General features: G+C 34.0%; 45 protein-coding genes and 1 pseudogene (1 of these 46 running past the window's edge). 21 read left to right on the top strand and 25 right to left on the bottom strand.

Annotated features, from left to right (window positions below; translation table 11 throughout):
* A protein-coding gene (locus FDY99_RS00250; protein ID WP_139418602.1) for a fatty acid desaturase family protein crosses the window boundary here: on the top strand, positions 1-979 show its 3' portion. 110 nt of this gene lie to the left of the window's left edge; 979 of the gene's 1,089 nt are visible here — the last part of the coding sequence; its start codon lies beyond the left edge, outside the window; its stop codon occupies positions 977-979.
* Between the two features lie 54 nt (positions 980-1,033).
* On the opposite strand, the gene FDY99_RS00245 is transcribed toward FDY99_RS00250, so the two are convergent.
* Together FDY99_RS00245 and FDY99_RS00240 are read right to left on the bottom strand one after the other, a co-directional pair.
* Complete coding sequence (locus tag FDY99_RS00245) at positions 1,034-1,744, bottom strand: hypothetical protein (protein ID WP_139418601.1); 711 nt, start codon at positions 1,742-1,744, stop codon at positions 1,034-1,036.
* 286 nt (positions 1,745-2,030) lie between these two features.
* Positions 2,031-4,025, bottom strand: coding sequence for a PAS domain-containing sensor histidine kinase (locus FDY99_RS00240; protein ID WP_139418599.1), 1,995 nt, complete (start codon positions 4,023-4,025; stop codon positions 2,031-2,033).
* Positions 4,026-4,760: 735 nt separating this feature from the next.
* On the opposite strand from FDY99_RS00240, the gene FDY99_RS00230 reads away from it, so the two are divergent.
* Positions 4,761-8,669, top strand: coding sequence for a response regulator (locus tag FDY99_RS00230; RefSeq protein WP_139418598.1), 3,909 nt, complete (start codon positions 4,761-4,763; stop codon positions 8,667-8,669).
* 474 nt (positions 8,670-9,143) lie between these two features.
* Here FDY99_RS00230 and FDY99_RS00220 read toward each other — a convergent pair whose 3' ends face one another.
* Entirely contained in the window at positions 9,144-9,746 is a 603-nt protein-coding gene (locus FDY99_RS00220; protein WP_139418596.1) for a response regulator, read from the bottom strand.
* Between FDY99_RS00220 and FDY99_RS00215 the strand changes: the two genes are divergently transcribed.
* Positions 9,726-10,897, top strand: a protein-coding gene (locus tag FDY99_RS00215) for an IS3 family transposase (RefSeq protein ID WP_139418594.1) whose coding sequence is annotated in 2 segments (ribosomal slippage) — positions 9,726-9,972 and positions 9,972-10,897 — 1,173 coding nt in all. Because the reading frame shifts where the segments join, the coding sequence is not laid out codon by codon here. The two genes, FDY99_RS00220 and FDY99_RS00215, sit on opposite strands and share 21 nt — an antisense overlap.
* Positions 10,898-11,056: 159 nt before the next feature.
* Here FDY99_RS00215 and FDY99_RS00205 read toward each other — a convergent pair.
* The 6 genes from FDY99_RS00205 to FDY99_RS00180 all read right to left on the bottom strand — a co-directional run bounded on the left by FDY99_RS00205 (position 11,057) and on the right by FDY99_RS00180 (position 18,955).
* Positions 11,057-11,791 (bottom strand): sensor histidine kinase, encoded by a 735-nt coding sequence (locus FDY99_RS00205; protein WP_139418592.1) that lies wholly within the window; start codon positions 11,789-11,791, stop codon positions 11,057-11,059.
* Between the two features lie 513 nt (positions 11,792-12,304).
* Positions 12,305-13,738, bottom strand: coding sequence for a hypothetical protein (locus tag FDY99_RS00200; RefSeq protein ID WP_139418591.1), 1,434 nt, complete (start codon positions 13,736-13,738; stop codon positions 12,305-12,307).
* 10 nt (positions 13,739-13,748) lie between these two features.
* Positions 13,749-16,550 (bottom strand): hypothetical protein, encoded by a 2,802-nt coding sequence (locus FDY99_RS00195; RefSeq protein ID WP_139418589.1) that lies wholly within the window; start codon positions 16,548-16,550, stop codon positions 13,749-13,751.
* An 11-nt stretch (positions 16,551-16,561) separates the two neighbouring features.
* A complete protein-coding gene (locus FDY99_RS00190) occupies positions 16,562-17,242 on the bottom strand; it encodes a hypothetical protein (RefSeq protein ID WP_262711389.1) in 681 nt (226 codons plus the stop codon).
* A 200-nt stretch (positions 17,243-17,442) separates the two neighbouring features.
* Entirely contained in the window at positions 17,443-17,988 is a 546-nt protein-coding gene (locus FDY99_RS00185) for a peptidoglycan-binding protein LysM (RefSeq protein ID WP_139418588.1), read from the bottom strand.
* A 421-nt stretch (positions 17,989-18,409) separates the two neighbouring features.
* On the bottom strand, positions 18,410-18,955 hold the full coding sequence (locus FDY99_RS00180) for a peptidoglycan-binding protein LysM (protein ID WP_139418587.1): 546 nt from the start codon (positions 18,953-18,955) through the stop codon (positions 18,410-18,412).
* A 202-nt stretch (positions 18,956-19,157) separates the two neighbouring features.
* On the opposite strand from FDY99_RS00180, the gene FDY99_RS00175 reads away from it, so the two are divergent.
* Entirely contained in the window at positions 19,158-19,985 is an 828-nt protein-coding gene (locus FDY99_RS00175) for an IS5 family transposase (protein ID WP_116098427.1), read from the top strand.
* Positions 19,986-20,145: 160 nt separating this feature from the next.
* On the opposite strand, the gene FDY99_RS00170 is transcribed toward FDY99_RS00175, so the two are convergent.
* From FDY99_RS00170 to FDY99_RS00155, 4 genes are all read right to left on the bottom strand, one after another.
* Positions 20,146-20,475, bottom strand: a complete 330-nt coding sequence (locus tag FDY99_RS00170) for a hypothetical protein (RefSeq protein ID WP_139418586.1) — start codon at positions 20,473-20,475, stop codon at positions 20,146-20,148.
* Positions 20,476-20,532: 57 nt separating this feature from the next.
* Complete coding sequence (locus FDY99_RS00165) at positions 20,533-21,078, bottom strand: peptidoglycan-binding protein LysM (RefSeq protein ID WP_139418584.1); 546 nt, start codon at positions 21,076-21,078, stop codon at positions 20,533-20,535.
* A gap of 81 nt (positions 21,079-21,159) precedes the next feature.
* Positions 21,160-22,517 (bottom strand): IS3 family transposase gene (locus tag FDY99_RS00160; protein ID WP_394344535.1). Its coding sequence is split into 2 segments (ribosomal slippage): positions 21,160-22,179 and positions 22,182-22,517, totalling 1,356 coding nucleotides; the frame shifts between segments, so codons are not numbered across the junction.
* A 45-nt stretch (positions 22,518-22,562) separates the two neighbouring features.
* Complete coding sequence (locus FDY99_RS00155; RefSeq protein ID WP_139418583.1) at positions 22,563-22,829, bottom strand: hypothetical protein; 267 nt, start codon at positions 22,827-22,829, stop codon at positions 22,563-22,565.
* A gap of 379 nt (positions 22,830-23,208) precedes the next feature.
* Here FDY99_RS00155 and FDY99_RS00150 point away from each other — a divergent pair, with 379 nt between their 5' ends.
* Together FDY99_RS00150 and FDY99_RS00145 are read left to right on the top strand one after the other, a co-directional pair.
* Positions 23,209-23,427 (top strand): hypothetical protein, encoded by a 219-nt coding sequence (locus FDY99_RS00150; RefSeq protein WP_102979572.1) that lies wholly within the window; start codon positions 23,209-23,211, stop codon positions 23,425-23,427.
* A gap of 135 nt (positions 23,428-23,562) precedes the next feature.
* Complete coding sequence (locus tag FDY99_RS00145; protein ID WP_139418582.1) at positions 23,563-24,303, top strand: sulfite exporter TauE/SafE family protein; 741 nt, start codon at positions 23,563-23,565, stop codon at positions 24,301-24,303.
* Positions 24,304-24,384: 81 nt separating this feature from the next.
* Here the strand turns inward: FDY99_RS00145 and FDY99_RS00140 are convergent, their stop codons facing one another.
* Complete coding sequence (locus tag FDY99_RS00140) at positions 24,385-25,521, bottom strand: serine hydrolase domain-containing protein (protein WP_162304121.1); 1,137 nt, start codon at positions 25,519-25,521, stop codon at positions 24,385-24,387.
* Positions 25,522-25,748: 227 nt separating this feature from the next.
* Here FDY99_RS00140 and FDY99_RS00135 point away from each other — a divergent pair, with 227 nt between their 5' ends.
* The 5 genes from FDY99_RS00135 to FDY99_RS00115 all read left to right on the top strand — a co-directional run bounded on the left by FDY99_RS00135 (position 25,749) and on the right by FDY99_RS00115 (position 32,090).
* Positions 25,749-26,201 carry a ferritin-like domain-containing protein gene (locus FDY99_RS00135; protein WP_139418580.1) on the top strand — a complete coding sequence of 151 codons (453 nt, stop codon included), beginning with the start codon at positions 25,749-25,751 and terminating at the stop codon, positions 26,199-26,201.
* A 206-nt stretch (positions 26,202-26,407) separates the two neighbouring features.
* The gene (locus FDY99_RS00130) at positions 26,408-26,773 is read left to right on the top strand and encodes a response regulator (protein ID WP_139418579.1); all 366 of its coding nucleotides are present in this window, start codon (positions 26,408-26,410) and stop codon (positions 26,771-26,773) included.
* A gap of 221 nt (positions 26,774-26,994) precedes the next feature.
* Positions 26,995-27,597, top strand: coding sequence for a hypothetical protein (locus FDY99_RS00125; protein ID WP_139418577.1), 603 nt, complete (start codon positions 26,995-26,997; stop codon positions 27,595-27,597).
* A 501-nt stretch (positions 27,598-28,098) separates the two neighbouring features.
* Entirely contained in the window at positions 28,099-30,240 is a 2,142-nt protein-coding gene (locus FDY99_RS00120) for a catalase (protein ID WP_139418576.1), read from the top strand.
* Between the two features lie 608 nt (positions 30,241-30,848).
* Positions 30,849-32,090 carry a tyrosine-type recombinase/integrase gene (locus FDY99_RS00115; protein WP_115972228.1) on the top strand — a complete coding sequence of 414 codons (1,242 nt, stop codon included), beginning with the start codon at positions 30,849-30,851 and terminating at the stop codon, positions 32,088-32,090.
* Positions 32,091-32,172: 82 nt separating this feature from the next.
* Here the strand turns inward: FDY99_RS00115 and FDY99_RS00110 are convergent, their stop codons facing one another.
* Complete coding sequence (locus tag FDY99_RS00110) at positions 32,173-32,832, bottom strand: hypothetical protein (RefSeq protein ID WP_115972229.1); 660 nt, start codon at positions 32,830-32,832, stop codon at positions 32,173-32,175.
* Positions 32,833-33,071: 239 nt separating this feature from the next.
* Here FDY99_RS00110 and FDY99_RS00105 point away from each other — a divergent pair, with 239 nt between their 5' ends.
* The 5 genes from FDY99_RS00105 to FDY99_RS00085 all read left to right on the top strand — a co-directional run bounded on the left by FDY99_RS00105 (position 33,072) and on the right by FDY99_RS00085 (position 37,082).
* A complete protein-coding gene (locus tag FDY99_RS00105) occupies positions 33,072-33,806 on the top strand; it encodes a hypothetical protein (RefSeq protein ID WP_115972230.1) in 735 nt (244 codons plus the stop codon).
* A gap of 137 nt (positions 33,807-33,943) precedes the next feature.
* Positions 33,944-34,462 (top strand): hypothetical protein, encoded by a 519-nt coding sequence (locus tag FDY99_RS00100; protein ID WP_115972231.1) that lies wholly within the window; start codon positions 33,944-33,946, stop codon positions 34,460-34,462.
* Between the two features lie 178 nt (positions 34,463-34,640).
* The gene (locus tag FDY99_RS00095) at positions 34,641-35,831 is read left to right on the top strand and encodes an energy transducer TonB (RefSeq protein ID WP_115972232.1); all 1,191 of its coding nucleotides are present in this window, start codon (positions 34,641-34,643) and stop codon (positions 35,829-35,831) included.
* A gap of 183 nt (positions 35,832-36,014) precedes the next feature.
* Positions 36,015-36,395 (top strand): hypothetical protein, encoded by a 381-nt coding sequence (locus FDY99_RS00090; RefSeq protein WP_115972233.1) that lies wholly within the window; start codon positions 36,015-36,017, stop codon positions 36,393-36,395.
* A 156-nt stretch (positions 36,396-36,551) separates the two neighbouring features.
* On the top strand, positions 36,552-37,082 hold the full coding sequence (locus FDY99_RS00085; RefSeq protein WP_115972234.1) for a hypothetical protein: 531 nt from the start codon (positions 36,552-36,554) through the stop codon (positions 37,080-37,082).
* A gap of 317 nt (positions 37,083-37,399) precedes the next feature.
* Here the strand turns inward: FDY99_RS00085 and istB (FDY99_RS00080) are convergent, their stop codons facing one another.
* The 7 genes from istB (FDY99_RS00080) to FDY99_RS00050 all read right to left on the bottom strand — a co-directional run bounded on the left by istB (FDY99_RS00080) (position 37,400) and on the right by FDY99_RS00050 (position 45,080).
* Positions 37,400-38,137: an IS21-like element helper ATPase IstB gene (istB, locus tag FDY99_RS00080; RefSeq protein ID WP_139418563.1), complete on the bottom strand. Its 738-nt coding sequence runs from the start codon at positions 38,135-38,137 to the stop codon at positions 37,400-37,402.
* 12 nt (positions 38,138-38,149) lie between these two features.
* Complete coding sequence (gene istA / locus FDY99_RS00075; protein ID WP_139418575.1) at positions 38,150-39,700, bottom strand: IS21 family transposase; 1,551 nt, start codon at positions 39,698-39,700, stop codon at positions 38,150-38,152.
* A gap of 428 nt (positions 39,701-40,128) precedes the next feature.
* A complete protein-coding gene (locus FDY99_RS00070) occupies positions 40,129-41,205 on the bottom strand; it encodes a carbon-nitrogen hydrolase family protein (RefSeq protein ID WP_139418574.1) in 1,077 nt (358 codons plus the stop codon).
* On the bottom strand, positions 41,195-42,478 hold the full coding sequence (locus FDY99_RS00065) for an RNA-directed DNA polymerase (protein WP_394344534.1): 1,284 nt from the start codon (positions 42,476-42,478) through the stop codon (positions 41,195-41,197). Before FDY99_RS00065 ends, FDY99_RS00070 begins: the two co-directional genes overlap by 11 nt.
* A gap of 434 nt (positions 42,479-42,912) precedes the next feature.
* The gene (locus FDY99_RS00060; RefSeq protein WP_139418572.1) at positions 42,913-43,317 is read right to left on the bottom strand and encodes a hypothetical protein; all 405 of its coding nucleotides are present in this window, start codon (positions 43,315-43,317) and stop codon (positions 42,913-42,915) included.
* A 262-nt stretch (positions 43,318-43,579) separates the two neighbouring features.
* On the bottom strand, positions 43,580-44,272 hold the full coding sequence (locus FDY99_RS00055; RefSeq protein WP_139418571.1) for a hypothetical protein: 693 nt from the start codon (positions 44,270-44,272) through the stop codon (positions 43,580-43,582).
* Between the two features lie 298 nt (positions 44,273-44,570).
* Positions 44,571-45,080, bottom strand: coding sequence for a helix-turn-helix domain-containing protein (locus FDY99_RS00050; RefSeq protein ID WP_162304120.1), 510 nt, complete (start codon positions 45,078-45,080; stop codon positions 44,571-44,573).
* 977 nt (positions 45,081-46,057) lie between these two features.
* Here FDY99_RS00050 and FDY99_RS00045 point away from each other — a divergent pair.
* The 3 genes from FDY99_RS00045 (at position 46,058) to FDY99_RS00035 (ending at position 51,909) form a co-directional block, all read left to right on the top strand.
* Positions 46,058-47,302: a TlpA family protein disulfide reductase gene (locus FDY99_RS00045; RefSeq protein ID WP_162304119.1), complete on the top strand. Its 1,245-nt coding sequence runs from the start codon at positions 46,058-46,060 to the stop codon at positions 47,300-47,302.
* Positions 47,303-47,368: 66 nt separating this feature from the next.
* Positions 47,369-50,548 (top strand): SusC/RagA family TonB-linked outer membrane protein, encoded by a 3,180-nt coding sequence (locus FDY99_RS00040; protein ID WP_139418568.1) that lies wholly within the window; start codon positions 47,369-47,371, stop codon positions 50,546-50,548.
* 11 nt (positions 50,549-50,559) lie between these two features.
* Entirely contained in the window at positions 50,560-51,909 is a 1,350-nt protein-coding gene (locus FDY99_RS00035; protein ID WP_139418566.1) for a RagB/SusD family nutrient uptake outer membrane protein, read from the top strand.
* Positions 51,910-51,969: 60 nt separating this feature from the next.
* Here the strand turns inward: FDY99_RS00035 and FDY99_RS00030 are convergent, their stop codons facing one another.
* Entirely contained in the window at positions 51,970-52,284 is a 315-nt protein-coding gene (locus FDY99_RS00030; RefSeq protein ID WP_139418565.1) for a hypothetical protein, read from the bottom strand.
* Between the two features lie 198 nt (positions 52,285-52,482).
* Between FDY99_RS00030 and istA (FDY99_RS00025) the strand changes: the two genes are divergently transcribed.
* Positions 52,483-54,048, top strand: coding sequence for an IS21 family transposase (gene istA, locus FDY99_RS00025; RefSeq protein WP_139418564.1), 1,566 nt, complete (start codon positions 52,483-52,485; stop codon positions 54,046-54,048).
* Positions 54,045-54,782 carry an IS21-like element helper ATPase IstB gene (istB, locus tag FDY99_RS00020; RefSeq protein ID WP_139418563.1) on the top strand — a complete coding sequence of 246 codons (738 nt, stop codon included), beginning with the start codon at positions 54,045-54,047 and terminating at the stop codon, positions 54,780-54,782. Before istA (FDY99_RS00025) ends, istB (FDY99_RS00020) begins: the two co-directional genes overlap by 4 nt.
* A gap of 497 nt (positions 54,783-55,279) precedes the next feature.
* Here the strand turns inward: istB (FDY99_RS00020) and FDY99_RS23655 are convergent.
* Together FDY99_RS23655 and FDY99_RS00005 are read right to left on the bottom strand one after the other, a co-directional pair.
* Positions 55,280-56,510 (bottom strand): annotated as a pseudogene (locus tag FDY99_RS23655) (primase-helicase family protein).
* A 432-nt stretch (positions 56,511-56,942) separates the two neighbouring features.
* On the bottom strand, positions 56,943-57,671 hold a 729-nt coding region (locus FDY99_RS00005), incomplete at its 5' end, for a hypothetical protein (RefSeq protein WP_228448708.1).

Genomic DNA, 57,671 nt, shown 5'->3' with positions numbered 1-57,671 from the left:
TAAGCTAATGTGGGGTAAGACCATATTTTTCCTTTCAGGGTTCACAGGGATATATCTTTTAATCATCTCTGGACTTATGCCTATTTGGATGCTCCTTCCATTAGCTGTTTTATTGGGCATGTTCAGCGCCTTTGTAGGTTTCAATGTTTGCCATGATGCTATACATGGTGCACTTTCAGGAAATAAAAAAGTAAATAAACTGTTTGGCTTTATTTTTAATCTTATTGGTGCCAATCCATATGTTTGGAGCATCACCCATAATGTTGTTCACCACACCTATACCAATATTCCCGGACACGATGAAGATATTGAAGTAGCGCCAGGATTGATACGTATTGCTGCCGAAGATGAAGTGAATTCTATCCAGCGATATCAACATTGGTATGCATTTCCGCTTTATAGCTTGGCATCTTTGTCATGGGTATTCCGTAAAGATTATCTGAAGTTTTTCCAAAAAAAAATTGGTGCGCATCAGAGCAAGCATCCTAAATTGGAGTATTTCAATTTATTTTTTTATAAAGCGCTTTATTATTTTCTGTTTATTATACTTCCATTATTAGTGCTGGATGTGAGTTGGTGGCAGTTTTTAATTGGTTTTCTCTTGTTACATATCGCCGAAGGATTAACAATGGGTCTGGTTTTTCAGTTGGCTCACGTTGTGGAAGGTACCGATTTTCCACTGCCTAATGAAACCGGACAAATGGAAGAGGCTTGGGCGGAACATCAGATGCGTACAACTGCAAATTTTGCAACCCATAATAAACTTGCCGCATTTTTTCTTGGTGGACTCAACAGGCAGATCGAACATCACTTGTTTCCTAAAGTCTGTCACATCCATTACGGTGAGATATCCGTTATTGTAAAAGAGACTGCAATGGAGTTCAATTTGCCTTATATTGAAAATAAAAGTTTTCTTTCTGCCCTTCGCTCGCATTTTGTAACACTTAAAAAATTTGGTAAAGAGTCGGTCATGAACTAGCTTAAGATTAATTATCCAAAAATTACTTAGGGAATAAATATAAAATACCTTTATTTAAGCAGCTTTAGATTTGTTCCTGTATTTTTTGTCATGGTCTTTTTTCAATTGCTCCAGAAAGTAGATCAGCGAAATCTTACATGATTTTTGAAAATAAGATTCGAATTCACCTGCGGAATGGTATCCGCACATCGATCCAAGATCTGCAGACTTGTAGTCTCTGTATTTTGGTTGGTTGAATAATTTTTTTATGATAAAATCAATTCTTAATCGGTGTAAATATAATTCTGCGCTGACTGATTCATGTTTCATAATCACTTCCTGTAGATATTTGAATTCAACATTCAGGTCATTTAACAGAGTTTCTAATGAAGTTTCTTTGTCAAGAAATTTCTCAGATTGTTTAAAGTGATTTAACCCTTCGACAATTCTTTTCTCCATACTAGTTGAATACATTTTCTGAAAATCATTTTGAATGAGTAGGTTATCAACTGGCTTTGAAACGAAAGAATCTCTACTTTCTTTCTGCACCTTTTTCTTGTAATCATTTGATAGATTATTTACAAGTTTTCGATATCTTTTTCTAAGAATAAAATTTCTTCTCTTATTAACAATAAATATTCCTGCAGTAAGTGCAAGGAATCCATTGATTTGAAACTGATGTAAAGCATATTTTTGCGCTAAAGAGAATGATTCAACAAATCCGAATACGTTGTTATCTTGACCATGTAATAAACCTGCATGGAAAATAGAGTAAATGCCAGTCATGAAAAATTTACATTTCATAAGATAGGTAATATTAAGTGATAAAAATTCAGATTAATTTTTGATATACAATTAATGAACCAAATTGGTAAATTCAGATTATCTTATACAAATAAAACATAAATAATCTTTTATTTGTAAATAGTTGCACGTATTTTTATCAACTCTACAAATGAGTTGATGATTTTTTAAACAGCGGTTTGAAACAACTAATTGGAGGCTGAAATATTGAATAAAAAAGTATTATTTACTTCCAGCTTTTAACAGACCATTGTTATAATTTTTACTGTTAATCGGTAAGCTTTTCTCCGTTGATAGGCAGTACAAAAGAGAATACAGTACTTTCATTCTTAGAGCTCTGAACTTCTATTGTACCGTTATGCAGTTCGATAATTTCTTTACAAAGATAAAGTCCGATACCAAATCCCGATGTACTTCTGCTGTTAATATCTTTCACCCGATAATAACGTTCGAATATCCGTTCCTGATCTTCTCTGGATATACCGATTCCCTGATCTTGAACATTTATTTTTAAGCTGTTGTTATCTGTTGTAAGATATTCTACGGTAATTGAGGTGTTAATAGGAGAGTACTTAATCGCATTTCCAATAAGGTTATGGAGTACCTGCGATATTTTGTCGCGATCTGCAAATAGGGTTAAGGAGCCAGATATTTTAAAAATAAAATTACGCGTATGATTGGTTGAAAGAACCTCATGCTCAATTTCAGTGAATAATATTTGGAGATCAAATTCGGTTTTTTCTATATGCATCTGCCCGGAATCAAGTCGTGAAACATTTAGAAAACCATTAATCATACTGTTCATATAATCCACCTGCTTTACAGATTTCTCTAACATATTCTTTTGTTTAGAGTTTTCTATATTTACCTCCGTCCGTTGTAGCAGTTGAAGATATGTCTTCAGTGAAGTGAGCGGTGTTTTAAGTTCGTGGCTTACCATTCCCATAAAATCGTCTTTTCGCTGTTCCTCTTTTTTTTGTTCAGTGATATCCCTAAGAGTACCGTTTAGACTTAAAGCATTGCCTTTTTTATCATAAAAAACTCTTCCGTTCGCTTGCAGCAGTCTTACCTTTTTATCGGTATTGTTTTGAATTCGATACTCTATAAAATAATGACCATCAGAGTTCTTGCTTAAAGAATGTGTAATAGCATTAATTACCCCATCTCGATCTTCTGGAAGGATGACAGCCAATGCAACGGAAAGATCTAAATTTTCTTCAGACGACAGTCCAAACCAATTTTTAAGAAGGGTATTTCCCGAAAAAAGGTTGGTTGCAGGCTGGTAATAAAAAGTAGCAAGTTCTCCTGCATCGATAGCCAATGCGAGCATTTGTTGATCGTTCTCATTCTTCCGACGTTCTAAAACCTGTTGAGTAATCTCCTCAAGAATAACAAGAACACCCGAAACAGTTCCATCTTCTGAGAGTATGGGTTGGTATATAGAATTGACAATAGCCTCTCTCAGTCCATCACCATCGAGCAACTTAACTGTAAATTCGGTATTAATTTGGGGCTTACCTCTATTATAAACTTCTTTAAGCCAGATATTAACGGGTTGTCCCTGCAATTCAGGACGGGCTTTTTCATGCGGAAAACCAATGACTTCAGATTCTTTGCGACCCCAAATATTGAGAATGGCTGGATTAGCGATTTCAATAATATGCTCATGACCTTTCAGCATCGCAATTCCAACCGGAGCCTGCTCAATAATAGTTCGGATATATTCCCTGTTATGAGCGAGCTGCTTTATAGAACTACTGAGCTCTTCGTTGGTAGAGGTAAGCTCTTCCAATGTTGCAGCCATTTCCTCATTGAGCGCATGTTCCCTTTCTTCTTTCTCTCGTATTTGCTGTAAAAATTCACGGCGTGATGTTACATTAAGTGCTGTATTGAGTATGCACCATGTTTTATGATGTTGATCGGTAAGTGCTTTATATTCATAATCAAAATAATCAAGCACCTCTTCTCCATTTATGATAAGTTTAGCAGGAGCTTCAGATACTGAATATGTTTTACCTGAACGCCAAACCTCCTGCAACAACTCTAAAAAAGGCTGACCTTTCAGTTCAGGAAGTGCTTCCATTAAGGGTTTACCTATTACAGAGGAATCTTTACCCCACAGCTCCAGCATGCCCGCATTTGCAAAACGGATGACCATATTTTCCCCCGAGTAGATGGAGGTTGGTGCTGGAGAGGAAGCCAATGCCTGAAGAATTAGATCAAGATTGAAACTGTTATCGGGTAAGTTTTCCTGAGTTATCATAAATATGGCAAAGATATGGAAAGTCCGTTTATTGTGATCAAATTATGGTACATGAAATGCGGGGAAAGTTAATGATGAGAAGTGTTTTTTGTGGGTATAATATTTATTTTACAGATTATCATTTTCTTTTTATAGAATGAAGATTAATATCGTGAAATGCCAGTTATTTGTGATTGACAATTTCTACTTAGTTTTAAGAAGGCTTATCCAATAATAAGACCAATATCACTGAAAAAATAGTATTGTGTTTATATTTTTTATTATTTACTTAGATAATTATTCTAATCGCTTTGATGGGCTTTAATCCAACTTGTTTGAAAAAGATTGGTATAACGATTTTAAATTTATCTCTGTTATTTTAACTTATAATCAATGGCTAATAATCATAAATCAATTTATAGTGCACTGGTCGCTAATTTGTTAATTGCATTGACAAAATTCATTGCAGGAGAATATACCAATACTATCATTAGAACAAGCTGTATTATAAACTTTTATATATTTATAAGCACATCTAACCATAAAAAAAATTATCTTTCTGAATATTCGAGCTTATTTCCATTATTCCAGCAGTACATAGCATTGTAAATACTGTCTTTTTATCATTTTATTAATGCTTTTTGAATTAGTAGGGATTATTATGTTTGTAAGCTTATAAATAAAACTTTTATAAATAGTTATTTGTATAAATAGTATAATGATATTTATTTATTTTTAAATAATTTTGCTGCTAATATGAAGAATAATATCCTTCCTGATAATGAGATAGGAAGATTGAAAAAATTAGAATTTTTTGATCTTCTGAACTTAGGCAAAGATCCTCAATTTGATGTTTTTGCAGAAACGGCATGCCTTATAGCCGATTGTCCTGCTTCTTTAATTGCGATTATGGAAAGCGAGACGCAGACCATCCAAAGCTGTATAGGTCTTGAGATCGATTCTGTAGCACGCGAGAATACGGTTTGCCAGTATTCGATAGCAAGCGGAGAAGTGGTAATTATTAATGATACGCTTTTGGATGACAGATCCAAGAATAATCCACTCATTTTGGAAGGAGGGATACGGTTCTATGTAGGGATACCATTTATTGATGACGAAGGTTTTGCATTAGGAACAATCTGTGTGATTGATTATAAGCCCAGAACTATTACAGATAGTCAGATCACGGCACTCAAAAAGCTTGCAGATGTAATTTCTAAGCTTCTAACGGCAAAGAGAAAGACCGTTTATGCAGAATATTTCCAGCAACTTTTCAATATATCCAATAATCTGATCTGTGTTTTGGATGACGAATTGAAGTTTAAAGATTTCAATCCGGTGGTCGAAAAAATATTTTCGTTAAAGAAAGAAGAAGCGATTGGGCTTAGTTTTAACCAGGTTTTCGGAGAAGGTAATAACAACCTTTCAAAGCTTAAAGATCTATCTGAGAATAATCAGGAAGTATCTTTTACTACTTCTACTGTAATGGAAGACGGAAGTTCTGTGATTGTAGAGTGGGTGTTAAAATCCAATCAGGAACTTTCTGAAATTTTCTGTTTCGGAATCAACATTACTGCACAAACGGAAGAAAAACGTCAGTTGGAAAGCTCAGAGAGACGTTTCAGGAGTTTCTTTGAAAATGCCATCGGTTTGATGAGTATGCATGACATGGAGGGCAACATTATCTCTGTTAACGAAAAAGGTAGAGAAACGCTTCATTATTCTATAGATGAGGTGAAAAATTTAAACCTTAGAGATCTTGTTCCTGAGCATAATTGGCCATCTTTAAACCAGTATCTTGATAGGATTAATAAAAACAAGGAGGATTTCGGAACCATGATTCTTAAAGCAAAGAATGGGGTAGAGCAGATCTGGATGTACCACAATGTTGTTGAGATAGATGAAGAAGGGAAGCCTTATGTAATAAGCACGGCATTGAACGTCACCGAAAGGATGACTTTAGAGAAAGATCTAATTCAGACAAAAAAAATGCTGGAGCAGACAAGTTCTGTAGCTCAAGTAGGCGGTTGGGAAGTAAATTTGAAAAAAGATACGGTATTCTGGTCTCAAAGTACCAAAGAAATTCATAAGATAAGTAACGATTTTCAGCCTAATTTAGAAAATGCCATTGGTTTTTATAAAGAAGATAGCAGAGAAAGAGTTAAATTTTTATTCAACAGAGCGGTAACAGAGGGAGTTCCGTATGATGATGAATTTCAGCTCGTGCGTAATGATGGGGTTACGATCTGGGTAAGGGTAAAAGGAATTCCGGAATTTGAAAATGGCGTTTGCAACAGGGTTTATGGAATAATTCAGGATATTGATATATTCAAAAATATGTTCCTCGATATTGCTAAAAAAGAAGCAATGATGCAATCGTTCGTAACGTATGTTCCGGTTGCCGTGGCAATGTTTGATAAAGATCTTAATTATATTTCTGTAAGCAGCAGATGGAGAGGAGAATTCAAAATGGATGAGGCAGATATTATCGGAAAGAATCTTTTTGTTGTATCACCAAACATTCCTGAAGAACGAAAAGAAATCTATCTTGCTGCTTTGCAAGGTAAAACTTATATAAATGAAGATTTTGCGATTAGTGTTGATGGCAAAGAAGAAATTCAGCATTTCGACCTTAAGGTTGGACCATGGTATCTTTCAGATAATGAAATTGGAGGGGTGATTGTGTCTGTAAAAAATATTACCAATTCTGTACATACCAATGAAGAACTTAAAAATGCCAAAAAAATGGCTGATATTGCAAGCAAGGCAAAATCAGAGTTTCTTGCTAACATGAGTCATGAAATACGCACACCTCTCAATGGAGTGATTGGGTTTTCTGATCTTCTTTTAAAAACTCCTCTTAACGATATTCAGACTCAATACCTTAATTATATTAATGAATCTGGGGAAAACCTCTTAAACATTATTAATGATATTCTGGATTTTTCTAAAATAGAATCTGGTAAAATGGAGCTTCTGATAGAGAAAAGTGATGTTTATGACATGGTAAGTCAGGTTATTAATGTGATTCTTTATCAGTCTCAGAAAAAAAATATTGAACTTCTTCTTAATATTGAGCAGGGACTTCCAAAAACTTTATTACTTGATGAATCCCGATTAAAGCAAATCCTTATCAACCTCTTAGGAAATGCTGTAAAGTTTACGGGACAAGGAGAAATTGAGCTGAAAGTAGAAAAACTCCGCATGGATGATAGCAACATTGCTCTTCGATTTTCTGTAAGAGATACAGGAATCGGAATACCTATCGAAAAGCAGAAACATATTTTTGATGCTTTCACTCAGGAAAACAGCTCTATCAGTAAGCGTTACGGAGGAACCGGTCTAGGTCTTACCATTTCAAACAATATTCTTGGATATATGGGAAGTCATTTATCGCTGATCAGTACTCCTGAAAAAGGTTCTGTATTTTTCTTCGACATTGAAATTCCTTACGAAATATCTGAATTGAAAGAAGATGATGATCTCGCTATAAAAAAAGTGCTTGTAGTAGATGATAATGAAGCGAACAGAATCATTCTTCAACACATGCTTACCTATAAAAATATAGAATCTACACTGGCTGCCAACGGAATGGAAGCTTTACAAATATTGCTGAAAGGTGAACATTTTGATGTTATATTGATGGATTATCACATGCCGATAATTTCTGGTTTGGAAACAATCGATAAGATTAAACAGTTATTTAATGAGCGGAATGAGACTTCACCATTGGTAATTCTTCATACTTCTTCAGAGGAACATGATGTTATTAATTCTTTCCGTAAGGAAGACAATTCTTATTTTCTTTTAAAGCCTATTAAATCTGACGATCTTTATAAAACACTTAGACGTGTGGCACAAAATAATGTGATAGAAGTTAATGCTCCGCAACATTCTGAAAAAGACCAGCTTTCTTTTATGAAAGAGCTAAATGTTCTTCTGGTAGACGATAATCCGGTGAATATGGTTCTGAATAATAAAATGATGAAATCACTTATACCTGACGCACATCTTACAGAAGCGGTAAACGGTCTCGAAGCTGTGGAAGAATGTAAGAAAAAAGATTTCTCTATTATCCTTATGGATGTACAGATGCCGGTGATGAATGGTCTTGAAGCCACAAAACACATTCGACTCTTACCAGGATACAAAAGCGTACCCATTATTGGTGTAACTGCAGGAAACGTTCTGGGAGAGAAAGAAAAATGTCTGGAATCGGGGATGATCGATTTTCTGCCTAAACCTTTGCGACAGGCAGATCTTTTGGAAATGCTCAAAAAACATATTGCTCCTGAAGGAGATAGCGATGTTGAGACCACAGATGAGATGGTAATGGAGAAATATATCAATATGGATTTGTTGAACGATCAGATTGGTGATAATGACGATTTCAAAGAAATATTTTTAAATCTTGTGATTAACGAACTTATCCAGACAGAGAATAATATTGTTACCATAGCGGCGGAAAAAAATGTGGACGATGCCAAAATGATTCTTCATAAGCTTAAAGGAACTGCCGGAACTGCCGGTCTTTTCAGACTTTCAGACTGCGCATTGAAATGGGAGAAAAAAGCGAATGAAAATATAGATTTTTCAGCGATGGAGAAAGAAATAAAAGAAGAAATAACAATAGGATTAGATATTATAAAAAGCTTAATGAAATAAAATCAAAAACAATGATAATTCTGATTTCAGAATGTAAAAAACTGATTATCAATAAAGTTTAGCATTGGGGGTTAAAAGTAAGGCACGCTGCTATTTTAACCCGTAATGGTAAAGAAGCAATTGATATATTAAAAGAAAAAGATGTTGATTTGGCAATTACCGATGCCATGATGCCTTTTGTTTAAGGAATTTAAATTCTTTTTGCATTACAATCCTAAAAATTTCGAAAAGAATTTAAAAATAAAGTCATTAAAATTTTATCGTAGATAAAATCCTTGTGCCTAAAAACTGTTTATACTAAAAATTGCGCCTTTGCGATTACCAACTATTAAAGTTTAAATAAGCTTAATATAAAGAACCTGTCCGTACAAAGTGATTTTACATAAAATCTTCTGAAGGTAGGGGAGAAGAATCTTGTTGTAATCTACAAGATCCAACGATTCCCGGGTTTACAAAAAAAGAATAATAGAATGTTTACTGATTATACAGCCTAAGAATCTCCACCAATTCTGGTACGGATCGTATTTTAAGCTTTTCAAACAGCCTGTTTTTGTAAGTACTGATCGTTGATGAATGGAGATTAAGTTGATTAGAAATTTCTTTGAGAGGAAGACCTTCTGCAATCTTATTGGCAATTTGCAATTCGCGGCCTGATAACGCTTCAAAGGGTGAGTTTTTTGTTGCGCCGTTCAATGATTCTAAAAACATCGCTTCTTTTACTTCGTCACTTGCATATCGCCCAGTATTAAGCATCGCCGTCAAAGCATTTTCAATTATTGCACTAGAGCTTTGTTTGCTTAGGTAACCACCGGCACCCATTTTTAGATAACGTATTGCATACAAATCTTCGTCTTGAGAAGAAAATACGAGAATTCTTAAGTCGGGTTGATGCATTTTTATGTAATCGATCGCTTCCTGCACAGTACCATTAGGCATATTAACGTCCATAATGGCCAGATCCAATTCTTCTTTCTGAATTACTTTGTACAGCGATTTATAATCTGGAGTTGCTAACTTTGTTAGGACACAATTCTTATACTCTTTATCTTTAAGAGTATGAAAAAGATCAGAAAAAATTACAGTCTAGAGTTTAAGATCCAAGCAGTATCTTTAAGTGAGCAGCGAGGCAATGTATCCTCGGTAGCTGAAGAATTGGGGATCTGTAAAGAAAGTCTCGTTAATTGGCGAAAACTTCACAAAGAAGGTAAACTTAGCAAGGAAAAACAAATATCCTCTGATCCAATAAGGGAAGAGTTATTGAGACTTCGCAAAGAACTAGAAGAAACAAAGCTTGAACGTGATATCTTAAAAAAGGCGGTAGGCATCTTCTCCAAGAGAGACGGGTAAGATATAAATTTATCAAAGAACACGCTGATGTGTTTCCTGTCGGGAAGATGTGCGAAGTATTAAAGGTAAGCAGGAGCAGTTTTTATCATTGGAAGAAAAGAAAACCGAGTAAGCAATCAGAAAGAAGAGCCATTTTATCAGCAGAAATCTTTAGTATTTATCATTGGAGCCGTGGGAGATATGGAAGCCCTCGTATTGCCCGAGAACTGGAAGCAAAAGGAATGAGAGCTTCACGTCCTTTGGTGGCCAGACTAATGAGAGAACGCAACCTGAGAAGTATTGTAAAGAAAAAATTTAAGAAAACTACCAACTCATCCCATCGATACCCTGTTGCTGAAAATTATTTGAATCAAAATTTTCAGGTTACAAGCAGTAAAGAGGTCTGGGTGTCTGATATTACGTATATCCGCACAGGTCAGGGTTGGTTGTATCTTACTACAGTCATTGATTTGTTTGACAGAAAGGTTATCGGCTGGTCATTAAGTGAGACGATGAAGGCTCAGGACACCAGTATTGCTGCCTTGAAAATGGCAAGGCTCCATCGTCCTTTACAGGATCATGATAGCTTGATTTTCCATTCAGATAGAGGGATACAATATGCGTGTACAGAATTTACATCAATAGTCGGAAAAAACATTACTCGAAGCATGAGCGGAAAAGGAAATTGTTATGACAATGCTGTAGCTGAGAGCTTTTTCAAAACTCTGAAAACCGAACTTGTCTATCAAAATAAATATGAAACTAGAGATCATGCTAAAAACTCTGTGTTTGAATATATAGAAACATTTTACAACACTCACAGAAGGCATTCGGCTTTAGGAAATTTAACCATAAAAGAGTATCAAAATTTAATGTCTAATCAATCTAAAAATGTAGCATAAAGAGTATATAAATTTTGTCTCAAAAATAGTTGCAAGTTCAATCCTCAACTTCTGTAATGATTGCTGTAGGTAAGAGTCGTTTGATGGTTTGTATTAAACCCATTCGTACGATACCGTGATCGTCTGCTACAATAATACGAACATTTACTTTTGGAGCCATTATTCAGTAAATTTATTTAAAAAAAGGGAAACCGTAGTGCCTTCATTTTCAGCGGAAATGATTTGGATGTTTCCATGCAGCAAGGATACAAAATTTTTAACAATTTTCAAACTTAATCCAACTCCTTTTTCGCCAGAAGTTCCCTGAAATATAGGGTTATCGTAAGTGTAGATCGCAGATACATATTTTTCAGGCATTCCCGTTCCAGAATCGATGACAGAAAGTATGACCTGATCACCTTCTGTAGCTTCCTGCAGGCAGATATCTTGCCCGGGCAAAGAGTATTTCACTGCGTTATTGAGAATTTTGTCTAAAACATATTCAAGCAATAAGCGATCGGTTGTAAGAAATGTATTGGGATCTCCTTTAAAATAAAATTTAATGCTTTTTTCTTTTAATTGATCAGCATATTTTTCTTCGAAATGGTGAAAAAGATCAATCACCATGATTTTCACAGGTTTAATCTTAAAGTCTCCGTATTGTGTTTTTAACCAGGCAGTGCTGTCCTGAATAGTTTGCAGATTCTTTCGGGCATCGCTTTTTATCTGCGGTAATAGGTTAAAAAAATCTTCCTCACTAATGGTCTTATCTTCCAGCGCTTCTATAAGCCACAGAAAATTCCCAAACATTTCTTTTGAATCATGAGACAATATCGAGATCAGTCCATTCTTAAAACTGATTTCGTTTTCCAGTCTTTCGATTTTTAATTGTAGTTTGTTGGTAAGGTCATTCATAAATTAAGTATCATGGTCTTTAAAAAATCGAATCCAGTATTTTTTAAAGTATAGTTTATTATTTATTTTTTTCGATTTCTATGCCAAATCATTTTAGAATCATCTCGACAGGGTTTGTTTTTAATAAAGGTTTGGTTAAAAAGTCCGGCATTCATGCTTTCAGAAACTTTTCTTTCTCACAGAAAGACTCCCGTTGTCAGTGCAATAATAGGTATTTTGATGGTTTTTTCCAATAGTTTTTTGGGGCTGTTCCAAAGCTTTTGAGGTGAGGCATCTGAATATCCATATTAATAAGATCTGCTACATACGAACGGGCTTTACAAGTAGATTTCCAATTCTATTTACACTAAATAAATATCATCGGAAGAGCTGTACAAAACAAGATACGACGCTACATGAGTAGCGTCGCGAATAGTATTTTCATTTTTCTAATGGTTTCAATTCCATCTATACCGGCGATTGGTTATTGCCATTAAATTGATTAATAAAGAAGAGTTTTAATAGGAAGTATTATTAAATTGCCGTAAAGCTATAATAAACATTGATGGAATATGTGGTATTTTCTTTCCCTACCAAACTTTGGGCACCTGCAGGTGGTATAGTATATCTTACGTTCAGCTCCCGATCCAAAACCGGTGTTCCGTTAAAAAGTATTTTTTGAGGAGTTTTCGATAATGGAGTATCTACAGAACTTCCATCGATGCCAATTTGTAATATGTTGGAATTGATATCGGTCTGCAGACCGCCTTTCTTGAAATAATTTTCGTCCGATTTTACATACAGTTCAAAACTCTCATTGTTGGATAATACAATTTGGTTTGGAATCATTTGTGACTGTCCATTGGTATATTGGGCAGCTGTATTAAAATTAAAGTTTACATTTCTCCCGGAACTTGGAATGGTGATCTCCGACCGAGGAAGTACCTTTAATTGAACAGATGTATTTTGCAAACTGTTAATAGTATTATCTGTACTTGCAGCATTGAAGTTTAATTCAAAAGTATAAGTTCCAGCTTCAAAAAAATAGTTCTTAAAATCTTCCGCCGACACATAGAGCATTGGCGTGAAGCTGTTTCTGTTTCCCGCTGTAACACCGAAATTAGCAGGGGAAAAATTCTGAAAATTGGCAGATAAGGACTTGGTCGTAAGTGGAGATCCATTACTACCTAATTTAATATTTGCTATATTTCTAGTTCCCGGAACACCTTTAGAAGAAGTGAACTGAATATTTGCGGAAGCAGCTTTTGCCCATAAATTAAAATCGACTGTATTCGCGATTTCCGTATTCCCCAAATCCCACACCCGTGTGTTTGTATTGCGATATTCATTCAAAGAAGATATTTCAATATATTTTGTTAAAGAGGTGGTGATCCATCGTATCGATGAGGGGATAACTAAAATTGTTTTAAAATTACGTGGTGTAAAGTCGTTATAATTCTGAGTGATATCCATGGAGTAATTGCCTGCACGGAACGCATTCGCATTAAATTGTGAGGCAGGAATTTTAAATGTAAAATTGATATTTCCTCTGTTGAATCCACCCCCAAAACTGGTCGTTGGCGGTTCAAACCATCTTAAAGCGCTTGTACTGAAAGACTGAAAACCTGGTAAATAACCTGAAAGTCCTACAGATGGCAACTGCCCACCCATACTTTCTAACTGCCATAGAAGAACAGAAGTAGGTAAAGTGAAGAGTGAAGTAGAAGAGTGAGTAAAAGATGGTCCTGACGTAGAGGTAAATGTTGGAGCTACCGGTCCAATTCCAAAAAAGCCATAATCCCAATTTGTTCTGTTGGTATTCATTACCCTTGTAGGTACTGAAGTAAATTCAGTCCTGTTAAAAATATTATTTTCAGGAATCGACAGGTACACATCCTGAGCTTTTGTGACTGTAGATCCGCAGAACACGGTAAAAATTCCTATTAGAAAAGCCCTCGTCTTTTTCATACTTTTAAATTTAAAACTTTTTCACCTTAATGGTGGTGTCTTTCTTCTTATATTCAAAAACCACAGTTTTTGAAAAACCTTCTTTTGTTACCTGAATAGTTTGGTTGGGTTGTGTATAGCTGTATTTGTCATTTTCAATATAGAGGTCGTATTTTCCCTCTTTTAAGAAAAACTCAAACTCATTTTTTTGATTAACCACGGCGGTATGAATCACGCCATCTTCACCTTTTGCATACACCACTATTCCGGTTACATCCGTTTCCAAAACATCGTAGGCTTGTTTGATCTCTGTTAATTTCCCACTTACCTTACTATTTTTTACCAGACCCACTTTGCGGTTGATATTGCTATTTACCATAATTACAGGATCCATCATTAATCGGGCACCCGCATTTTCGTTCACCTTCACCGTGTAGATACCTTCAGGTACATTCTGAAAAACTACTTTTCCGTTCTTATCTGTTAGTGCAACAAAATTGTCCAGTTTCACTATTTCATTGGCAAGAACCGATTCACCCGTCTCTAGAAGTCCATTAGAATTTTTATCTTCAAATAACTGGAACGTCACTTTATGATTTCCGAGAGCCGTAGCTGCGACAAAATATTTTTTAATCCCAAACCTGAACTGGTAAAAATTGCCACTGCTTGCATAAGCCGTAGATTTATAACCGGAAAAATTAAAATAACCTGTTGAAGACCATGAAGGCGAAATCTTATATTCCAGATTACCACTGATATTGCTGTTTAAGTTTTTATAAAGTTCCGAATAGTAAGTTCCGGCCGTTAAAGATCCGCTCAGATTATTTTTAAGCATCTGAAAATTATATGAGGCGTATACATTGTAGTTGGCAAAATTACGGTCTACATCGTAATAAGAATTTAAATCAAAAACATTAATTGCGTTCCACTGAGCCGTTCCGTTGAGGGAGAAAGATTTATACCTGTAAGACAAGGTTGTTCTCAGACTGTTGAACCAATCGTCCTTATTGTTGTCTTTTGAATAAGAATATTCTGCTGTCCAGTTCAATCCGTGAGCGCCAAATGTTGTGCTTATGTTGGCTTCCATTCGATACGAAAAAAGTTCCTGCGATGTGTAAAAATTGGCTGTTTTCTGCTTTTCAATTTTTGGAGACAGTAGGAAATTCCACTTCTTTAAAGCAAACTGGTAACCTGATCCCAACACTTCTGTACTGTTGAAATAATAACGTAAATTAGCCGTGTTATCAGGTTGGATTGGCGTGCTCTGGAAACTTAGGAACTCCGGATCTACCTGTGAATTCTGATATTGTATAAAAGCGCGCTGAGAAGCAGAAAATTGTCGGCCGATTCGCTGATTTGAAAAAAAAGATCCTCTTTTGATTCCCGCATAACTTTTGGTAGCAAAGGAATTAAGAGATTGTATATCCCATTTCCCTATTTTTCCCTCGTAATTGGCCCCCATTGAAGCTCCTGCGTTTTCATCTTTGTTCACTAGACCTTTTTCGTTACTGAAACCTAACTCAGTACGGATTGTGTGTTTATCGTTAATTAATAATGATGTTGTTGCGTTCGCTACCTGTGTATCTACGTTAAAGCGCGGATCATGGTCGAATAAATAGGATACTTTCCCAGTAAAGGATTTAGCATTCCCAAAACTATATTTTCCACCCACTATTTTGGATCCTTCTGTTTGTTGGAAATAGGTACCATATAGGTTGTAATTATTTTCCAGCGCAAGAACTTCAATCTGATTATTTTTACCAAATTTGGTAGAAAGCTTCCCACCTCTTCCAAAAACGGGGTAGTCGTAATCGTTACTATTAACATTTCCAACTCGCAATACTGTATTTTTTCTCTCCAGTTCCAGCCAAGTATCATATAGGTTATAAAGGCCTTCTTCATGATAGTAATCTGCACCAATATTGAAACGAGATTTCAAATTTTCATTCACTCGAAACGTTGTGTTTCCTCTCAATTGAAGAAAATTAAAACCTGAACTGTTTTCGTTATAGGCAATTTCTGCAAAATTACTTCCGTTCACCGCTTCGTTTCCTCTGGCAATTTGTCTGTTGTTTGATAAAATAACTAAGTATAGCGTGTTGCTTCCCACAATTTCATTATTAAGCAGGTCTGTTGCGGTTGCATTAATATTAAATTCCGGGAAAAGCGTATTCTGTTTTCTGACCGTAATTTTGATCTCAACCGTTTGTTTTTCTAAACCTTCCAGAGATAGTGCTTGTTGTTTTGGTATCATTTCCAAACCATCAGGAATGGATTGCAAATCAATCTTAACCGTTCGTTTACTATAACCTTGGTTTTCTACAATCAGCAGGATTGAGGAGTCGGGAGAATTAGGATTAATGAAATTTTCATACGATGCCGTATAAATTGCGATGTTTTTGTTCTCGTCTTTGCTAACGAAGAATGAGGCACTTTCAGTTTTAGTTACCATTGGAGTGGTGTACGAAACCTGGAATTTGATCTCATTGGATTTCAGTTTCATAAAATCTACATTGGCGATAAGTTTCACAGGAAGATTCTTAGACTGACCGGCACCTAATGTAAAGTCATTTTTTGGATAGAAAAGTAAACCTGGATATTTTTCGTCAGGCATAATATTCTGAACGGTAATTTCTTCAGAACTTTTATTCTCAATAACCAGGAAATTAGTAAAAGTAGAACCTTTTTCAACAGCTACATTGTTGTTTTCAAAATGGATTTCTATATCCTTTTTTTCCTGCGCAAAGGCAAACGAACAATGCAAAAGAACAATTGCAAAAAATAAGATTGTTCTTCTTAGGATTGATATCGGCATTCCATTTTGTGGTTTCAAGACTTAGTTTTTTAAAATTTAAAGTTTTTTTCGCCTACGCGTAAATCATTTGAGCCTGCCATTTTGATAATAGCCACACCAAGAAAGTTCCCTGAAATGTTTTCCGGTAAAGAAAACTGAACGGTCTGATCGGTATTGGGAAGCATTGAGATAGAAATTGCGGGTAATTTTATTTCCTTACCACTTTCGGTATTGGTCAATTCAAACTCAACGGTAGCATCATTGATGGTATTTCCATCGTTATGGATGCTTACTGCTACTTTTTTGTTTGCCGCATTCTCATTATTCACTTCTGAAATATTGGTAATATCCAAACTTTTTGTCTGGTTTCCTGGTGGTGTATAAAAGATGTGAAGCCCAACCTCAAATAAGGTAATAATACCAATCCCGTTCTGAATACGAGCCTGATCTGCCTGCTGAGGAAGTTGGGTGAAAAATAACATGCTGTTTGTAACAGTAGATTTTGATGCGTTTGCCGGAATCTGCATGGTTACTACAATCTCTTTTGTACTTCTCGCAGGAACCGTTACTGAGTTTTCTAAGGTAGAGACCCAAGCTGCATTAGAAGTTTTTGAGCTTCCTGCTTCAAGATAAACTTTATTTCCATCTTCTTCTCTAACCCAATCTTTATAGTTGAGATTAAAAACATAATCTTTTTCCGAGCTGTTTTGAAGCGTGACTGTCTTTGTCACTTTTTCTCCCGGATTACCGGTAAAAAACAAGCGCGTAGGCGACATAGAGATACTTTGTGCCAGAATTGAAGAAGACCCTGTAAGAATAAAGAAAATGAAAAGGTAAATAAACTTGCGCATGGTGTAAATTGTTTAAAAATAAAGATCCCCAAAACTACTGAAAACGTAGCAAAAGAAAGCTTTACAGACTAAAAAAAATATTATAAAGCGGTTGCAGTATAAGTTACTGTTTGCGTATAAGTTCCGGCTGGTTTACCTAAGATATCTGAAGATGAAGATTTCGTTGCAGGAATCGTATAATCCAAATTCAATGTTAATGCACTTCCCAATGGAGCATTTGTAACTAAATTTTGATCAGTTGCAGATAAAACGACAGTGTTTTTTGTTCCGCCCATTGTTCCGGATGCTGCAGCTGCTTTGATTGTCAAAACATTTACAGGGATTAAGTTAGTTCCATTCATGAAATTAGCACCTCCCGCTTTTACTTTAACGTTAAAGTTCTTTGTTGAAGTAACTTTTAAAGAATTTGCTTTATTAATTGTTTGATCAGAGTTATAGTCTGCTGCAGTAACATAGTTAAAGTCAACCGTATTACCGATTGCTGTACTTCCCGCGTCGATGGAGATCACATCGTTCAGGGTAATGTTTACTGTTGTTGTAGCAGTTGTATTTTGAGCATGAACATTGTTAGTTCCTAATACGATTGCTCCAAGAGTTAAGGCTGCGATTACGATTTGTTTTGTCATGGTAGTAATATTTAAAATTTTTATTTTTGTTTAATTGTTCTCTTTTGAACACTACAAATTTATGGCGGCGAAAAAATTTTCTTTGTAGTTGAAAATGGAAGTTGATGTAGTAAAATAACTACACGGATTATTGTATATGCTGTTAATGACATTGAGGAGATTTTTGTACAAATCCATTTTTTTTATATTGGGTACATTCACCATAGTAAATTCGTTGTTGTCATTGGATGCAACCCCCTTTGGCGTAAATTTAAAATACTGAGAAAAACTCAACTGTGTGACATTCTAACTTACAGCTGATGGATACTTATTCCTGGATTTTGAATTTTCTCTATATCGGTATCAATACATAAAAAATCAAAGGCCTCCTTTAGGAAGCCTTCGAACACCAAATCACAAAATATTAATATGAAAAAAAATATTATAAAGCAGTCGCTGTATACGTAAGTGTTTGCGTATAAGTTCCTGCTGGTTTACCTAAGATATCTGAAGATGATGATTTCGCTGAAGGAATCATGTAATCTAAATTCAATGTTAATGCACTTCCTAGTGGAGCATTAGTAACTAAATTTTGATCAGTTGCAGATAAAACGACAGTGTTTTTTGTTCCGCCCATTGTTCCGGAAGCTGAAGCAGCTTTGATTGTCAAAACATTTACAGGGATTAAATTGGTTCCATTCATAAAATTAGCGCCCCCTGCTTTTACTTTTACATTAAAGTTCTTTGTTGAAGTAACTTTTAAAGAATTTGCTTTATTAATTGTTTGATCAGAGTTATAGTCTGCTGCAGTAGCATAGTTAAAGTCAACTGTATTACCGATTGCTGTACTTCCTGTATCGATTGAGATTACATCTTTCAGGCTAATGTTTACTGTTGTTGTTGCGGTTGCATTTTGAGCCTGAACATTATTAGTTCCTAATATGGTTGCTCCGATAGTTAAAGCTGCGATTGCAATTGATTTTTTCATGGCAGGAATATTTGATTTTAATTTTGTTTAATTGTTCTCTTTTGTATACTGCAAATTTACAGTGGCGATAAAAATTTCTTTGTAGTTGAAAATGGAAGCTCATGTAGAAGTCATCTTGACTTAAAGAAACATTTATTTGTTATTTGAAATAAAAAAAGGGATTCGGAAATTAGTGTCGCTAAACTAAAAAAAATCCTATCCCTTGTACAAAGTACTAAGCAAAGATACAATAGAATTAGAAATCGTGCCTTATATTCCCATTGGAAAACGAGGTTTTAAATCCAAAGTTCCTATTTGCGAGATTATTAACTGCATTTTATATAAACTTAAAACAGGCCTTCAATGGTATCTTTTACCGGTACTAGAATTATTTAGTAAAGAGGCTCTTCATTATAAAACGGTTTTTGGCTATTATCGTCAATGGTGTAAAGCCGGAATATGGAAAGCTTGTTGGAGTGGCATTTTACAAAAGAATAAATCAAAAATTGATTTATCCAGTGGAGATGTAGACGGCAGTCACACACCAGCGTTAAAGGGAGGTGAAGCAGTTGGTTATCAGGGCAGGAAGAAGCGCAAAACAACTAATGCTATATATCTGACGGATAGAAACGGATTACCTTTAGCTATGTCGATACCTGTGTGTGGAAATCACAATGATCTATTTAATATTGAAAAGCATTTTGCAGAAATAACAGATTTCTTACAACAATCCGGTATTTTACTCGACGGACTTTTCCTGAATTTCGATGCAGGATTTGATGCTGAAAACTTACGGTCGAAAGCTTTAGAATTGGGAATAATAGCTAATATTGCTCACAATAAAAGAAACTCAGATGCAGAAAATAACCATTACTTTGATCATCAATTGTACAAAGAGCGGTATGCCATAGAAAGAACTAATGCTTGGCTTGATAGCTTCAGATCAATACTTAACCGATTTGACACCACAGTAACAAGCTGGATAGGATTTAATTATTTAGCTTTTATCGTTATTGCTGTTAGGAAATTTAAAAAAAGAAAGTCGAGATGACTTCGTAGTAAAATAACTACAAAATGATACTTTTAGCTTAAATAAAAAGCCCTCAACATTTTGAAAGTGTTGAGAGCTGTATATATAATTGTTGTGTTTTTTTATTATAAAGCAGTCGCAGTATAAGCTACTGTTTGTTAATTTTTTTAGGCTTTTAGATTTAATTTAAATAATTAAATATTACTTCTTTATTTTCAATCTTAATACTTGTTACAATTTCGTCTTTAAAGTATAGTGATAATGACGTAAGGGTATTTCCAAATTTATCTGATTCAACAGAATAAGACCATATCATGGAAGTATAAATATGTGGCTCATGTCCAAAAAGTTCACGTATTTCTTTTTTGCTTTTCCCAATAGGAATTTTAAATTTAAAAATATCATTAACAAGAGTTTTTCTTTTTTCTGGACTGGTTTTCCAAAGAATGCTATCAAATTGATGATTACCAATTTCAAGTAAAAACAATAGCTTTTTTATTAGATTCGGCATATTATCTTATAATTATTTAATTAATACTTGAATTTTTATGATATAAATAATGCTTTATTATAAAGCAGTCGCAGTATAAGTTACTGTTTGCGTATAAGTTCCTGCTGGTTTACCTAAGATATCTGAAGATGATGATTTTGCTGCAGGAATCGTGTAATCTAAATTCAACGTTAATGCGCTTCCAAGCGGAGCATTTGTAACTAAATTTTGATCAGTTGCAGATAAAACGACAGTATTTTTTGTTCCGCCCATTGTTCCTGAAGCTGCAGCAGCTTTAATTGTCAAAACATTTACAGGGATTAAGTTAGTTCCATTCATGAAATTAGCACCTCCTGCTTTTACTTTAACATTAAAGTTCTTCGTTGAAGTAACTTTTAAAGAATTTGCTTTATTAATTGTTTGATCAGAGTTATAGTCTGCTGCAGTAGCATAGTTAAAGTCAACCGTATTACCGATTGCCGTACTTCCTGCATCGATAGAGATCACATCGTTCAGAGTAATGTTTACTGTTGTTGTAGCGGTTGCATTTTGAGCATGAACATTGTTAGTTCCTAATACGATTGCTCCGATAGTTAAGGCTGCGATTACGATTTGTTTTGTCATGGTAGTAATATTTAAAATTTTTATGTACGTCTTCAAACTAACTTGGACATTTTGGAATAAATCCTTAAGGAGTATTTAGGGTTATAAATTTATAAATTTCTGTTGAAAATACAACTGTCTTCTTTTTCGGATTGAATCCGATTTTATTTGTCTTCTTTTTTCCAAAATTTGCTCAGATCTTCCGAAGTACACATCTGCTGGAGGAAGGTTTTTCAAAGATTCGTGATATCGCTTGTTATTGTAGTTTTCTACGAATTTTTCTAAAGCTTCCACAAGTTCTTCAGGATGATAGAAGTGATTGAGTTTTACCACATTTTTCATCGTTCTGTGGTATCGTTCTATTTTCCCTTGGGTTTGCGGATGCATCGGCTTTCCGTGAACCTGCTTCATCTTCAAATCGTCTTTCAGGTAGGTTCTGAGTTCGTTTGATATGTAGCAGGAACCATTGTCTGAGAGTAATTTCGGTTTGGCTTTAGACTTTAATTTTGCTTTTTCAATCGCTGTATTTACTGTTCTTTTCACATCTTCAGCCTTCATCGAATCACAGAGTTCCCAGTGGATGATATACCTGCTGTAGTCGTCTAAAACAGTGCTCAGATAGTACCAACCCCAACCAATCACTTTAAAATAAGTGAAATCTGTTTGCCACATTTGATGCACAAATTCTGTCTTATCCTTAAATTCATTTGCTGCTGAAAGTAAAAAATGATTCGGTGCAGGGATTAAATCCCGTTGCTTCAAAATCCTGTAAACACTGGATTCTGAGATGAAAATACCTTGTTCATCGGTAATTTTGTGCGCCAGTTCTCTTGAGGAAAGTTCTGTATGTTCCAAAGCGATTTCTACTACCAAATCTTTTTGTTCTTCCGGAATGCTATTCCATTGTCTTTTAGATGTTCTTTTGGACGTTTCCAAGCCATCGTAGCCGTTTTCAAGGTATTTCTGATACCACTTATAGAAAGTACTTCTTGCAATCCCAAAGCTTTCCAAGGTTCGTTTTACACCAATTTCACTCGTAGTAACTTCTTGAATAATTTCGTATTTCTCACTTGCTGATAATCTCATAAACTTTCTGTATTTATGGGTCAATCCAGCATGTCTAAGCTTTTTTTTACAATGTCATAGCGCAGAACCAAATCGGCAACCATTTCCTTCAGTCGGGCATTCTCTTTCTTCAAATCCGACACTTCATCACTCGTGGCTTCTCTAATGACATCGCCGTTGAGTCGTTTTTTACCGGCTTCCATAAATTCTTTGTTCCAGGAATAAAACTGAGATTGGGCAATATTATGCTGTCGGCATAGTTCCGCTACAGAAGTTTCTGCACGAAGCCCTTCCATTACGATTAAAATTTTCTGCTCGGCTGTAAAGATCCTCCTTGTATTTTTACGGATGTCTTTTATGAATTTTTCGGAACTTTTCTTTTTAGGTGTTTCCATAATTAAATGTAATTCTTTTTTTGAAAACACTCCTTAACTTTTATACTATATAGTGTCTACTTTTTGCTGACGATTTACAGTTTTTATTGTGCCATCAAAAAATTTAATAGTTATTTCTTCTGCAAGTGTAAAATCAATGACGTGGTTGGGATCATCTTTGAGATCATCATTAAAGATTGTCATCTCAAATGGGGATTGATTTACTTTTACAAGTTTTCCATTGTATTTATTTTTTTTATAAACGACCTCGATATTTTCAATTGATGTAGGAGAGTTTAAGATTTCTTCTTTAAAATCGTTGGTGATATCCATGCTTTGTTATTTGTGATTGGTGAAAAGTACTTTGCAAATTGTACGCCAATTAAAGCAATTTTAAAGGTTTTAAGGGTGTGTTCTTAGTAAAAAATAAAATTTTGATTTTATCGAATCTCAATGATAAAATAATATTTACGTCCAAATTTGAATTCCGTACCGGTCTGATTTTTATTTAAATTTGGATTAAATTTTAAGAGTTGTAATCTTAGAAATTTTCATTAAGAGAATTTACATACTATAGAATTAAATCAGCTAATTGCCATGAACAATGAGTTTTACTTTTTAATTTATAAATTATTTCGCTTTAGTTAAATTTAATAATATAATTGGTAAAGAAATTGTATAAACAGTTTACATACTAATAAAATTAACAGCTATGGAAATTTCTCTTTACGACTTTAAAAACTTACCTTTACAAAACCAATCCGAAATTGTCTTATCAGAAGGACGGTTAATGAATGAACAAATTATGAGTTCATTCAGGTATGCTCTTTATGAAATATCATCTTTTTCTGTGGAACTGATTTATCACATTGCTAAAAACAAAGTTGAGGGATTAAATATTTATCAAAACAGAGCAGCATACAGTAACTGAAATAAAAAAATGCTGTTATAAATTATACATAAAAAGAGAGCTTTAAGACTCTCTTTTTTTTTGCTCTTATTTTACCTCTGATTCGGTCTTAAATGGTTTTTTATCTCAGTAGAAAAACGTATATTTAACATAAATATGGAATTTATTTATATATACATTTTCGTTGTCAGTTTTGTTGCTACACTAGTCCGTTCAACGTTCGGTTTTGGAGAATCTTTAGTTGCAGTCCCTTTATTTATACTTTTTATTCCTCTAGAAATTGCTGTACCTCTTTCTGTTTTAATTTCAATTTTAGTTGCGTTGGTTGTTGTTGTACAAGATCATCAGCAAATTCACTTTAACAGCGCAAAATGGCTTATTTTATTTGCTGTCTTAGGGATTCCGATAGGTTTGTTGATCTTACTATACGGTAACGAGTTTTGGGTAAAAATAGGTTTAGGCTTACTTATTATATTGAACTCATTGTATGCTATTTTTGCAAAAAAACAGCTTTCACTGAAAACAGATAGTATGTTATGGCTATTTATTTGCGGATTTACATCCGGAATTCTTGGTGGTGCTTATGGAGTAAACGGTCCGCCTCTTGTGGTCTATGGTAACTTGAGGAACTGGAGTGCTAAACATTTTAGGGCAACGCTTCAGGCTTATTTTTTACCGGCAAGCTTTATAGCAGCGATAGGATATTTTACAAAAGGTCTAATTACGTTGGAGGTATTAAAATATTTTTTAGTCTCATTACCAGCTGTTTTTCCGGCAATATTTTTAGGAAGATACCTGAACCATAAGATCAAGGATAAATCTTTTTTTAAATATGTTTATTGGGGACTTATAGCTGTTGGATCCTTTTTAATAATCAACTCGTTGCTGACAAAATAATTTTTACTTCATTTTTAATGATCTAAAAGCATTGATCAGATGGAAAGGTGAAAATTGTTATCATTTATTTTACTAAAACTTTTAACACATTGATGTTAATTCATCTATTAAAATTTGCACCTGTAAAGGTCTTTTCTTTTGATCAACTTCCAGTTTGTTATATAATCCTGTTTTAACGATTACCATCTTTTTTTCAGGAATCATAATAATGAATTGACCTAAAAAACCATAAAAAAACCAACATTGTTTTTCTTTATTAATACCTTCTCCTGCCCAAATGGTGTAGCAGAAAGCGTCATTTTGTTCAGTAGGTTTGAGCATTCTTTTGCAATATTCAGCATTAATCAATTGCTTTCCTTCCCACATTCCGTTTTGCATAATCAATTGTCCTATTTTTGCAAAATCTCTTGCTGTAGCATGTACACAGCAGAATGCCTTTTCCATTCCTTTCTCGTCTGTGCTCCATTTAGCAGGAAATTCCATTCCTAATGGTATCCATATCTTTTCTGAAATGTAATCTGATAAATGTTTCCCCGTTATTTTTGTTAAAGCCATTCCTAAAAGCTGTGCAGACACACTTTGATACTCGTATTTTTGTCCGGGCATATTTTTTATCTCAATACTGAAAGCCTGTTTTGCAAGATCTTCGACAAAATATTGCTTAGAGTTTTCTGCAAAAGGATGACGGTATTCTTCATCCCAATCAAATCCTGCCTGCATAGTCAAAAGATGTCGAAATGTAAGATGCTTTCCGTAAGAGCTTTTTTTATATTCAGGAAAGACTGTAGAAATTAATTGATCTTCAGATTCGAGATAACCATCATCAATTGCACGACCAGTTAAAATGGCCAAAAATCCTTTAGCCATCGAAAAAGAATTCATCAGTGATGAGGAATTATGGTCTTTCCAATACTTTTCGTAAAGCAATTGATTATCTTTAATTACAAGGAGTGACGATGTGCGGGTCTTCTTAAGTTCATCAGTAAGCCGTTTTGATAAATGATGTTTATTGTAGTTAATATTTTTCTTCCAAACATTGGGTTTTAAGTTTGCTATTATCCGGGAAGGAAACTTCTTTTCATCATCAATAGATGGAGCAAAAGATCCTTTTTTCAAATTGATTCCGATAGCTTTAAAAATATACCCATAACCTGAAAGGTAAATAAGTGCAATTGTTGCTGAAATTCCAACTGTAAATCCCGTTATTATTTTTTTCATTGGTTGCTGATTTCTTGAGATACTCTTCTCGAGTTGGGTATTCAAAAAACGTTCCTCAGAATTTAGAGATACAGAAAAATTAATTATGATGATATATAAAGACAAAGATATTGCAGATAGAATTGCTACAGAAACAAAATGTACCACATAAACACGATATGTTGTTTTAAAAGTCATCAATGGTACGGTGGTTGTAAGAAACTAGGCTCACCATAAAAAATATTATTATGCACAACGAAAGAACAGTAGCAACATTGAATGATTTGCTTAACATTACCAACGACAGAATTCAGGGATTCGCAAAGGTTGAAGATAAAGTTTGGGATACCTATTCTCCATTAAAAGGAGATTATGATCAGATGGTTGCGCAATCACAGGTAATGAAATCAGAGTTGATGAATTTGATTACGGAAAGAGGCGGAAACCCTGACAATACAGGAACAACTGCAGGAGCAATTCACAGAGGATGGATTGATGTGAAAAATTCTTTTTCAGGAGATAAAACAGAATCAACTTTAGAAAATGTAGTTTTTGGCGAAGAAGCAGCAATTGATGCATATCAGGATGCTTTAGACAGCGGAGATCTTTGCCCTGAAAGTTCAAGAGTTGTAAGCGATCAGCTTCATCATTTAAAATCATCCTACAATAAGTTTAATAATTTAAACGAGCTAAAAAATTAATTGTTGATGTTCATTATTTTCAAATGATTAAAAATAAAAATAGTGAACAATATCAATTTCATCAGATCCTAAAAAATAATCTTTTTAGGATCTTTTGGCAGTAATATTTTATAAAGTAAAGATATTTTTCAGCACTATTACTGTAGTCATAAGAACTCAGTATTTTTTACTCTTATATTTGATGAATAATCAATCACAAAAAACGTATGGATACCAAGAGAATCTTAATTTTTGATGATGATAAATCTATCTTAGATGTTTTCACCATCATTTTTTGCGAAAATGGATATTGTGTAGAAGTTTCTGAAACATCACACGATATCATCGAACGGGTTAACAAATTCAGACCTCATTTGATTTTAATGGATAACTGGATTCCTGATATTGGCGGAATAGAAGCCGTAAGATTATTAAGGAATCATGATAAGTTTAAAGATATACCTGTCATTTACATCAGTGCAAACAGCGATATCAGCTTTTTAGCTAAGAAAGCACAGGCCGATGATTATATTGCAAAACCCTTCGAACTTGAAAATCTCGAAAGAAAAGTTGAAAAATTTATCAGATGCTAATGAGAAAGTATTAAAATACTGTTAGTTTAAAGATAAAGATATTGGGTTAATCGTATAAATATCCCCTAATCATCAGCGAATTTTTTGTTTAGAAATTAATAATAAGCGAACAGCATTTCTCCAAAGAGGAATTTGCCAATAAATTTTTAACGAAAATAGAGATTTAAACCTGTAGATATAGCTCATGACGAAACTCGTTAATCCATTTTAAACTCATTAGAATGAAACCCAAAAACATACCCGGAGTTCCTCAGCATTTTAAAGGAAGTTTTCATGACACTGAAAGCTTTGTTGAAGTGAGAAATTCCAAAGAATTAGATTTTAAATATGATACTTTGAAACAGCGTTTTTTTTCTATTAATCATTGGCGAAAATATTGTAACGAAAGTTCTGCAGATTTTAAATTATGTAATTCTTCGGGAACAATAGTAGACCGTTTTCCACAAATTGGAGATTATATAAGAATCGATATTCCCGGACCGGGTGGAAAAGAGGGGAGATCTTATGATTGGGTTCAAATTATGATGATAGATACAAATATTCCTGATAGACTAATGATTCAGTGTAGACCATCAAAAGATCCCGTTAAAGAAAACAGCCGAAAGATAGCTCATTTTTATTCTAATGCAGCCACATCTACATTTTTGATTTCGAAACAGGGAAATATTTTAAAAGCAGGAATTTATGGAAGGAATGAATATCCTAACCTGAAATCAGGATTTTTAAATTGCATCAGAAATATTGCAATTGCAATCGGAGGGATGTTGGGGTTTTCTAAAATCCAGTGGAAATGCCTTACAGATGGACTCGTTGATTTTAAATAACATATTATAATTTAGAAAAATAAAGAATTTGACAAGTATCTTTTTACTCAAAACGTCAATATGACCAAGGTCATAATTGATTGCAAATTATTAGGTTATATTTGGTTTAACCAAAAACATCACTAAATCATTTTATGAAGCCCCACATTCTTAAAGCTCTGTTTTCAGATGCTAATGATATTATTTTCTCCTACGAAAAAAATAAACCAAAACAATTTTATTTCAGACGGAACTTTTGCAAATAATGTATTCGTTTCAATATTATCATCAATTTTTTTATGATTAATATTGAATCTGCAATTAACAAACATTCTAATATTACTTTTACAACGCTACACATTTTCTTTATAAAAATCTCATGTTTTTCTGCCTTTATTAATTTTTATATTAATGCTTAAAACTGAAATAAATGGTATAATTTTTTAATTAAAATTTTAAAATATAGAAGTTCAAATTTACGCTTACTATACATAATTTAACCACTATAATTACAATATAAATATGGAAAAGAACAACCAAAAAAGTGAAAAATTAGATCAACTAAAAGACCACACAACAGATAATTTAAATGAAAAACTCACAACCAATCAAGGATTAAAGATCAACAATAATCAGGATTCTTTAAAAGACGGGGAACGGGGCGGAACATTATTGGAAGATTTTATCCTTCGTGAAAAAATTACTCATTTTGATCATGAAAGAATACCTGAACGTATTGTTCATGCAAGAGGTTCGGGAGCTCACGGTGTTTTTAAACTTAATAAAAGTTTACAAAAATATACAAAAGCAAAATTTTTAACAGAAGAAGGTAAAGAAACACCTGTTTTCGTACGTTTTTCTACAGTTGCCGGAAGCGCAGGAAGTACTGATCTTGCTCGTGATGTGCGAGGTTTTGCGATTAAATTTTATACAGAAGAAGGCAATTATGATCTTGTAGGTAATAACATTCCTGTCTTCTTCATTCAGGATGCTATGAAATTCCCTGATCTGATTCATGCAGTAAAACCTGAACCGGATAATGCGATTCCACAAGCTGCATCTGCGCATGATACTTTTTGGGATTTTATTTCTTTAATGCCCGAAAGCATGCACATGATTATGTGGGCAATGAGTGACAGAGCCATTCCGAGAAGTCTTAGAATGATGGAAGGATTTGGAGTTCATACTTTTAAATTCATTAATAGTGAAGGAACTGTTCATTTTGTAAAATTTCACTTTAAACCAAAACTCGGTGTACATTCCGTAGCTTGGGATGAAGCAACAAAAATTTCGGGTAAAGACTCAGATTTTCACAGAAGAGATCTTTGGGAAGCCATAGAAAACGGCGCATTCCCTGAATGGGATTTCGGAGTGCAAATCATACCTGAAGAAGATGAATATAAATTTGATTTTGATCTGCTTGATCCAACCAAGCTAATCCCGGAAGAGGAAGTTCCTGTTCAGATTGTAGGCACTTTAACATTGAATAGAAATCCTGATAATTTTTTTGCTGAAACAGAGCAAATTGCATTTCACCCTGGACATTTGGTTCCCGGTATTGATTTTACCAATGATCCGTTGTTACAGGGAAGATTATTCTCTTACACCGACACTCAGTTATCACGTTTAGGATCTCCTAATTTCCATGAGATTCCTATTAACCGTTCTTTAAATGAAGTTCATAATAATCAGCGCGACGGACATATGCGTCAGCAAATTGTAAAAGGAAAAGTTAGTTACGAGCCCAATTCTATTGGTGGCGGATGTCCTTTTCAGGCGATGATGAAAGAGGGTGGTTTTACTTCTCACAATGAAAGAGTTGACAGTAAAAAAATCCGTGCAAGAAGTGAAAGTTTTGTAGATCATTATTCACAGGCAAAATTGTTCTTTAATAGCCAGTCTGCTCCTGAAAAACAACATATAGAGAATGCGCTAATTTTTGAACTTTCTAAAGTAACAATTCCTGCTATCAGAGAAAGAGTTGTAGGACAGCTTGCATTCATTAATCAAGATTTGGCTTCAAAAGTTGCGAAGAAAATAGGAGTAAAAGTGATTCAGTTAAAACAACCGAATGGAAGTATTCCTGCAGATGCTGATCCTGCGACATTACAAAGCCCGGAAAAAGAGCCTATGACAAATAGTTCAGAAGCCTTAAGCATGGCCAATACCGTTAAAAATACTATTGAGAGCCGCATTGTTGGTTTTATTATGGAAAACGGAGTAAAAGCTGCCGATGTAAATTCCCTACAATCTAAGCTGGAAAAAGAAGGAGCTGTAGTACAGATTATTGCAGGAAGTTTAGCATCTGTAAAAGCTGATGACGGAACTATTTTTGAACCCAAACATTCTTTGACGAGTACAGCAAGTGTTTGCTTTGATGCACTTTACTTGTGCAGTGGAAAACAATCTTCAGATAATTTAATGAATGAAGATAACAAACCCGGAACCTTATTATTTGTCAACGAAGCCTATAAACATTGCAAAGCAATCTATTTTGGAAAAGAAACAGACGCAATCTATAAAGCAAGTCATGTGAGTGATAAAAAACATGATGATCCTGCAATTATCACCTCTGAGATTAAAGATCCTGCTACTGCATTTATTAAAGCTGTAGCTAATCATAGAGTTTGGGAACTTGAAAAAGAGAGAAATAATCCTGCTTAGAACATCAAATATAAATAAACAAATATGTAATATGAAAGCAGCCGTTTTCATGCACCAGATAAAACAACCTGCGATACAGTGCCGGATCCTATCGTTGAAATAGTTGGAGGTTAATTTGAAGAGGAAAGGAAATCTGCTTAGAATAAGCACTGTAAAGAATAGTTTACAAGGGATGGCTTTGCCATCCCTTGTTTTGTTCATTGTGTGATAACTTTAATTGTTTAATAATTTACTTTTCGTTACCACTTTTTGCAAGATGTTCAATCGTTGGACTGCCTATTGGTCGGGTTTTCCTTGATTTTTCGTGACCCCTTTTGGTGATTTTTTGAATGGGACACGAAATAGGACATATAAATCGTGACCTATTTTGATTTTTTTTGATTCTAGCGTAAAAATAAAAAACGCTGTAAACATCAATGTTTACAGCGTTTTAGCTTATTTTAGTATCTCTACCAGCGGAGAGAGAGGGAAACGAACCTTGTTAAAATTAACATATCTAATTTTGTATAAGTATTCTATTTATCAATATTTTAAATATATTTGTATTAATAAAAACAAGTTGTTTTTATGTTCAATTATGAAAGTATTAGCACCTAATTTAGCACCTTATGAATTCTACCTTCAAACTTAAAGAACCCAACGGCGAAAAGGAAACACTAATTTACTTCCGTTCTTATTTTGGAAATGAAAATAAGAATTTTATCTATTCTACTGGAGAAAAAATTAAACCTGAAGAATGGGATTTCGATAACCGGCAACCCAACGATCTAAACGGAAGAACAAAAAGAGCCGAGAGCCATAGAAGTATAAAAAAACAACTTGACAGATACATCGGTTTTTTCACCGAGATTGTCAATCGTTACAAAAACATTGGCGAAGAGATAACGATTGATATTATAAGACAGCGATTTGACGAAGAATTTAAAAAGATCAAAAGAAAAGACGATTTTTTCAGGATATATGATGAATTTGTTCAGGAAAAAGAAAATGATTATTCTGGAAAGGGAATATCTAAATCAACTAAAAGCAGATATGATTATAACAAAAAATTGTTAGAGAATTTCCAAGAGGAATACAAATTAAAATTAAGTTTAGGTAATTTTGATGAAAAGATCTATAATAAATTTCTCAAATATTGTATCGAAGAAAAAGACCATTCCGCTAATACTGTCCATAGAAACGTGGGATTATTAAAAACTTTTTTTTATTGGACTTTGAGTAAGAAATACACCTACAACAATGGTTTTATCAATTTCAAGAAACCTCCCAAATTCCGAACAGACGAGATAGCTCTAAACTACGAGCAGGTGGAACAAATTTATCAATATGATTTCAGTACAAATAAAAGACTTGAAAGAGTTAGAGATTTGTTTGTTTTTGGATGTGTAACTGGAATGCGCTTTGGAAATTACAATCGTATTTCAAAACAGGATATTCAAGGGGACTTTATTAGGGTTATTGATTTAAAAAGTAAAACTAAGAATCTTTCAATTCCAATTAATACTATTTCTAAATCAATTCTTGAAAAGTATGATTATGATTTACCAACTATTACGAATCAAAAGATGAATGAATTTATTAAGGAGGTCTTTAAAGAGCTGAAATTTACTGATGAGATAAAGAAAACTATGAAATATGGTGATGAATTAGTAGACGTAAAGTCTGAGTTTTGGGAAAGAATTTCCTCACATACTGCAAGAAGAAGCTTTATCACTATAATGAAAAATAAGAGAGTTCCTGACAAAGTAATTATGAGCTACACAGGACATACTAGTTTAGAGGTCTTCAATGCGTATTACAGACCAAGTGAAGACGATAAAGTTAATTATATGAACGAAGTTTTTAAGTAAGCTATTTTGAGTATAAGAAAGATATATTCTATAAAGAAATTAAGGAATTGAAATAATCAATTAGGAATCCCTAAATCTTATTTTACAAATCAATCTTGATATATTCTTTTAAGTAATCTCCTTTTGCTGCTAATCGATTTAAATGATATTGATAATGTTCTATTAGATTTGGATTTGATTCATTTTTGTAATCATCGGATTCCATATATTTTTGATATTTTTCTATCTTATCCGAACATAATTCGAAAGCTTCATTATATTTTCCGCACATAATTAATGCGTTGATTTTATCTTCGGCAACACTATTTTTTGCAATCTTTTCCCAAGTATTATTATCAAGAAAATATGGATTTTTGCACTTGACGAAATTCTCAAAAATTACATCCATTATCTTTTGATGATCATATTTTTTAAAATCATAATACGCAGCGTATAACTCCCTATTAAATTTTTTGCTGTAATGGTTCTCTGGATTTAAGTAATATGATACACTTAAATCAGGAAAATTCTTTTTGTGCCACCTTTTAAATTTAGAGCTTTCAATGTCAAAATAACAATCAAATTGAATAATTTCATTTGCATAATTAAATTTGGCGGCAGGAAAATATATCTCATTTTTTATTTCATCAAATTCTCTTACAAATTTTAAACTTTTTGCATTGAAATTAAAATCATACTCTTTTAATCTTTCGACTAAAAAATTTTCTAAAGCTTCTTTTAAAACTTCTTTTGGATAGCTCATATATTATGTGATATGTTTTATAAATTTATATATTAATTTTGAATATATAAAAATTTAGTTTTAACAATTTAGCTTCAATACACATAAATTTATTATTTTGAAAGGGCGTTATAATACAAAAATCTCTACACAAAGATAATTTTGCAGGTACGCAATTAGGACTTCAAAATTTAAAAATGGAAAGGTAATTAGAAACTGGTTCTGCGAGAAGTTGGTTTTTATTAATAATCAATGAAATTATGGATCAGAAGAAATTATACGGACGTTGGAACTTTTGGGAAGAATTTGTAAGCTATCCTATGATGGTCTATTATCGGATCAGGGGAGAAAACATTCAAAAGATGTTGTCAAAAAGAATCGACAAAGCCAAAAAGAAAGCCAGCAAAATTATTCTTACTGAGAAAATGAAAAACGAGTTTTTGATACAGTATGAAAAGTTGGAGAATTTTTTCAGCTCTCACTTCAAAGACATCGATATATCAAGAAATCACAATTTTGAGGAGAAAATCAATTATTGTTTAGATGAATATCGAAAAGAATCCACCTGCTTAATAACTTCAAGTAACCTAATGAAGTTACAGGGGAATTTTCTAAGTGGTGCTGAAACTACCCTTTTTCTATATTTTGCTTTAGAAAGTAAAACAAAAAGAGAAATTCGCCTGTCGGATATTATGATAGGTGAAAACAGTTCTAAAATTTTCATTGATTTTTTGAAAGACAAAAAGTTCATCGATGAAAATCACAACCTAATCGTAGATCAGAAATCTTCTTTCATCAGAATCCACCGATTCTTAAAGGACAATCATATTATTAATCCGGATTTTCAAGACACCACTATTATTGAGGCGATGGAAAACGAATATAATACCAAGTTTGACAAGGGAACATTTTCAAGAGCTATCACTGTTAAACCCAATGATTTTGAAGAAGATATTTATCAAAAATTATCTAAGCTATTTAATATAAGGTATTAAATTTTCGTAGTCGGGTAAAATTTCATCATTAGCCATTCCAATCGTACTATTATGTATATTTGATAGTTAGTGCAATTATAAAACGAACTGCAAAATGGAAAATCTTAAAATCGTAAATAAATATCCAATATTAACTGATGTCAAAAAAAATTGACGATAATTTGATTGTTCTAAAATTCAGCAACCACCAATATTTTGATTTAGAAAATGATATTTATGAGTTGAACATATTTGGGAATGAGGTAGCTAAAAGCATTGACCTTATCAAAAAATATAATTTAAATACCGAAACAGTTATTGTAGATGAAATAAACGAACTTGATTTTTTTGTTGGTAATATGGATGAATCACCAGATTGGGGAGATTGGAACGGAAATTTTTCTATGACTTTTGAAAGATATAGTGGTCAGTTTTCTGAAAAAACTCAAGAAGATTGGGAAAATGAATTAATGTTTCTGATTGGAGACCAAGTTAGAACTAAGGCATTCCAATCAGTAATTGATGTTAAATTTAGAAGCGCTAAATTTGAACAAACAAAAAAAATGATTATAGAAAATCAAATAGAACCAAAAATTCAGGATAATTTGATTTTGCTATTAAATAAAATTCAAAATCTTGATGACGGAGAATTTTATCATACTTTTATGAATAGATAAAAAAATAGATTAAAGAGTAATTGCCAGAGCGGTTTTGCAATAGTGGGTAAAACTGCAAAGTTCAACGGCAGTTCTTCGATTGAACTTTTACCAAAAAGTGAAGATTTATACTTTAATTGCCCTGCCATCACCAAGTGCCGAAATGGTCTCCTTAATTGTGTAATGCACTTCGAAAAATATGAAACAAATTATTACAATCCTATTTTTAACATTTTCAGTTACCCTATTTTCTCAGGACTTAAAAACCTTTGAAGGAAATTATAAAGAAGGAACTGCAAAGTATAATTTTTACAAAGGGAAGGAGAATAATATAATACTGGAAGGTAAATTTGAATATTTTAAAGCCAAGAATCAATCAGAAATTGGTCAACATACTCAAAATTTGAAAGTTGGAACTTGGAAATATCATTTTGAAAATGACGGTTATAAAATTGAGTTCTATGGAAATTATACCAATGACTTAAAAAATGGAATCTGGATATTCAAATTTCTTGAGAATGGAATTTCTGAGAGTTATTCTTTGGAATTTCAAGACGATATATTAGTAGGAGAAGTTAATTGGAGCGGTTTAAAGGGCGAGTTTGATACAAAAGGAAGATTCATAGGGATTTGGGAAGTGAAAAATGATAACGATAAATATGATGCTACTTTTAATGACAATATTCTTATAATGTTGGAAAAAAGAACATTGAACAACATATTGCTTAGTGTTTATCGACCTGACACTTATTCAACAGATTTTACAAAATTATCCTTTGGTGATAATCCTATAATCAGAAAAGAATATAATTTGGATTGGAATTTTAGACTAATGAGTGGGGAATTTAATCTTGACAAAATTTACGATATTAATCGTGTTACATTAGATGGAATTAGTGAAACATATCTCGAAAGAGAAATTTTCTTTAATGCTTTTTTTGAATCCATTACAGATAAATTGAACGACAAGATTTTTGATTATACAAATTGGACTTATTTCAAACTTATTGAATTGAAAAATAACCCTGACTTTCTATACTTAAACACTCAAACCATAAAACCCAAGAAAGAAGCAATACATAATAACTTTAATTTAGACAATCTATTAGTTGATGAAAAGCCCGTCTTTAAAGACGGAAACTCTAATTTTATACCATTTATTAAAGATAATTATTTCAACTTTGATGAAGTTTCGGGTAATGCTGTTATCGAGTTTTTAATTGACACACAAGGAAATATTAATATTCTAAATGTAAAGACCACAGGGAATTTTTCAGAAAAAGAAATTAGACGTGTGTTGAACCTTTCACCAAAATGGACACCCGCCAAAAAGGAAGGAAAGCCAATAGACGTTAAAATTGTTCTTCCTATAAATGTAAATAGAAACTAAGAAATTGTTTATTAAGAATTATCTACACTGTATAATATCAAGTATTAGACTTTGAGCAGGTGATTGAATAAATATTTTAAAATCGACAGACTATGTATATTTGGGTGTTAGCTACAAGTTTGTAAAAAAACCGCTTTATTGAATTGAAAATGAACAAATTATTTAAATAACTAAATTTAAAAAATGAAAATATTATTTCTACTCGCTTTCATAATTTCTATAAATTCTTATTCACAAAACAATTTAAATAAAACATTAATTGGAAAATGGAAATTAGTTGCTGAAAGTGGCAAAAATGGAAGTGCTAAAATTTTTACGAATGAAATTAAAAATGGCGAAACATTAATATTCGAAAGTAAAAGTAAGCTTCAAAATGAAAATGGAGATAAAGGAACGTATAAAATCAATGGAAATAAATTAAAAATAAATATTGCCAAAAAAGAACGATTTTATTTAATGTTTTTTGATGAAATTAACCCCAATAAAATTTATCTAAATCCTGTAACTTCCAAATACGAAATTATTTGTGATGAAGGTTGTTCATTCACATATATAAAACTGTAAAAAAACCTTTATATAAGCAGGTATTGGTAAAATTCGGGTTTAAAATTTTTGTGATTTAGTCACACGAAATATAACTGCTTAGCTTGATTGAAATTGAACTTCCAGTTCTTATTTATCACACACTTCGACAGTACTTTTTCCATTAGCAAATACTTTATGACCAAAAAACTAAATATATCAATACTATTCTGGTTCATCAGTTGTTCCAGTATTTATTCACAAAAAAAAGATGTGGATATTAACAAACAATATCTGAAAATTAAAAATTCAAAAACATTGATAATTGATAGCCTTTCTCTAATAAGAGGAATTGACTTTAGTAATGGAGATAATGCTGATGAAAAAAAATACAAGATTTTCAAAAAAGGAAAGAAAATTATCAAAATTGAGTATGATGAGATTAGCAATGGGTCTAGAAAATGGAATAAAAAAACGACCATATTCTTAGAAAATGATATTCCTTTCTTTATTGTTGAAAGAATTAATGGCGAGGTGATATATCGATTAGATAGTGGTGAAAAATCAGAACCTCATAAAGTAATTGAAGAAATTTATGTTTATGATTGGAATAATGAGAAAGTTAAGAGAATCTATAATGGACACGAAATAACGTACCAAATGAAAATTTGTAAGTTGTGTTATGAAGAATTGATTGAAAAAACTAAACTGAGATTTAACTCAAAATAATAATGATACTTCTTCTCTGTTTAGCTATCTGAATAAACACAAAAAAGAATAAAAATCATCCACTACTAAAAGTAGATTCTATTCTATTGATTTTGAAAAAGATATACATCAATAATTATCTAAACTGCTTAATGTCAAGTATTAAACTTCGCGCAATTGAGTGGAGTTGCATAATTATTTATGTAAATTCCAGTGATATTGACCACCCAATTTCAATTCAAAGTGACCAGGTAATTTCGGTTTAAATTGACCACCCTTAAATTTGATAAAAACTCTTGTTTTTCATGTGTCAATTAGTATTCAAATATAATAAATAATTACTCCCTGTTAACTCCTCTCTTTTTTCTCATAGATTCCCCCTGGAGTTCCAGGCGGTGAGACTGATGTATAAGTCTGTCCAGAATAGCATCGGCAATGGTCTTTTCACCAATAATGTCATACCAGCCCTGCACCGGGATCTGCGATGTTACAATGATGGATCCGTTGTTGTGACGGTCTTCTATGATCTCCAGAAGGGTTATCCTGTTGGCACTGTCCAAAGCCTGAAGACCAAAATCATCAAGGATGATCACATCCTGTCTTTGTATTTTTGCAAGTTCGCGCAGGTATGACCCGTCTGCTTTTGCCATTTTTAGTTTGGCAAACAGCTTGGAAGTATTAAAATAATTGACCTTGAAGCCTTCGATACAGGCCTGATAGCCCAATGCGGTTCCCAGGTAACTTTTACCCACGCCTGTACTTCCTGTGATCAGGATGTTTTCATTTTTTTCTACGAACTCACATCCTGCAAGACGCATTACCAGATTACGGTCGAGATTGCGGGTGTCATCGAAGTTGATACTTTCAATACTGGACCTGTAATGGAACTTTGCATTTTTGATGCTTCGCTCTATGCGCCTGTTGTGCCTCTCATCCCATTCGGCATCGATGAGCATCGATATAAACTGGTCGAGGGTATAATGGTCTGTCCTTCCGCTTTCAATAGCGGTCTTAAAGGCATTGTGCATGCCGTAAAGCTTCATTTGCTTCATTTTGCTCACTGTCGGTTCGTTCATAACTGTTGATATTTAATGATAATATTGTTTTCCTCTGATGTTGCCGTGATCAGGCAGTTCCTGCTCCTTTTCTTCTTTTTCCGGATCGATCATCTGATCCAGATTGTTCTCCAATATCTTCTGTACGGTCTTAAAGCTGTAGATCTTAAAATCCAATGCCCGTTTACAAGCATTTATCAATCGCTCTCTTCCTACTTTCTTTTCGAAGTTCAGGATTCCCAGGCAGCTTTTGTAAGCTTGCTCGGGATGATTCCGACTGTCGATAATTTGGAGGATATATTCTCCCACTGCAGTATCAATACTGTTTGCCCAATCGATAAAGCGGGCAGCACTCCATCCGGCCACGAACTGGTGGGTGCTGGCTAAATGTTCTGTAATGGTCGTGTAGACATAAGGCTTGTAATTGCGTCTGTGCATCGCGATCCTGTTGTATTTATAGTAGATCTCCACAGTGGAAGATGTGTATAGGATCTTGATCTTTTTCTTGATATACTGGTACGGAACACTGTAGTAGTTCTTATCCCGGCTCAACTGTACGTGCCCGTTCTGCATCACTGTTGCAAAGGATTGGTACCTGATCTCAAAACGACGCTCAGGCAGTGGGCGCAGCTGCTGCTTCTCGTCCTCCAGGAACAGCTCGTAGCGGGAGTAAGGGCGTCCTGTGAGCTTGCGTTTGTTATGAGAGTCCAACAGATCCCAGATCTCACTATTTAGTTCATCCAGGCCGCAGGATCCCTGTTGAAGGTTGGCGTAGATCCTTCTGTACAGGATCTTTACCGCTCCCTCTACCAAGGATTTATCCCTCGGTTTGTAAGCCCTGGCAGGCAAGATGGTCGTTTCATAATGTTCGGCCAGATCGGCCAGGGTCTCATTGATGGTGGGTTCAAAACGGCTGCTTTTGATCACTGCGGATTTTAAATTATCAGGAACGATCGCTGCCGGTGTGCCTTCAAAAAAGCGGATGGCATTTTCTACAGAACGTACAAAATCTTCCTTCTGCTGGCTCATAGAGGCTTCAGCATACGTGTACTGGCTTGCTCCCAGAATAGCTACAAAAAACTGAACTTCTTTAAGCTCCCCGCTTTCCTTATCAATAATGGAGAGTGTTTTCCCTGCATAATCGACATACATCTTATCACCGGATTTGTGATTCATATGCATCACCGGGTTCACACGCTTGCCCCATATCTTGTAATGATGCCGGAACTGTGAACTCTGAAAACCATCAGGATGCAGTGCAAGATATTGCTCCCACATATGATGGATAGTGATTCCTACCTTTTTGAGCTCACGTTCCATCTTTGGGAAAAAATCGTACAGGGACTGTAGTTTGGGGCTAATGGACTCCGCGGTGGTATTGGAAAACAAAAGTTCCAGCTCGGCATCTGTCTTGGCATTGATCGCATCAAGGTTTAAGCCCAGAATCTCATACAATGAGATGTATTTTTTAACGGTATTTCTGGAAAGGGATAAATAGCTGCTTATAAATAACTTGCTCTTTCCAGTGCTGTAGAATTTTATGACTTTTCTAATTTTACTCATGTCTGTTATTTTATTTGCCATAATCCGCTTTTTTTAACGAATGTATGACGCTAACATCATGAAAAAATCAAGTCGTTTTTATCTCAAATATAACCCAGATAACAGGTGGTCATTTTGGACCGGAAAGTGGTGGTCACTTTGCTCCGAAATCAGTGGTCAATTTACTCCGAAATTAGGTGGTCAATTTGACCGTCTTTTCCAATAAGATTAACAATACAATTAGTTTTCAAATGTATAAAAGCCCAAATTAAAAATTTTGTGGAAAACCGTAAATCATAGGGATTTTTAAAACAAAGTTCTAGTTTCTATTTCCTTAAAAACTAAATATTTTTATAAATTAACTACTCTTAAATATAAATTTCTGTTACTTTATTAATAAATGAATATGATTAATAAGTTTTTCTATTATGTAGTCTTTTAGAGTTGTTTAACATTAGCAGTTTTGCACATTACTGATTTTTAATTCGTTTAATAACTTCATTTTTATCAAAATCAGGAGGTAAAGGTTTAAATGTTTTGTCAGTTTTAGTTAAGCTATATTTTTTGCGTTGGAATTCTCTAAGTTTATCTATTTCTATAGTTCCTATAACAGTTACATTATTTTCACCACCTTTTAATTTTACAATGTCAATATTGTAAGATTTAGCTGGTTGACTAATTCTCGTATCACCAAAATGACTAGAATTAACTTGTACAACATAACAATGTATGTCTCTTGTAAGAGATTCAACTAAGTTTGAAAAATAATTTGTGTCTTGATTGTATTCGATTGCAAAAAGTAGATCAATTTTACTACGTAACAAACTTCGATGTGCAATATTTGCAAGTTCGAAACAATAAAATACAGAAAAATATATATTCTTCCATTTAAATATATGATACCTATTTGTAGATGGTTTTGGAATTAAGTAGTGATTTCCTATTATCAACTCTTCTTCAACCGGAGCATAGTGGTTTTTTAATCGAAAAACAATCGTAGCATCCTTCTTTCCATCAATTTCAAAAGGTAATATAGTAGCTATAAAATTAAAAGAGTAATTATTTACAGTTATATGCTCTAATCCTGATATTACTAAAGTTTGATTTTTTTCTGCATATCTAACAAGACTTGAAAAAATTTCTACAGGAATAAAAAATTCGGGAAAAGCCACAATGTCAGCTTTGTTTTTTCTAGTTTCTTTAAGAAATCGTACAAGATTTTGATATCGTAAGTTAGAAATATTTGGTGTATTTCTTAAACCTGCCACAATATTTTTCTCATCAACGAATGTGTTTGCTACTCCTATTTTAGGTTTCAATTTTTCTTCGGTAGAGTTAATGTGTATTTCTTGTATTATTTCATCACCGTGACCATCTTTTTTTGGAAATTTGTAAAATTTATCTTTAAGATAATCGATATTATCATCAAATTTATCAGACGATATATGATTTTGATTTGCCTTTCTATACCTCTCGAAAACTTGATCTAGAAAATGTTTGTTTTCAAAATAATCAGCAATATCAAAGTATCCGTTTTTATTTTTCATAGCTTTTTTCTTTTAAATCAGTAAATAACTGTGATATTGTGCACTCCCAAAATTTAATTGGACGTGGTGAATTTGATAACAAATTTTCGTCAATAGTATATTTTTCTACATTAAAATTTAAACTTAATAGATTAATTGTTGTCGTATAACTTTCTTTAGTATAATTTAATAAGGGTATAGAAACGTAGTGATGTCTTAGCATATTTGTTTTTCGATATCTCATTGTCCAAAATGAATCTGGACGTGTTATTTCGTTAAAGAAAAAACCAATATATTCACTTTCTAATTTGTTACTTCTGTATTCAAAGTTTTTAAGAACTTTTTTATTTTGTTTTAAGAAATTTGGATTTAGTGATAAAACTAATTCATGTGAAATATCTAAAAACTTAATTAAAGTATTTATAATATATTGATTTTTGATTTTAGTATTTTTAAAATTATCTTTTAGTAAATCAATTTTTTTTATTTCTTCTATACATCTAAAATAAAAATCTACGTATTCAATAGGTTTGTTGTTAACTAATAAATATGTGAAAATTTTTTCCCATAATCGATAAAACTCAATTATATTTTCTCCATTAAAAAGTTTCAAAAATTTCTTAATTTCGTCATCAGAAACACTTTTTTTATGTTTAATTGCTCCAAGAATTTTATTAGTTAAATAGACAGTTAAGCCATACCTGTTTTCTTTATAATCTTTTAATGTTCTTACTTTACCTTCAGAATCAGTGTAATTTAAATAAAATGCATTTTTATCAAAATCCCCTAAGTCTTCATTGTCATCAGGAAGATCTCTAAATTCACTTGACTTAAAATCTAATTCTTGTTTTAATTTATCAATTACTAGGTCAGATTCTTTGTAATCAAAATAATACATGGATGTTTTTTGTGATTGACAAACTAAATTATCATATTGATCGATTTTGATAATATTTTTACCATCTCCACCAGGCATAATTTTGAATAGTGGATAAAGTGTTTGTAATAGATATTTATCAACTCGTGATAATTCAAAAATCTTGTTCTTATTATCAATTTCATTTAAGATCTTAACTTTGTATTCATCAAAATCAAAAGAATATTTTTCATAGATACCTTTTGGATAATCTTCTATATTTGGTTCAGAAAGGACAATTAATATATCATCAACGTATCTACCATAATATGCTGGTTTAAACTTATTAGTTACAATTTTATCAAAATCATTTAGATAATGATTTGCAATTACATATGATGATAATAATCCTATAGGTAATAGTGATTTATTTTCCAATTCAGAAGAGAAGTCATGTGGGAATTTATGTTTTTTAGCAATTAAATCAGAATAAATAACATGTATTTTTCTTAAAATATAATTTATACAATTTAGCTTCTCATTAGTTACATCAAAGTATGTGTTTAGATCTACACGGCAAGAATGGAAGTAATCTTTAATATCTAAATTAATAAATAAAGCATTCTTTTCATCTTTTAGCAGATTTTGAGCAACAATTATCGATTCATCTCTCCATTTTTGATATTGGGTAAAATATGGTTTAAATAGAGATGAGTTTTTAACTACATCAGTTTTTTCTTTATTTAAGATTAATCGATTACCCTTACATTCTTTTAATAACTCTGTATCAAACCTAAATCCAAACTCATTTATCCAAATAATTGATATGATATGTAGTTCAATCGGAATATTAATAAATGCGGTAATCTTTTCTAATTTATACGAATCTGATTGTTTTTTATTAGTAATAAAATTTTCATCTTGTTTAGAATTATATATTTTTTTGGGAAATAATTAACAGTTATGGAATTAAAAAGATGTTTGAAGTAATCACTTTTGTCATTAAAATTATTTAATTCATTAAGTAATTTTGTGAATTTAATATCTAAATTCTCTTCTATACTTTTGTCTTCATGTGTGAAAATATCAAATATGCTTTTTGTTTCATCCGCTGTGTATAGTTTAGAAACTTCCCAATTAAGATTAAAATTGGATTTTACTGTGTCAGTTTCGAATTCTACAAGTTTTTCTCTTAGGAATAATTCAGTATTGTCATAATATACATATGTTTTTAATTTGTTGTATGCTAACTTAATTTTATCTATGTTTAAATTCATTTTAGTAATTAATTATTAGGATTTTAAATTTTTAAACAACTTCTATATCAAATATATAAAGAACTTTAATTCAAATTACGGATTCCAGTGAACACAACAATAAAAACACGACAATTACGGTTCAGTATTTTAATTTAATTCAGCAACAAATTATAAATATTACTCATAATAAATCTCTACCATATTCATGATTTTTCATTCCTAATCTAGCTATACTTTATGATGACTAATTTTTTAACTATAGGCATAGTGCTGGAAGAGTTTATAGTTTTTTAATTTCATCTAAAGTAGATTTTAAGAGAGATGGTGCTTTCTTATTAATCAGGTCTATATAAGAAATTTTTGATGCATTAAAAGTATCTATTGCAATACAGTATTCCTCTGAAATTTGATAATTGTCTGAATAATGTTTATTTAAGAATGTGTATAACACTTCACAAAAAATACCGAAATTAGCTTTTGTAAAACCATTTAATTGTGGTACTAATAATAATAATGCTCCAACAAATTCTTTCCCATTTTCTTCAAAATGAAATACTAAGTCAGGATTAATATAAATTGGAAAGTTCATTATAGTAATTATTTTCACAGATTTATGGATAGTCTCAAATTTAGTTATATTAGTTGGTCTTAAATTTAAGATATCAAATTCTTTAAAACTTTTCAATATATCCAAGTTTCTTTGATACATTACTTTATCCCTCTTACTGTCTGTATTTTTTTGTCTATCTAATATATCTTTAATTTTCTCATCATAATATTCATCTACACCATTTTTAAAAGTATTATAAATAGAACTGTTACTAATACTCCAATAATTTCCTCCACCATTTTTATCATCATCTTTTTTTTCCTTTACTTTCCTCGTTTTCAGTTTTAATGCGAAATTCCGTTTTGATTTATCAGAGCTTTTTGTTCTAAATTCAACTAATTCCTTAATTCTGATTTTTTCCATGATTATTTTGGCGTTTTGAGATTTTATTTTAATATTTTCTTATGAAATTACAGCTAAAATTCAAACATAATTCTTTTTTTATTTATACAATTACGGTTTTCCGTAAATAACAAAAATAAAAAGCTAATCAAAACTATTATTCAGTATTTTTACTGAATTCTCATCACTATATATAAATTTCTTCAACTCTTAAAAAACAAAAAATCCCAACTCTCGTCAGGATTAATCTGAAAGATTTATACTATTCTATTTTTCAAATTCGTTAGATTAAGATCTGCAAACATACAATAGAGATTAATTATTTAATATAAATATTCTTTCGTCCCACCTTATTTTCTATCTTAACTATACCATCAATAACAAAGTTGCGCATTACTCCAGCAATTTCAGTAGATGAAACTTGTGTAGCATCAATTAACTTAAAATTAATCAGCTCTGCTTTAATTTCTGCTACGGTTTTACCGGTGTTGAGAAAACTAGATTGTACAATACATTTTCGAATTTTACCAGTTAAATTTGCTTTTGCTTTCCTATCGTCTGGAAGGGCTTTATGAGGTACTAATTTAATCTTAAAATCATCTAAAGTTTCTAATGGATAATGGACAGCCTTAGCATATTCTACATAATAATCAATATTTGTAGTAATCCCTTTCTCAATGCTAAGAACAGTATTGTCTGTTATATCCGTCATAAAAGCAATATCATTAATAGAGAAATTAAGTTCAATTCTTCTCTGCTTTAGTTTTTTGCCAATCTGTCCTCTATATTCAGGAGAAACTAATCTTGCTTTTTTATCAGATTTATTCAATTTATATGTATTTTTATATTTAATTAATTATTATTTGCATATATCAGTTATAATATTTACATTTGTCATACAACATACATAAAGTATAAGCGACCAATATTAACTTGAGTCTTGTTATCGAAAACGGCTAATTTTTAGATGACGCAAGACCAGTAGGGTTGTCGCAACCTCATATTTTGTAACTTTGCATTTTATGGGGTGGGCACCCTATCGGAAACTTCGTCATAGGTTCTTAGCCGTACCGCGATAAAAGTGGAAGATAGGGTTCCACCCTTTCCTTCATAGACTCGTTCCATACAATCGAAACTAAATATTATGAGAACGACATTTTCAACCATTCTTCTTATTTGCCCACCGGAGTAGTCCGCTAGCAAAACAGGAAAAATTATAGCTATATGCCAGATTTGCCTATAAAATGCTTGGTTGGCATCACTTACTTATTATTGACACATTCCGAAATTCCTTTAATTGTAAAAGGAAAGCCAGACTACGCTTTAAACTCACACCTTAAAAGTACTCGCTTTCTTTTAATTTTCCAAATTATTTTTCAGCACGAAGGGAATTTATTACTGAAAACAAAAAAGTAAACGGTCTGTATAATTCAGACGGTTATGGTTGTTTTTATATTTCAATAAAATGTTTTCACTTTTAAAAATGACACTTACAATAGGTGCACAATCTATTGCGGCTTCACAGCTTACACGAGACGTTAATTTTCATTCATATTAATTTTTGACCTTGATGGGTGGGGAGTTTTCTGCACTGGTAAAACTTCCTCCCGAAAGGTCTTTTAAACAATTAAAGTACAAAACAGACAGTAAAAATTAATCAAACACAAAGACCTAAAAAGCCCTTTCTGCACAATAGTATCTTGGAATTTACACAGTGCAGGAAAGAGCAAAGTTTAACAAATTAAACCTTAACAAAAGTATGAAAAATATCTTTTGCAGGGGCTTTTGTCCCTTATTTTTACACTTGTGGCAACCACCACGTCTCTTGCCCAGAACAGGTCTCTTAAAATTGGAGATCCCATTCCTGAAAGTTTTTGGGCAACACCTTTACAGGTTGTTAATCATCCTCAGAAAACGATTGATCTTTCAGAGGATAAGAATAAATTAATCCTAATAGATTTTTGGAGTACATGGTGCAGTGCCTGCCTGATCAATCTTCCTAAAATTGAATCATTGCAACAAAAGTTCGGAAATAAAATCAAAATACTTCCGGTAAGCAGCCAGGATAAAGCCGCTTTGGAAAAATTCTTCTCTTCTCCAAATGGGAAGAGGCATAATAATATGCTGTCTACCTACGATGACAAGAAACTTCACGACCTGTTTCCACATGCAGGTGTTCCGTTTATCATATGGATCAAGGACGGAAAAGTATTCAATTCGACTGATGCAGGACAGCTTACTGAACAAACCATCAATGAAGTGCTAAGCGGTGATAAATCATCCCTTCAGACCATTATCCAAATGGACAGGGCAAGGCCATTGATGCTATCCGAAGACTATGAGCGTCAGAGAAATGTTCAACTCCTCAATTATTCATTTTTTGCTAAAGGACAAATTCCTGACATTGGTGCAGGGGGAACATATCGCAAAACAGCATCAGGAAAAATCCACGGTAGACAATTTACCAATGTTCCCTTATGGAGTATATATTATCCTATAGGATATGAGCTTATCAAACAGCAAGATAAAATGTCTTTCACAGGAAAAAGGATAATTATCAACGTTAATCAACCAGAACAACTAATGCCGATAGAAAAATCAGACGGCTCAAATGATGGAACCAATCTCTATAACTACGAGTTCATTATCCCAGAACAGAAATCTGATTATCTCTACAATTATATGCTGGAAGATCTCAATCGTTATTCAGGTTATACTGTAACTTTTGAGAAAAGACCTGTAAAATGTTTTGTTCTAGTGAGAACAAGCACAAAAGACAAGCTGGCAACCAAAGGAGGTGAAAAGCGTTCCACCTTTCCACAAACCCCATCCATCCTTAAAAATGTACCGCTTAAAAATATGGTCAATATGCTTAACGGTGAAATTCCCATCAGGGAATTGTTTATCGATGAGACAGGATACAAGGGCAATGTTGATTTGGAAGTTTCGGGAGTCAAAGATATTGCCACCTTAAAAAAAGAGCTTCGGAAATACGACCTTGACCTGATACCTCAAGAGCGTCAGGTTTTGATGATGGTCATCAAAGACTAGCGGAAATAAACATTCCACCGCTTGAAAAATCATTGAATTTACATTAACACAAAACTATATCAGACTATGAAGAAATTATTAGTGCTTCCCGTCCTATGCTATTGCGTGCCTATAATGGCACAGCAGATGTTTACAGGAAGCGTTATCGACGAAAAAACCCGATTACCTGTAAGAGGAGCAACAATCACCATACAGAACTCAAAAACCGTAACTACTACGGACAGATATGGAAACTTCAGTCTTAGTACCAATTACAAAAAAATCAATCTTGTTATTATCGGTAAAGGCTATGAAGAGCAGGTCATTTTTTTGGAGCTTCCTTTGAAAGAACCATTAAAAATTAATCTATCCGAAAAGATAGCCCAAATAGATGAGGTAGTACTCACGACAGGTTATCAGAAAATCCCTAAAGAACGTTCCACAGGTTCTTTTTCATCGGTGAGTAATGCAGCCCTGAATACACAGGTTTCCACCAATATTCTTGACCGTTTAGCTGCGACAGCCAACGGAATTGTTATTAATAAAGGTACTTCCCAAGGAGGCTCACAAATTATGGTCAGAGGTCTAAGTACCATTCAGGGACCTAAATCGCCTTTGATTGTAGTAGACAATTTTCCTTATGACGGGGACATCAGCAATATTGATCCCAACATTGTTGAAAGCATTACCGTTCTTAAAGATGCCGCCGCATCGAGTATCTGGGGAGCAAGGGCGGCTAACGGTGTGATTGTCATTACAACCAAAACAGCAAAGTACAACCAGCCTGTGACCGTCAATTTCAATACTTATTTAATGACGAGTCCAAAGCCTGATTTCAATTATCTGAAAACAATGTCAAGTGCAGACTACATCGATGTCGAACAGGAAATGTTCAAGAAGAATTTCTACAATACAGATATTAATTCCACAAGTCATCCTGTATTATCTCCTGTGGTTGACCTTTTGAATAAAGAAAAGAAAGGACTGCTTTCATCCGAATATGTAAGAAACGAAATAGAACGCCTAAAGACGATTGACTCCCGTGACCAATACAAAAAGTATATGTATCAGCCTTTGGAGAACAGACAGTATTCGCTAAGTATGGCAGGCGGAGCTCCTCAATTTTCTTGGACATCATCTTTGGGATATGATGACAATACGGGAAATCTTGGTGAAAAATACGAGCGTGTGAACCTTCGTTTTCACAATACCTGGCAACCACTGAAGAACCTTACTTTGAACACAGGAATCTTTTTCACTCATTCAGCGACCCAAAGCGGACGCAGTGCTTTTGGAAGCATTATTATGAAAACCAACGCTGTTCCCTATATGGAAATGGCAGATGCATTCGGAAATCCGTTGGCAGTTTCAAAATCTTATGAGCAGGGTTATAAATCAGCATTAGGAAACGGAAAATTACTGGACTGGAATTATTATCCGCTTACCGATTGGGAGCACAATACTGCTAAAAGCAGAAGTTCGGAAATCATTCTCAACGCAGGATTGAATTACAAACTGTTGAAAGGATTGGATGTTGATATAAAATATCAGTATCAAAGAACTACTGGACTTTCCAATACCCTTTATGATGAAGGAAGTTACTTTGTAAGAGATTATGTAAACAGGTTCACGGTCATTAATTCCAATGGCAGTCTGACCTACAATGTACCCAAAGGAGCAATAATAGATAAGACCAACTCGCAATTGTTAATTAACAACTTCAGAGGACAGCTCAACTTTAACAGAAGTTTTGGTAACCATCAGGTTTCAGCTATTTTGGGAAGTGAGGTAAGAGATTCCAATTCACAGTCGAGCAATAACCGTTATTATGGCTACGACTCGAATAACCTTTCCTTTGGAACGGTCGACCTCAGCAAGAGATTCCCGATCATTGCAGGAGGTACAGCTTTTATCGATAATCTGAATTCTTTGAGGGAATCAACCAATCGTTTTGTTTCGGTCTATGCCAATGCAGCCTACACATTTGATAACCGATATACCATATCGGGAAGTGCCCGTCGTGATGCCAGCAACTTGTTCGGGCTGAAGACCAATGACCAATGGAATCCTTTCTGGTCGGCAGGTCTATCTTGGAATGTAGGCAATGAAAAGTTCTATTCTGTGAGCTGGCTTCCTGATCTGAAATTGAGAGGTTCTTATGGTTTCAATGGGAATATCAATCCTGCAATGGTGGCTGTAACAACAATGGCATTGCTCGGTGTTTCAACATACACGCAGGAGCAGATGGCGAGATTTGACAATTACTACAATCCCCAGCTTCGTTGGGAAACGGTCAGAATGATCAATGCAGGATTGGATTTTGCAACCAAAAACAACCGAATTTCAGGTTCAGTGGAGTATTTCCAGAAAAAAGGAGAAAATCTTTTCGGACAGGTTCCACTGGATTACACCATTGGACTAAGCAGTCTTGTATGGAATGTTGCAGGAATAGAAGGAAAAGGTGTTGATGTGGAACTCAAGACCATCAATATCAACAAATCATTCAGATGGCTTACAACACTTAATTTCAGTACCTACAAAGATAAAGTGACGAAGTATTATCCGAGCAGTACTATGGCAAGGAACTTCGTACTTGCTTCTGTTCCTATATCAGGAATTGAAGGCTTACCTGTGTATTCGATGTTCGGTTATCAATGGGCAGGACTTGACCCTCAGACAGGTGACCCAAGAGGTTATCTGAATGGAGAGGTCAGTAAGGATTACGCTAATATAATGGGTGGCGATGTCAAAGACCTAAAGTATTTCGGTTCAGCAGTACCAACTGTTTACGGTTCTTTCACGAACACGTTTGCTTACAAGCAACTAAGCCTTGATGTTGGAATTACTTATAAGCTGGGTTATTATTTCAGAAAACCGTCCATTAACTACACCAGTTTATTCAGGGAATGGAATGGTCACAGCGATTACGAGCAGAGATGGCAGAAACCAGGTGATGAAGCCTTTACCAATGTTCCTTCCAATCTCTATCAGACGAATTCCAACAGGGATGCATTCTATGCAGGTTCGGCTGCCCTGATTGAAAAAGGCGACCATATCCGTCTGCAGTACATCAATCTTGGATATGAGATCAGTAAAAAGCAATGGCGTGGTTTACCGCTTAAAAGTCTTCAGATGTATGCCAATGTGAGTAATCTCGGAATACTTTGGCAAGAGAGTAAAAGCGGAATCGACCCTGATTTCAATTTGGGAAACAATGTCTTAAAACCTCCTATGACCTTCACCTTAGGATTAAAAGCTAAATTTTAAAATTGATAGAAATGAGAAAAACTAAAATATTTTTAATATCATTATCATTAATTCTGATCTCGTTTGGATGCAGTGATTTTTTAGATGAAAAGTCCGACCTGAAACTGGCGACTCTGGACAGATTGGAAGACAACCAGATGCTTCTCAATAATTATGGTTTCCTCAATGTCGACTTTGCTTCGAGTGGAGAAACAAGTTCGGATGATTATTATCTTACAGATGCGGATTACAATGGTTTGAGCTTTGAGGCGACCAAACGTTTTCATACGTGGATGCCTGATAATGTGGCGAATCCCATTTCATCAGGAAATGATTGGTCTACCTGTTACAGAAGCATCTATATTTGTAATGCCGTTCTGTTCAATATGCAGGATAAAAACTTTACAGGAGAACAGGCAGATAACATCAGAGGTCAGGCATTGGCATTACGTGCTTTCCGATATCTGGATGCTGCTCAGATCTGGTGTAAGGTTTATAATCCTCAAACTGCAGGAACAGATTTGGGGCTTCCGCTAAGACTTGACCCCGATATGAATATTCCATCAGTGCGTTCAACAGTCAAGCAGACCTATGAGCAAATCATCAGTGATCTGCAGACTGCAATACCGTTACTCTTGCCTAAGCAGATTTCAGGGATGCGTATATCAAGAGCCGCTGTGTACGGTTTATTGGCTCGTACCTATCTATTCATGGGAGATTATAATAATGCGCTTTACAATACTCAGCAAGCATTGAGCATCAATAATGAGCTGATGGATTTTAATACTCTGAATTCCAATGCTGATTTTCCTATTGAGGAAATGAATAAAGAAATTCTTTTGTGGACAGCTATAACCTATGAGTCCCACTTAATGCCTGCCAAGATTCCCGACCACATTTACCAGATGTATAATAACAATGATTTGCGCAAAACTGTATTTTTCAGAAAAAATACAGCTAATGAAGTTCTATTCAAAGGCTACTATAATAATGTCAATGGACCGATTGTCAGTGTGGCAACCGATGAACTTTATTTGATGGTAGCTGAGTGTAATGTAAGACTGAATAAAATCCAAGAAGGTATGGGTTATCTCAATAATTTGCTTTCCAAAAGATGGAAAACAGGAACTTATGTTCCGATAACAGCAAGTTCACAGTTAGATGCTCTGACTATTATTTTGAAGGAAAGAAGAAAAGAACTTCTCATTCGTGGACTAAGATGGTCAGACCTAAAAAGATACAATCGTGATGGTGCAAATATTACACTTACCAGAACGGTTAACGGGCAAACCTACACTTTACCTCCCAATGATCCACGATATGCAATAGCTATTCCCGAAGATATTATTTCGCTTACGGGAATGCCACAGAATCCAAGATAAAAATAATAGGGTTGGCAAATTATTGTCAACCCTACTTTTTAATACTGATTGAAAGGACTGTTATTGTCGTTTTTCAAGAGGATGAATATCAAGGATTTCACTATTAGTTAATCCCCCAATCACATCAATTAAATCTTGTCCATCAGGAACTGTGATTGTACATGGTTTATTCCCTGTAGTAACACATCCTGAACCTACTCCTTCTGTCCAATTGGATACTTGGGAGAAAGCTCCAGTTGCGACACTACTACTGTTATAAAAATATTGCATTGGTTCTGCCTTTTTTTCTGCGATTTTAAAAGACATTAGAGCACCTGTAAACATAACAGCTGCAATAGCTACCGCATTCATTTTCAAAAATTGATTGAATTTCATTTTATTGGTCTTTTTATATGGAAAAGACGGTCAAATTGACCACCTAATTTCGGAGTAAATTGACCACTGATTTCGGAGCAAAGTGACCACCACTTTCCGGTCCAAAATGACCACCTGTTATCTGGGTTATATTTGAGATAAAAACGACTTGATTTTTTCATGATGTTAGCGTCATACATTCGTTAAAAAAAGCGGATTATGGCAAATAAAATAACAGACATGAGTAAAATTAGAAAAGTCATAAAATTCTACAGCACTGGAAAGAGCAAGTTATTTATAAGCAGCTATTTATCCCTTTCCAGAAATACCGTTAAAAAATACATCTCATTGTATGAGATTCTGGGCTTAAACCTTGATGCGATCAATGCCAAGACAGATGCCGAGCTGGAACTTTTGTTTTCCAATACCACCGCGGAGTCCATTAGCCCCAAACTACAGTCCCTGTACGATTTTTTCCCAAAGATGGAACGTGAGCTCAAAAAGGTAGGAATCACTATCCATCATATGTGGGAGCAATATCTTGCACTGCATCCTGATGGTTTTCAGAGTTCACAGTTCCGGCATCATTACAAGATATGGGGCAAGCGTGTGAACCCGGTGATGCATATGAATCACAAATCCGGTGATAAGATGTATGTCGATTATGCAGGGAAAACACTCTCCATTATTGATAAGGAAAGCGGGGAGCTTAAAGAAGTTCAGTTTTTTGTAGCTATTCTGGGAGCAAGCCAGTACACGTATGCTGAAGCCTCTATGAGCCAGCAGAAGGAAGATTTTGTACGTTCTGTAGAAAATGCCATCCGCTTTTTTGAAGGCACACCGGCAGCGATCGTTCCTGATAATTTAAAATCCGCAGTGATCAAAAGCAGCCGTTTTGAACCCACCATCAATGAGACCCTGGCCGATCTGGCCGAACATTATGAAACGACCATCTTGCCTGCCAGGGCTTACAAACCGAGGGATAAATCCTTGGTAGAGGGAGCGGTAAAGATCCTGTACAGAAGGATCTACGCCAACCTTCAACAGGGATCCTGCGGCCTGGATGAACTAAATAGTGAGATCTGGGATCTGTTGGACTCTCATAACAAACGCAAGCTCACAGGACGCCCTTACTCCCGCTACGAGCTGTTCCTGGAGGACGAGAAGCAGCAGCTGCGCCCACTGCCTGAGCGTCGTTTTGAGATCAGGTACCAATCCTTTGCAACAGTGATGCAGAACGGGCACGTACAGTTGAGCCGGGATAAGAACTACTACAGTGTTCCGTACCAGTATATCAAGAAAAAGATCAAGATCCTATACACATCTTCCACTGTGGAGATCTACTATAAATACAACAGGATCGCGATGCACAGACGCAATTACAAGCCTTATGTCTACACGACCATTACAGAACATTTAGCCAGCACCCACCAGTTCGTGGCCGGATGGAGTGCTGCCCGCTTTATCGATTGGGCAAACAGTATTGATACTGCAGTGGGAGAATATATCCTCCAAATTATCGACAGTCGGAATCATCCCGAGCAAGCTTACAAAAGCTGCCTGGGAATCCTGAACTTCGAAAAGAAAGTAGGAAGAGAGCGATTGATAAATGCTTGTAAACGGGCATTGGATTTTAAGATCTACAGCTTTAAGACCGTACAGAAGATATTGGAGAACAATCTGGATCAGATGATCGATCCGGAAAAAGAAGAAAAGGAGCAGAACTGCCTGATCACGGCAACATCAGAGGAAAACAATATTATCATTAAATATCAACAGTTATGAACGAACCGACAGTGAGCAAAATGAAGCAAATGAAGCTTTACGGCATGCACAATGCCTTTAAGACCGCTATTGAAAGCGGAAGGACAGACCATTATACCCTCGACCAGTTTATATCGATGCTCATCGATGCCGAATGGGATGAGAGGCACAACAGGCGCATAGAGCGAAGCATCAAAAATGCAAAGTTCCATTACAGGTCCAGTATTGAAAGTATCAACTTCGATGACACCCGCAATCTCGACCGTAATCTGGTAATGCGTCTTGCAGGATGTGAGTTCGTAGAAAAAAATGAAAACATCCTGATCACAGGAAGTACAGGCGTGGGTAAAAGTTACCTGGGAACCGCATTGGGCTATCAGGCCTGTATCGAAGGCTTCAAGGTCAATTATTTTAATACTTCCAAGCTGTTTGCCAAACTAAAAATGGCAAAAGCAGACGGGTCATACCTGCGCGAACTTGCAAAAATACAAAGACAGGATGTGATCATCCTTGATGATTTTGGTCTTCAGGCTTTGGACAGTGCCAACAGGATAACCCTTCTGGAGATCATAGAAGACCGTCACAACAACGGATCCATCATTGTAACATCGCAGATCCCGGTGCAGGGCTGGTATGACATTATTGGTGAAAAGACCATTGCCGATGCTATTCTGGACAGACTTATACATCAGTCTCACCGCCTGGAACTCCAGGGGGAATCTATGAGAAAAAAGAGAGGAGTTAACAGGGAGTAATTATTTATTATATTTGAATACTAATTGACACATGAAAAACAAGAGTTTTTATCAAATTTAAGGGTGGTCAATTTAAACCGAAATTACCTGGTCACTTTGAATTGAAATTGGGTGGTCAATATCACTGGAATTTACAACCAAGCTTCTTTTTCATTTTGTTTCGTTGGAAGGTGTCCGAGATTTTGGAGGACTTCTTCCAACGATATGCTGTTGAATTGTTTGCAGTTCATTGTTGTAATTTTTACTGTTTTTTGGTGATAAATAGTAGGTGTTCTGTCAGTTCAAGCGGTTTGGTTTGGTTCTGACTAATTTTTGATGAATTGATGAGAAAACATTGTATTTAGCTGAATGATAATATTTTACACTCTCATCAATCTCTCATCATCTCATCAAACTTGAAGTATTATTCTCATCAGTCTCTCATCAAAAATCAAGGGTTTAAAATTTGATGAGGCTTTTGATGAGCTGTAACTAATTGATTTTATTTTCATTATCTATTAATTCATCATTTCATCAAATTTTTGAAGAATAAAATTCCTTTCTACTGTAAAATACCGCCTGTTTTATTTTGTTGGAAAAAACTTAAACCATAATCTAGGTCGTATTTGATATAGGCTAATGAATTTTTTTCAGGCTCGAGTTTCCAGATTTCTTTGAGTAATTTCCTGACATCATTGATTGTCCAATAACTGTTTTTTGAACATTTTTTACCCAGCATATTGAAAATATCCTGAGGAATACAATGGATTTTGCTGTCTTCATTACTTTCGAAAAACTCATATAAAAGTTCGATGATCTTGGATTCCAGTTTATTGCTGTTCTTCCAAACCAATCTTTGAAGAGCCTTCGTTCTGATCTGTGAATCTGTGAACCACATCCTTGTCTCCTTATGACTGTGGAAGGGTCTTTGAATTAGGTAACGAAGGAAATAGGGAATCTCCTTGTAGAGATTGTGCAGAAATTCAGTGTTCTCGCTTTTGATTGATCTTACTTTGATTATCCAGAATCGGATCTCATTTTCATCGATTTGAATGAAATTGTCTTCATTATTTGAACAGAGAATAAATTTTCCAAAAGAATTCTACTTCTTCACGGTCTTTTCCCTTGGCTTCTTTTTTGTCTTTGTCAGTCGTGGAAAGATATTTTAAACGTTCCGTAATTTCCTTTTTTTCGAAGAATACTTCATCAATGGCTACAATCAACATCGATGTCCAATCCGAATTGAACTGACTGCTGAAGGAATCTCCTTTTATATAGGTCATATTAAGTCCGAAGATAGATTTAAGCCATTTAATGAATGTGGATTTTCCGGTAGATCTTTCTTTGCTGACCAAGCAAAGGATCGGTAGCATTTGTATGGGATATTGCAACAAAATTTTGATATAGTCTAAGCCCAGCTCCAACTGTTCTCCAAAAATATGTTCCATAAACTTCAAGGAAAATGGAATTTTTTTCTAGAAGTGAATCGATTTCTAAATTCTCTTCAATAGGCTGGTAAGGGATTTCATTGTAGACATTGTAGAATCCTTGAATGATCTGCTGGTATTGCAGATGGGAAGGAATGCAACAGAAGCCATCATACTTGGGAACTTTTGAAACGTATACTTTTCCATAGTCGCTGATAATCGTTTCACGATTCCAGCGGACTAATATCGAGATCTTATCTCCGGAAATTAATGGTTTTTCAATCTTTTTATAGTACGTTGTTCCTACTCTTATATAAGGAATTTTTTCGCTTCATTTTTAAAGGATTTTATACCGTACAGGAAATACGGAAAGGTTAAACAATAGTGATTCGGATAAACAAATGGGTTCGTTATCTTTTATACTTTAGCGATTTGACATCGTTTAAAGCATTCATCAGATCAAATGGCTAATTCGATAGAATCGTCCGATTTGTTCCGCTTTAATGTTCCCTTTAAAATGTGTGAGCGAACCGTCTGATAATCGAGTTTAAGAATTTCTGAACACTCTTTGATAGAGTATAGCTTCTTTTCAATTCGATTTCAGGTTCTTTTTTGAGAGAATAGAGTATCTTTTACTTCCCCTAATTCATCAAGAATGGTTTGGAATGGATTGGTTGTCTGCATAACGATTGTTTTTTTGCAGACAAAATTGTATGATAGACTAATCATACAATTCTACTCAATTGCGTAAAGTTTAATAGCTGATATTAAATAGTTTAGATAATTCCTGATAGATAATCTCTTCAAAATCATTGGGTTTCACAAGGACTGCTCTTGAAAATGTTCCTTTATCAAAATTGGTATTATATTCATTTTCCATTGCCTCAATAATCGTGGAATCTTGATAATCGGGATTAATAATATGATTGTCCTTCAAAAAGCGGTGTATTCTGATGAAAGAAGATTTCTGATCTACGAGTAAATTGTGATTTTCATCGATGAATTTTTTGACTTTCAAGAAAGCAATGAAAATTTTAGAACTGTTTTCACCGATCATAATATCGGAAAGCCGAATCTCTCTTTTTGTTTTGCTGTCTAAAGCAAAATATAGAAGAAGGGTAGCTTCAGCACCGTTGAGAAAATTCCCCTGCAACTTCATCATATTACTTGAACTTATTAGGTTGTTAGATTCTTTTTTGTATTGGTCTAAACAGTATTGGATCTTCTCTTCAAAATTATGATTTCTGGATGCGTCAATGTCTTTGAAATGAAAACTGAAAAAATTATCCAACTTTTCGTACCGAATCAAAAACTCATTTTTTATTTTTTCAGTAAGAACAATTTTGCCAGCTTTCTGTTTGGCTTTGTCAATTCTTTTTGCCAACATCTTTTGAATTTTTCTCCCCTGATTCGATAATAAATCATCATAGGATAACCTACAAATTCTTCCCAAAAATTCCATCGTCCGTATAATTTCTTCTGA

The organism is Chryseobacterium mulctrae, from assembly GCF_006175945.1.
GTDB classification, from domain to species: Bacteria; Bacteroidota; Bacteroidia; order Flavobacteriales; family Weeksellaceae; genus Chryseobacterium; species Chryseobacterium mulctrae.
This window is presented reverse-complemented; position numbering and strand designations above follow the sequence as displayed.

What these genes read in the sequence shown, in the direction of transcription:
- FDY99_RS00230 (WP_139418598.1), top strand. Translation starts at nt 4,761, where the DNA reads ATGAAGAATAATATCCTTCCTGATAATGAGATAGGAAGATTGAAAAAA.
- FDY99_RS00205 (WP_139418592.1), bottom strand. Translation starts at nt 11,791, where the DNA reads ATGAATGACCTTACCAACAAACTACAATTAAAAATCGAAAGACTGGAA.
- FDY99_RS00090 (WP_115972233.1), top strand. Translation starts at nt 36,015, where the DNA reads ATGAAAATATTATTTCTACTCGCTTTCATAATTTCTATAAATTCTTAT.
- FDY99_RS00125 (WP_139418577.1), top strand. Translation starts at nt 26,995, where the DNA reads ATGAAACCCAAAAACATACCCGGAGTTCCTCAGCATTTTAAAGGAAGT.
- FDY99_RS00240 (WP_139418599.1), bottom strand. Translation starts at nt 4,025, where the DNA reads ATGATAACTCAGGAAAACTTACCCGATAACAGTTTCAATCTTGATCTA.
- FDY99_RS00120 (WP_139418576.1), top strand. Translation starts at nt 28,099, where the DNA reads ATGGAAAAGAACAACCAAAAAAGTGAAAAATTAGATCAACTAAAAGAC.
- FDY99_RS00135 (WP_139418580.1), top strand. Translation starts at nt 25,749, where the DNA reads ATGCACAACGAAAGAACAGTAGCAACATTGAATGATTTGCTTAACATT.
- FDY99_RS00110 (WP_115972229.1), bottom strand. Translation starts at nt 32,832, where the DNA reads ATGAGCTATCCAAAAGAAGTTTTAAAAGAAGCTTTAGAAAATTTTTTA.
- FDY99_RS00180 (WP_139418587.1), bottom strand. Translation starts at nt 18,955, where the DNA reads ATGAAAAAATCAATTGCAATCGCAGCTTTAACTATCGGAGCAACCATA.
- istB (WP_139418563.1), bottom strand. Translation starts at nt 38,137, where the DNA reads ATGAACGAACCGACAGTGAGCAAAATGAAGCAAATGAAGCTTTACGGC.
- FDY99_RS00200 (WP_139418591.1), bottom strand. Translation starts at nt 13,738, where the DNA reads ATGAAAAAGACGAGGGCTTTTCTAATAGGAATTTTTACCGTGTTCTGC.
- FDY99_RS00150 (WP_102979572.1), top strand. Translation starts at nt 23,209, where the DNA reads ATGGAAATTTCTCTTTACGACTTTAAAAACTTACCTTTACAAAACCAA.
- FDY99_RS00030 (WP_139418565.1), bottom strand. Translation starts at nt 52,284, where the DNA reads ATGAAATTCAATCAATTTTTGAAAATGAATGCGGTAGCTATTGCAGCT.
- FDY99_RS00165 (WP_139418584.1), bottom strand. Translation starts at nt 21,078, where the DNA reads ATGACAAAACAAATCGTAATCGCAGCCTTAACTATCGGAGCAATCGTA.
- FDY99_RS00085 (WP_115972234.1), top strand. Translation starts at nt 36,552, where the DNA reads ATGACCAAAAAACTAAATATATCAATACTATTCTGGTTCATCAGTTGT.
- FDY99_RS00055 (WP_139418571.1), bottom strand. Translation starts at nt 44,272, where the DNA reads ATGGAAAAAATCAGAATTAAGGAATTAGTTGAATTTAGAACAAAAAGC.
- FDY99_RS00140 (WP_162304121.1), bottom strand. Translation starts at nt 25,521, where the DNA reads ATGAAAAAAATAATAACGGGATTTACAGTTGGAATTTCAGCAACAATT.
- FDY99_RS00095 (WP_115972232.1), top strand. Translation starts at nt 34,641, where the DNA reads ATGAAACAAATTATTACAATCCTATTTTTAACATTTTCAGTTACCCTA.
- FDY99_RS00145 (WP_139418582.1), top strand. Translation starts at nt 23,563, where the DNA reads ATGGAATTTATTTATATATACATTTTCGTTGTCAGTTTTGTTGCTACA.
- istA (WP_139418575.1), bottom strand. Translation starts at nt 39,700, where the DNA reads ATGGCAAATAAAATAACAGACATGAGTAAAATTAGAAAAGTCATAAAA.
- FDY99_RS00130 (WP_139418579.1), top strand. Translation starts at nt 26,408, where the DNA reads ATGGATACCAAGAGAATCTTAATTTTTGATGATGATAAATCTATCTTA.
- istB (WP_139418563.1), top strand. Translation starts at nt 54,045, where the DNA reads ATGAACGAACCGACAGTGAGCAAAATGAAGCAAATGAAGCTTTACGGC.
- FDY99_RS00105 (WP_115972230.1), top strand. Translation starts at nt 33,072, where the DNA reads ATGGATCAGAAGAAATTATACGGACGTTGGAACTTTTGGGAAGAATTT.
- FDY99_RS00070 (WP_139418574.1), bottom strand. Translation starts at nt 41,205, where the DNA reads ATGAAAAATAAAAACGGATACTTTGATATTGCTGATTATTTTGAAAAC.
- FDY99_RS00245 (WP_139418601.1), bottom strand. Translation starts at nt 1,744, where the DNA reads ATGACTGGCATTTACTCTATTTTCCATGCAGGTTTATTACATGGTCAA.
- FDY99_RS00035 (WP_139418566.1), top strand. Translation starts at nt 50,560, where the DNA reads ATGAGAAAAACTAAAATATTTTTAATATCATTATCATTAATTCTGATC.
- FDY99_RS00185 (WP_139418588.1), bottom strand. Translation starts at nt 17,988, where the DNA reads ATGACAAAACAAATCGTAATCGCAGCCTTAACTCTTGGAGCAATCGTA.
- FDY99_RS00060 (WP_139418572.1), bottom strand. Translation starts at nt 43,317, where the DNA reads ATGAATTTAAACATAGATAAAATTAAGTTAGCATACAACAAATTAAAA.
- istA (WP_139418564.1), top strand. Translation starts at nt 52,483, where the DNA reads ATGGCAAATAAAATAACAGACATGAGTAAAATTAGAAAAGTCATAAAA.
- FDY99_RS00155 (WP_139418583.1), bottom strand. Translation starts at nt 22,829, where the DNA reads ATGGATATCACCAACGATTTTAAAGAAGAAATCTTAAACTCTCCTACA.
- FDY99_RS00040 (WP_139418568.1), top strand. Translation starts at nt 47,369, where the DNA reads ATGAAGAAATTATTAGTGCTTCCCGTCCTATGCTATTGCGTGCCTATA.
- FDY99_RS00115 (WP_115972228.1), top strand. Translation starts at nt 30,849, where the DNA reads ATGAATTCTACCTTCAAACTTAAAGAACCCAACGGCGAAAAGGAAACA.
- FDY99_RS00170 (WP_139418586.1), bottom strand. Translation starts at nt 20,475, where the DNA reads ATGCCGAATCTAATAAAAAAGCTATTGTTTTTACTTGAAATTGGTAAT.
- FDY99_RS00100 (WP_115972231.1), top strand. Translation starts at nt 33,944, where the DNA reads ATGTCAAAAAAAATTGACGATAATTTGATTGTTCTAAAATTCAGCAAC.